The 57,671-nt window shown below is 32.6% G+C and carries 59 protein-coding genes and 3 pseudogenes (1 of these 62 running past the window's edge); 10 read left to right on the top strand and 52 right to left on the bottom strand.

Annotation, left to right across the window (positions count from 1 at the left end):
• The 6 genes from sbcD to sosA all read right to left on the bottom strand — a co-directional run.
• On the bottom strand, window positions 1–454 hold the start of the coding sequence (sbcD, locus tag KA828_RS01030) for an exonuclease subunit SbcD (RefSeq protein ID WP_210125228.1). The gene continues 671 nt to the left of window position 1, outside the view; the window shows 454 of its 1,125 coding nt (coding positions 1–454); its start codon is at window positions 452–454; the stop codon falls past the left edge of the window.
• Between the two features lie 160 nt (window positions 455–614).
• On the bottom strand, window positions 615–1,082 hold the full coding sequence (locus KA828_RS01025; protein WP_053029400.1) for a CcdC family protein: 468 nt from the start codon (window positions 1,080–1,082) through the stop codon (window positions 615–617).
• A 160-nt stretch (window positions 1,083–1,242) separates the two neighbouring features.
• On the bottom strand, window positions 1,243–1,485 hold the full coding sequence (locus KA828_RS01020; RefSeq protein WP_011275855.1) for a YneF family protein: 243 nt from the start codon (window positions 1,483–1,485) through the stop codon (window positions 1,243–1,245).
• Window positions 1,486–1,819: 334 nt separating this feature from the next.
• Window positions 1,820–3,808, bottom strand: coding sequence for a transketolase (tkt, locus tag KA828_RS01015; protein ID WP_210125227.1), 1,989 nt, complete (start codon window positions 3,806–3,808; stop codon window positions 1,820–1,822).
• A 102-nt stretch (window positions 3,809–3,910) separates the two neighbouring features.
• A complete protein-coding gene (locus tag KA828_RS01010) occupies window positions 3,911–4,144 on the bottom strand; it encodes a DUF896 domain-containing protein (RefSeq protein WP_053029398.1) in 234 nt (77 codons plus the stop codon).
• Window positions 4,145–4,267: 123 nt separating this feature from the next.
• A complete protein-coding gene (gene sosA / locus KA828_RS01005; protein WP_193839382.1) occupies window positions 4,268–4,501 on the bottom strand; it encodes a DNA damage-induced cell division inhibitor SosA in 234 nt (77 codons plus the stop codon).
• A 142-nt stretch (window positions 4,502–4,643) separates the two neighbouring features.
• Between sosA and lexA the strand changes: the two genes are divergently transcribed.
• Complete coding sequence (gene lexA / locus KA828_RS01000; protein ID WP_053029396.1) at window positions 4,644–5,267, top strand: transcriptional repressor LexA; 624 nt, start codon at window positions 4,644–4,646, stop codon at window positions 5,265–5,267.
• Window positions 5,268–5,496: 229 nt separating this feature from the next.
• On the opposite strand, the gene KA828_RS00995 is transcribed toward lexA, so the two are convergent.
• From KA828_RS00995 to KA828_RS00975, 5 genes are all read right to left on the bottom strand, one after another.
• A complete protein-coding gene (locus KA828_RS00995) occupies window positions 5,497–6,522 on the bottom strand; it encodes a CAP domain-containing protein (RefSeq protein ID WP_075108749.1) in 1,026 nt (341 codons plus the stop codon).
• Between the two features lie 14 nt (window positions 6,523–6,536).
• On the bottom strand, window positions 6,537–7,514 hold the full coding sequence (gene guaC / locus KA828_RS00990) for a GMP reductase (protein WP_210125226.1): 978 nt from the start codon (window positions 7,512–7,514) through the stop codon (window positions 6,537–6,539).
• A 146-nt stretch (window positions 7,515–7,660) separates the two neighbouring features.
• Window positions 7,661–7,930: a 30S ribosomal protein S14 gene (rpsN, locus tag KA828_RS00985; protein WP_070855571.1), complete on the bottom strand. Its 270-nt coding sequence runs from the start codon at window positions 7,928–7,930 to the stop codon at window positions 7,661–7,663.
• 484 nt (window positions 7,931–8,414) lie between these two features.
• Window positions 8,415–8,564, bottom strand: coding sequence for a 50S ribosomal protein L33 (gene rpmG, locus KA828_RS00980; protein WP_001265708.1), 150 nt, complete (start codon window positions 8,562–8,564; stop codon window positions 8,415–8,417).
• Between the two features lie 90 nt (window positions 8,565–8,654).
• A complete protein-coding gene (locus tag KA828_RS00975) occupies window positions 8,655–10,169 on the bottom strand; it encodes a catalase (RefSeq protein ID WP_053029391.1) in 1,515 nt (504 codons plus the stop codon).
• Window positions 10,170–10,383: 214 nt separating this feature from the next.
• Between KA828_RS00975 and KA828_RS00970 the strand changes: the two genes are divergently transcribed.
• Both KA828_RS00970 and KA828_RS00965 read left to right on the top strand, forming a co-directional pair.
• Window positions 10,384–11,835 (top strand): amino acid permease, encoded by a 1,452-nt coding sequence (locus tag KA828_RS00970; protein WP_070855570.1) that lies wholly within the window; start codon window positions 10,384–10,386, stop codon window positions 11,833–11,835.
• Between the two features lie 147 nt (window positions 11,836–11,982).
• Window positions 11,983–12,297: a hypothetical protein gene (locus KA828_RS00965; RefSeq protein WP_053029389.1), complete on the top strand. Its 315-nt coding sequence runs from the start codon at window positions 11,983–11,985 to the stop codon at window positions 12,295–12,297.
• A 91-nt stretch (window positions 12,298–12,388) separates the two neighbouring features.
• Here KA828_RS00965 and KA828_RS00960 read toward each other — a convergent pair whose 3' ends face one another.
• The 4 genes from KA828_RS00960 to KA828_RS00945 are packed head-to-tail and all read right to left on the bottom strand — an operon-like array spanning window position 12,389 to window position 16,509.
• Window positions 12,389–13,192, bottom strand: a complete 804-nt coding sequence (locus tag KA828_RS00960) for a Cof-type HAD-IIB family hydrolase (RefSeq protein ID WP_210125225.1) — start codon at window positions 13,190–13,192, stop codon at window positions 12,389–12,391.
• Window positions 13,193–13,245: 53 nt separating this feature from the next.
• On the bottom strand, window positions 13,246–14,163 hold the full coding sequence (thrB, locus tag KA828_RS00955) for a homoserine kinase (RefSeq protein ID WP_193839386.1): 918 nt from the start codon (window positions 14,161–14,163) through the stop codon (window positions 13,246–13,248).
• A gap of 1 nt (window position 14,164) precedes the next feature.
• Window positions 14,165–15,226, bottom strand: a complete 1,062-nt coding sequence (thrC, locus tag KA828_RS00950; protein WP_210125224.1) for a threonine synthase — start codon at window positions 15,224–15,226, stop codon at window positions 14,165–14,167.
• Window positions 15,227–15,231: 5 nt separating this feature from the next.
• Window positions 15,232–16,509 (bottom strand): homoserine dehydrogenase, encoded by a 1,278-nt coding sequence (locus KA828_RS00945; RefSeq protein WP_193839388.1) that lies wholly within the window; start codon window positions 16,507–16,509, stop codon window positions 15,232–15,234.
• A gap of 198 nt (window positions 16,510–16,707) precedes the next feature.
• Between KA828_RS00945 and KA828_RS00940 the strand changes: the two genes are divergently transcribed.
• Entirely contained in the window at window positions 16,708–18,090 is a 1,383-nt protein-coding gene (locus KA828_RS00940; protein WP_210125223.1) for an aspartate kinase, read from the top strand.
• Window positions 18,091–18,154: 64 nt separating this feature from the next.
• Here the strand turns inward: KA828_RS00940 and KA828_RS00935 are convergent, their stop codons facing one another.
• Complete coding sequence (locus KA828_RS00935; RefSeq protein WP_075108756.1) at window positions 18,155–18,736, bottom strand: hypothetical protein; 582 nt, start codon at window positions 18,734–18,736, stop codon at window positions 18,155–18,157.
• Between the two features lie 288 nt (window positions 18,737–19,024).
• On the opposite strand from KA828_RS00935, the gene KA828_RS00930 reads away from it, so the two are divergent.
• On the top strand, window positions 19,025–19,882 hold the full coding sequence (locus tag KA828_RS00930; protein WP_210125222.1) for a hypothetical protein: 858 nt from the start codon (window positions 19,025–19,027) through the stop codon (window positions 19,880–19,882).
• A 63-nt stretch (window positions 19,883–19,945) separates the two neighbouring features.
• On the opposite strand, the gene nucI is transcribed toward KA828_RS00930, so the two are convergent.
• On the bottom strand, window positions 19,946–20,485 hold the full coding sequence (nucI, locus tag KA828_RS00925) for a thermonuclease NucI (RefSeq protein ID WP_075108757.1): 540 nt from the start codon (window positions 20,483–20,485) through the stop codon (window positions 19,946–19,948).
• Between the two features lie 167 nt (window positions 20,486–20,652).
• Here nucI and KA828_RS00920 point away from each other — a divergent pair, with 167 nt between their 5' ends.
• Complete coding sequence (locus KA828_RS00920) at window positions 20,653–20,844, top strand: LapA family protein (protein WP_210125221.1); 192 nt, start codon at window positions 20,653–20,655, stop codon at window positions 20,842–20,844.
• A 350-nt stretch (window positions 20,845–21,194) separates the two neighbouring features.
• Entirely contained in the window at window positions 21,195–21,374 is a 180-nt protein-coding gene (locus KA828_RS00915; RefSeq protein ID WP_193839390.1) for a hypothetical protein, read from the top strand.
• Window positions 21,375–21,534: 160 nt separating this feature from the next.
• Here KA828_RS00915 and KA828_RS00910 read toward each other — a convergent pair whose 3' ends face one another.
• The 6 genes from KA828_RS00910 to KA828_RS00885 all read right to left on the bottom strand — a co-directional run bounded on the left by KA828_RS00910 (window position 21,535) and on the right by KA828_RS00885 (window position 26,842).
• Window positions 21,535–22,137: a response regulator transcription factor gene (locus KA828_RS00910; RefSeq protein WP_210125220.1), complete on the bottom strand. Its 603-nt coding sequence runs from the start codon at window positions 22,135–22,137 to the stop codon at window positions 21,535–21,537.
• Window positions 22,134–23,231 carry a sensor histidine kinase gene (locus KA828_RS00905; protein WP_075108760.1) on the bottom strand — a complete coding sequence of 366 codons (1,098 nt, stop codon included), beginning with the start codon at window positions 23,229–23,231 and terminating at the stop codon, window positions 22,134–22,136. The genes KA828_RS00910 and KA828_RS00905 overlap by 4 nt, the downstream gene beginning before the upstream one ends.
• Window positions 23,232–23,969: an ABC transporter permease gene (locus KA828_RS00900; protein ID WP_075108761.1), complete on the bottom strand. Its 738-nt coding sequence runs from the start codon at window positions 23,967–23,969 to the stop codon at window positions 23,232–23,234. It abuts the gene before it with no gap.
• Between the two features lie 3 nt (window positions 23,970–23,972).
• Window positions 23,973–24,839: an ABC transporter ATP-binding protein gene (locus KA828_RS00895; protein ID WP_075108762.1), complete on the bottom strand. Its 867-nt coding sequence runs from the start codon at window positions 24,837–24,839 to the stop codon at window positions 23,973–23,975.
• A gap of 271 nt (window positions 24,840–25,110) precedes the next feature.
• Window positions 25,111–26,592 carry a cardiolipin synthase gene (gene cls, locus KA828_RS00890; RefSeq protein WP_075109292.1) on the bottom strand — a complete coding sequence of 494 codons (1,482 nt, stop codon included), beginning with the start codon at window positions 26,590–26,592 and terminating at the stop codon, window positions 25,111–25,113.
• Between the two features lie 55 nt (window positions 26,593–26,647).
• On the bottom strand, window positions 26,648–26,842 hold the full coding sequence (locus KA828_RS00885; RefSeq protein WP_075109291.1) for a hypothetical protein: 195 nt from the start codon (window positions 26,840–26,842) through the stop codon (window positions 26,648–26,650).
• A gap of 209 nt (window positions 26,843–27,051) precedes the next feature.
• On the opposite strand from KA828_RS00885, the gene KA828_RS00880 reads away from it, so the two are divergent.
• On the top strand, window positions 27,052–28,077 hold the full coding sequence (locus KA828_RS00880) for a threonine aldolase family protein (RefSeq protein ID WP_075109290.1): 1,026 nt from the start codon (window positions 27,052–27,054) through the stop codon (window positions 28,075–28,077).
• A gap of 325 nt (window positions 28,078–28,402) precedes the next feature.
• On the opposite strand, the gene KA828_RS00875 is transcribed toward KA828_RS00880, so the two are convergent.
• From KA828_RS00875 to hflX, 12 genes and pseudogenes are all read right to left on the bottom strand, one after another.
• Window positions 28,403–28,621, bottom strand: a complete 219-nt coding sequence (locus KA828_RS00875; protein ID WP_210125219.1) for a hypothetical protein — start codon at window positions 28,619–28,621, stop codon at window positions 28,403–28,405.
• Window positions 28,609–28,708, bottom strand: a pseudogene (locus KA828_RS13365) (hypothetical protein); the annotation flags it as partial. The gene KA828_RS00875 and the pseudogene KA828_RS13365, both read right to left, overlap by 13 nt.
• Before the next feature lie 74 nt (window positions 28,709–28,782).
• Window positions 28,783–29,022 (bottom strand): hypothetical protein, encoded by a 240-nt coding sequence (locus KA828_RS00870; RefSeq protein ID WP_210125218.1) that lies wholly within the window; start codon window positions 29,020–29,022, stop codon window positions 28,783–28,785.
• A gap of 1 nt (window position 29,023) precedes the next feature.
• Window positions 29,024–29,191, bottom strand: coding sequence for a hypothetical protein (locus tag KA828_RS00865; RefSeq protein ID WP_210125217.1), 168 nt, complete (start codon window positions 29,189–29,191; stop codon window positions 29,024–29,026).
• Between the two features lie 19 nt (window positions 29,192–29,210).
• On the bottom strand, window positions 29,211–29,789 hold the full coding sequence (locus tag KA828_RS00860) for a DUF4355 domain-containing protein (protein ID WP_210125216.1): 579 nt from the start codon (window positions 29,787–29,789) through the stop codon (window positions 29,211–29,213).
• A pseudogene (locus KA828_RS13060) lies at window positions 29,780–29,873 on the bottom strand (hypothetical protein); the annotation flags it as partial. The pseudogene KA828_RS13060 and the gene KA828_RS00860, both read right to left, overlap by 10 nt.
• Before the next feature lie 73 nt (window positions 29,874–29,946).
• Window positions 29,947–30,138, bottom strand: a complete 192-nt coding sequence (locus KA828_RS00855; RefSeq protein ID WP_002439593.1) for a hypothetical protein — start codon at window positions 30,136–30,138, stop codon at window positions 29,947–29,949.
• 5 nt (window positions 30,139–30,143) lie between these two features.
• Window positions 30,144–31,208, bottom strand: a pseudogene (locus tag KA828_RS00850) (polymorphic toxin type 50 domain-containing protein); the annotation flags it as partial.
• 232 nt (window positions 31,209–31,440) lie between these two features.
• A complete protein-coding gene (gene glnA, locus KA828_RS00845) occupies window positions 31,441–32,781 on the bottom strand; it encodes a type I glutamate--ammonia ligase (protein ID WP_075109051.1) in 1,341 nt (446 codons plus the stop codon).
• Between the two features lie 20 nt (window positions 32,782–32,801).
• A complete protein-coding gene (locus KA828_RS00840; RefSeq protein ID WP_053029363.1) occupies window positions 32,802–33,167 on the bottom strand; it encodes a MerR family transcriptional regulator in 366 nt (121 codons plus the stop codon).
• A gap of 385 nt (window positions 33,168–33,552) precedes the next feature.
• Entirely contained in the window at window positions 33,553–34,791 is a 1,239-nt protein-coding gene (locus KA828_RS00835; RefSeq protein WP_210125215.1) for a methionine gamma-lyase family protein, read from the bottom strand.
• A 16-nt stretch (window positions 34,792–34,807) separates the two neighbouring features.
• Window positions 34,808–36,037 (bottom strand): GTPase HflX, encoded by a 1,230-nt coding sequence (gene hflX / locus KA828_RS00830; protein WP_398577033.1) that lies wholly within the window; start codon window positions 36,035–36,037, stop codon window positions 34,808–34,810.
• A gap of 121 nt (window positions 36,038–36,158) precedes the next feature.
• Here hflX and KA828_RS00825 point away from each other — a divergent pair, with 121 nt between their 5' ends.
• Entirely contained in the window at window positions 36,159–36,635 is a 477-nt protein-coding gene (locus KA828_RS00825; protein ID WP_053029360.1) for a glutathione peroxidase, read from the top strand.
• 189 nt (window positions 36,636–36,824) lie between these two features.
• On the opposite strand, the gene hfq is transcribed toward KA828_RS00825, so the two are convergent.
• From hfq to KA828_RS00740, 17 genes are all read right to left on the bottom strand, one after another.
• Window positions 36,825–37,067 carry an RNA chaperone Hfq gene (hfq, locus tag KA828_RS00820; protein WP_053029359.1) on the bottom strand — a complete coding sequence of 81 codons (243 nt, stop codon included), beginning with the start codon at window positions 37,065–37,067 and terminating at the stop codon, window positions 36,825–36,827.
• A complete protein-coding gene (miaA, locus tag KA828_RS00815; RefSeq protein WP_075109054.1) occupies window positions 37,021–38,019 on the bottom strand; it encodes a tRNA (adenosine(37)-N6)-dimethylallyltransferase MiaA in 999 nt (332 codons plus the stop codon). The genes hfq and miaA overlap by 47 nt, the downstream gene beginning before the upstream one ends.
• A gap of 15 nt (window positions 38,020–38,034) precedes the next feature.
• On the bottom strand, window positions 38,035–38,958 hold the full coding sequence (locus KA828_RS00810) for an alpha/beta fold hydrolase (protein ID WP_210125214.1): 924 nt from the start codon (window positions 38,956–38,958) through the stop codon (window positions 38,035–38,037).
• Window positions 38,959–39,414: 456 nt separating this feature from the next.
• Complete coding sequence (locus KA828_RS00805; protein WP_075109056.1) at window positions 39,415–41,088, bottom strand: glycerol-3-phosphate dehydrogenase/oxidase; 1,674 nt, start codon at window positions 41,086–41,088, stop codon at window positions 39,415–39,417.
• A 152-nt stretch (window positions 41,089–41,240) separates the two neighbouring features.
• Window positions 41,241–42,740: a glycerol kinase GlpK gene (gene glpK, locus KA828_RS00800; protein WP_075109057.1), complete on the bottom strand. Its 1,500-nt coding sequence runs from the start codon at window positions 42,738–42,740 to the stop codon at window positions 41,241–41,243.
• Between the two features lie 117 nt (window positions 42,741–42,857).
• Window positions 42,858–43,676: an MIP/aquaporin family protein gene (locus KA828_RS00795; RefSeq protein ID WP_053029354.1), complete on the bottom strand. Its 819-nt coding sequence runs from the start codon at window positions 43,674–43,676 to the stop codon at window positions 42,858–42,860.
• A 226-nt stretch (window positions 43,677–43,902) separates the two neighbouring features.
• Window positions 43,903–44,436: a glycerol-3-phosphate responsive antiterminator gene (locus tag KA828_RS00790; RefSeq protein WP_053029353.1), complete on the bottom strand. Its 534-nt coding sequence runs from the start codon at window positions 44,434–44,436 to the stop codon at window positions 43,903–43,905.
• A gap of 14 nt (window positions 44,437–44,450) precedes the next feature.
• Window positions 44,451–46,484, bottom strand: coding sequence for a DNA mismatch repair endonuclease MutL (mutL, locus tag KA828_RS00785; protein ID WP_075109058.1), 2,034 nt, complete (start codon window positions 46,482–46,484; stop codon window positions 44,451–44,453).
• Window positions 46,485–46,496: 12 nt separating this feature from the next.
• Complete coding sequence (gene mutS / locus KA828_RS00780; RefSeq protein WP_210125213.1) at window positions 46,497–49,145, bottom strand: DNA mismatch repair protein MutS; 2,649 nt, start codon at window positions 49,143–49,145, stop codon at window positions 46,497–46,499.
• Between the two features lie 258 nt (window positions 49,146–49,403).
• Window positions 49,404–49,895 carry an energy coupling factor transporter S component ThiW gene (gene thiW, locus KA828_RS00775; RefSeq protein ID WP_210125212.1) on the bottom strand — a complete coding sequence of 164 codons (492 nt, stop codon included), beginning with the start codon at window positions 49,893–49,895 and terminating at the stop codon, window positions 49,404–49,406.
• A gap of 21 nt (window positions 49,896–49,916) precedes the next feature.
• A complete protein-coding gene (locus KA828_RS00770) occupies window positions 49,917–50,282 on the bottom strand; it encodes a YlbF/YmcA family competence regulator (RefSeq protein WP_075109061.1) in 366 nt (121 codons plus the stop codon).
• Entirely contained in the window at window positions 50,283–51,827 is a 1,545-nt protein-coding gene (gene miaB / locus KA828_RS00765; RefSeq protein ID WP_070855550.1) for a tRNA (N6-isopentenyl adenosine(37)-C2)-methylthiotransferase MiaB, read from the bottom strand.
• A 315-nt stretch (window positions 51,828–52,142) separates the two neighbouring features.
• Window positions 52,143–52,439, bottom strand: coding sequence for a thiamine-binding protein (locus tag KA828_RS00760; protein WP_053029347.1), 297 nt, complete (start codon window positions 52,437–52,439; stop codon window positions 52,143–52,145).
• 45 nt (window positions 52,440–52,484) lie between these two features.
• Entirely contained in the window at window positions 52,485–53,111 is a 627-nt protein-coding gene (locus tag KA828_RS00755; protein ID WP_193839404.1) for a poly-gamma-glutamate hydrolase family protein, read from the bottom strand.
• 221 nt (window positions 53,112–53,332) lie between these two features.
• Complete coding sequence (locus KA828_RS00750) at window positions 53,333–54,199, bottom strand: 2-oxoacid:ferredoxin oxidoreductase subunit beta (RefSeq protein WP_053029345.1); 867 nt, start codon at window positions 54,197–54,199, stop codon at window positions 53,333–53,335.
• Entirely contained in the window at window positions 54,200–55,960 is a 1,761-nt protein-coding gene (locus KA828_RS00745; RefSeq protein ID WP_070855548.1) for a 2-oxoacid:acceptor oxidoreductase subunit alpha, read from the bottom strand. It lies immediately after the preceding gene.
• A 133-nt stretch (window positions 55,961–56,093) separates the two neighbouring features.
• A complete protein-coding gene (locus tag KA828_RS00740) occupies window positions 56,094–56,888 on the bottom strand; it encodes a TIGR00282 family metallophosphoesterase (protein WP_053029343.1) in 795 nt (264 codons plus the stop codon).
• A 159-nt stretch (window positions 56,889–57,047) separates the two neighbouring features.
• Between KA828_RS00740 and KA828_RS00735 the strand changes: the two genes are divergently transcribed.
• Window positions 57,048–57,263 carry a hypothetical protein gene (locus tag KA828_RS00735; RefSeq protein WP_053029342.1) on the top strand — a complete coding sequence of 72 codons (216 nt, stop codon included), beginning with the start codon at window positions 57,048–57,050 and terminating at the stop codon, window positions 57,261–57,263.
• The last annotated feature ends 408 nt before the right edge of the window (window positions 57,264–57,671 follow it).

Here is a 57,671-nt window from a genome sequence, read left to right as displayed (position 1 = left end):
TTTGAGTTGCTTGCTCATAGGTCTTTATCTTATCGTCATTAAAAAAGGCTTTAATTTCACTAATTGTGGCAAATGGGAGTGTGTAAAAGTTGATGTCATTAATCGTTATGGGTGTAGACATTGAATGAAGTTGCGTTCGAATATATAAATGTGAAAACTCAAACCAAGTAGAACCATAGTTTAATCTTTCTCTACCATCATGATTTCCATTCGTTATAATCGTCGGAATCTCCATGATTACATTGATTGTTTTAATCGTTTCTTCAAAAAGTTTAATTGTTTCCTTACTAGGATAAGACGTATCATAAATATCACCTGAAATGATTAAAACATCTGGTTTCTCGTCTTTCAAATTCTCAATAAACTGGTTTAGTATGTATCGTTGATCTTCTAAAAATTGCTTACCATTTAAAATCTTACCTAAATGCCAATCAGCAGTATGAATAATCTTCATTTTAACTCCTCCATCAAGAACATTTGTTCGTATTTATTATATCCTGAATTACTTCATAGTTCAAACTAAAAAAGGTGGAACGATATCATTAAGAAGTCGTCTTCCACCTAACAAACAATGTGTCTTTATATTCTTTCAAACACGCTATGCTAACCCTAGCTTATTTTACAATTTTACTTTTCAATTTTTTATATTTATACAACATAGCTAATCTCCAAGGTACAATCATGCTAAAGGCTAATAAGAAGAACATACCGCCAATTTCACCTGGATCAATTTGACTACTAATAAATATTTTAATTACAGTTCGTATAATTAACAATGATATTAAAATAATTGGAAATGCTTTAGAACGCTTCATATAAATATCAGTACCATGTATCTCAAAATGACTTGTCCATATTAGGACTGTAGAGAATAAAACGCCGAGTATGATTGATTCTAAGATTTCCATCCCAGTTAATCTAAAGTACGGAATCACATACATCAATGCACCTGTAGCCATAAAAAATGGTGGTAAAATGATTTTCTTTTCATTAACAGGAAAGTTTTGTGCTTTCATGCGAATAAAAATTACCACGATTCCCATAAATAATGCAAATACAATTGAAAAAATTAAATATGCCAACGTTACACCCTCTTATATTCATAAACTCTTACTAGAGATTACTTAATTAAAAGTAATTTGATATTTTAAATCTTTTTAATTTTTTTAAATAACACTAAAGATGTTTTACTATAAAAATAAAGGATTGTAAACCTTAAAGGTCTTACAATCCGTTAGAAGATTATTTTTTTGAACTTTTCATGTTTTGATCCATGTTTTTATTCATCATTGTCATCATTTGATTGATTTTCTTTTGCGATGGTTTTTGACCCATTTGCATCATCATCATACGTAACATTTCTTCATTAATAGGTGGGTTTTTTTTCAGATAATCCATCATGTATTTACGTGCTAAAAAGAAACCACCAACTAGTCCACCGATAAGCGCTACAATGATTAATAAAATTGCTAACCACGTTGCCATTGTTTCACCCACTTTCTATATCCTACTGAATTTTACTAAATTACTATTCTATTTTCAAGAGCTAGTTAGTAAATCTATATCCAAATGTTATCATAACAAATACTTACTCAAATGTAAGTCTTATTTTTAAACTTACACATAAAAATTTAAAATCAATTATATATTTTTATAAATAAATGAAGCGGGACAAAATTCAATTTGAATTCATTGTCCCGCCCCTACAAAGATATATGACTAAGAAAGCATGTTCAAACGCTGTCTTAGATTAGTTAACTTCTAGGCATTAACTAATATTTCCACTATCTTTTTGTACCAAGCTTTCATTTTTCTATCATTAAAGTGTACGAATTTGATTTAATACATTTTCTTTTGTGAAACCATATTTTTCGACAACTAAATCACCAGGGGCACTTGCACCAAACTGATCAATACCAATCACTTTACCTTCTGTTCCAACATATTTATGCCATCCTAGTGGTGATGCCATTTCAATTGCCACACGTTTAGTGATTTCTTTAGGAATTACAGATGCTTTATATTCATCTGATTGTTGTTCAAAAGCAAACCAGTTTGGCATTGATACTACACGTACACCTTTACCTTGTTTATCTAAATCTTTAGCCGCTTCAATAGCTAAGCTAACCTCTGAACCAGTTGCTAGTAACAAGTATTCAGGCTTAGTTTCTGTTTCAAAAACAACATAAGCACCTTTACGAACACCTTGTTCAACTGTATCTTCATCAACGTCTAAGTATGGTAGATTTTGACGTGTAAGTACTAATGAAGTAGGTGTTTGTTCTGATTCTAGCGCAACTTCCCATGCTACTCTTGTTTCGTTTCCATCCGCGGGACGTATAACATTCATATTTGGAATAGATCTTAATCCAGCTAATTGTTCAATTGGTTCATGAGTAGGACCATCTTCACCTACTGCAATTGAATCATGTGTAAAGATAAATGTTGAATTTAATCCCATAATAGCTGATAAGCGTAACGCAGGTTTTAAGTAGTCACTAAATACAAAGAATGTTGCACCATATGGATGTAAACCGCCGTGTGCTGCCATACCATTTACAGCTGCACCCATTGCGAATTCACGCACGCCAAACCATATATTTTTACCTTCAGGTGTATTTCTATCATAATCAGTTGCTTCTTTTACATTTGATTTATTTGAACCAGCTAAGTCAGCTGAGCCACCAAAGAATGAAGGCACAGATTTACTTAACGCTTGGATGATTTCTCCTGAATCAGCACGAGTTGCAGCATTATGATCGCTATCAAAGCGTGGTAATTCATCTCTATAATTTGTTGGTAATTTACCGCTAATAGCCAATTTAAATTCATCAGCTAATTCTGGATATTTATTTGAATACGTTTCTAATAATGCTTTCCATGCGTCTTCATGTTCATTTGCACGTTTTAGCATTGTAGTTTGGAAAATTTCATATACTTCTTCTGGAACGTTGAAACGTTTTTCTGGATCTAAACCATATGCTTCAAATGTTAATTTTCTTTCATCTGAACCTAGTGGTGCACCGTGAACGCCATTCGTTCCGCTAACATTAGGCGCACCATAACCAATAATTGTCTTAACTTCAATCATCGTTGGTCCATGTTGTGATTTAGCTTTCGTAATCGCTTGATCAATAGCATCAAGATCATTACCATCTTTAACTAAAATGTGATTCCAACCATAACTTTCGAAACGTTCTTTTACATCTTCTGAAAATGCTTTGTTTAATTCCCCGTCTAATGAGATATCATTTGAATCATATAATACGATTAATTTATCTAATTGGTTGTGACCTGCAAATGAAGCAGCTTCATGAGAAATACCTTCCATTAAGTCACCATCAGATGCTAGTACGTAAGTATAGTGATCAACAATATTGAAGTCATCTTTATTAAATTTACCAGCTAAATGATCTTCAGCTAATGCCATACCCACTGACATAGCAAAACCTTGTCCTAGAGGACCAGTAGTAACTTCAACACCATCAGTGTGTCTGAATTCAGGGTGTCCAGGTGTTTTAGAGCCCCATTGTCTAAATTGCTTTAATTCTTCTAATTCAAGACTACCTGAAACATGTAATAAGCTATATAATAGCGCAGAACCATGGCCTGCTGACAATACAAAGCGGTCTCTATTAAAATAGTCTTTAGATTGAGGGTTAAAATTTAAATGGCGTGTCCATAACGTGTATGCCATTGGTGCAGCGCCCATTGGTAACCCAGGGTGACCTGAATTAGCTTCTTCTATTGCATCGATACTTAAAGCTCTAATAGTATCTATCGCTAGTTGATCTTTCTCGTTAAACATCTCTAATACTTCCCTTCTATTTAAATCATATTTGTTATATTATAACTTAAAAATAGTGTAATTGATAATCGTTTAGTCTCAAAGAACCTTACTTTAAATTTACTACTTTTTATTTTGTGCTTGAATTTTTTTTAATTTTTCAGGCGTAACATCATTACCTTCTGGATCAATTACTTTTGTACTTTCAATTTGTTGTTTAAATCCTTTTCTAAATGCTTCTAAATATTTTTTACGTAATTTTGATTGTTCTTTAGCTTCAGCTTCCGTCAAGCCCTGCTCTTTTTTCTTTTTAGCTAGTTCATTAATTCTATCTATATTTAAATTATCTTTAGGCATCTTTATCACTCTTTCTATATATAACTTTTTCATTCTCTTTTACTTCATAGAATATAACAAAAAAGAGGCCTAGGCAAAAGCTATAGACATTTCAATAGCTTCGATAGACCTCAAAATTGATACTTATCTGACAAAGGCGAACACTTTGTAGTCATTTTGTTCCCCATTCGTATTATTTACGTTCTTATTATCATCTTTAATTATTGCCTGTTTAGAAATTGTATGATCAGTGATTTCGTACGTTTGTTCCGTTTGAGCGTTATGATATAAATTCATGAAAAATACTATAAAAACAACACAAGATATTGATACAACAGCTATATTCGTAATTAATTTATTTTTATATTTATTAAACATTACTTCCACCTCTAGAACATTTGTTTGTATACACACTTTAACAGAACATCTGTTCCTAGTCAACACAAAAACGAACAAATGTTTGTTCATTAAATAAATAAATGCTATACTATAGTTAAATAAAACTAGGGAGTGCCTATATATGAGAGAATTAACTAAACGTCAAAGCGAAATATATGATTATATTAAACATGTAGTACAAACGAAAGGATATCCACCTAGTGTTCGAGAAATCGGTGAAGCTGTTGGATTAGCGTCAAGTTCTACTGTCCACGGCCATTTATCACGACTAGAAGAAAAAGGATATATTAAAAGAGACCCTACTAAACCAAGAGCGATTGAAATTGTTAGCGAACAAACGAATGATTCAGTTAACATGGAAGAAACAATTTACGTTCCTGTAATCGGTAAAGTTACTGCTGGTATTCCAATTACTGCAGTAGAAAATATTGAAGAATATTTTCCATTACCAGAGCATTTAACATCTACACACAATAGTGACATTTTCATTTTAAATGTTGTTGGTGAAAGTATGATTGAAGCTGGCATTTTAGACGGCGACAAAGTTATCGTTAGAAGTCAAACCATTGCTGAAAACGGAGACATTATTGTAGCTATGACTGAAGATGATGAGGCAACGGTTAAACGTTTCTATAAAGAGAAAACACGTTATAGATTACAACCTGAAAATAGTACAATGAGCCCAATTTATCTTGATAACGTAACCGTTATTGGTAAAGTGATTGGTTTATATAGAGAATTGTAGTTCTAAATTTTAAAATTTACGTTTACCTCTCTCTTATATATCGAAATAAATAAAGAACTAGCAAAGTTTACAATGTAGACTTTGCTAGTTCTTTTGCTTTTCATTTTCTTTTTTATTCAAAATTTCTTTAACTTTGTCTAGAATATCTAGTTTTTTCACATCTTTAGTTGTCATAATATCAACTTCCTTATCAACTAAAAGATACCCTAAATAAGTTGGTTTAAAACACTTACCCAGTATAATTTTCTGTCCAATATGGCTGACGCTCATCATTAAAATCAACGCCTACCCCTAGTGTTTTAAAATTTGAATTCAATATATTTTTTCTATGACCAAGTGAATTCATTAATCCTTCATGTGCAAATATACTATTTTGTTGACCGTAAGCTAAATTTTCACCTGCAGCGTTAAAGTCAATGTTATCAGCCTTTAATCTATCAAATGGGGATGCCCCATCTAAATTGTTATGATCAAAATAATTCTGTTTTACCATATCTTCACTATGCTTTCTCGCAGTATTAGACACATCTTTAGCATAACTTAATGTATTCAGTCCATGTTGTTTTCGCTCTGCATTAACTAAATCATAATTTTGATATTCAAAACTCTGTTCTAACGTTGAGGATGGTGCACCATAGTGTTGAGTCAATCTTTTTTCCATAGCATCACTAACTTGAAGTAATGCGGTAACACCATTGTCATTATGTTTATCATAAAAAACAGTTGTATAAATATTATCCTCATGGAAAACATCATATTCATCACTACTGATATCAATTCGATATCTGCCTTTAACCATTTCTTTTAACGGCTTACCAAGTCGTTCTTTTACGACATCTTTAGGTGTGTTATATTTCACTTTAGATTTAGAAGTAATGACATTCTGATTACTATACAATGCATTGACCTTATTATCAATATAGCTAACCATAACAAAGTTTTCGTAATCATTGTTGTAATAGGCATACCATTTCGTTCCATATTCGTTAGATGTTACTCTTTTAGGTTGACCTAATTGACGCTCAACTTTGTCTTTGGACATATTCATTTGAATATTATTGATTGCAAAGTCTTGATCTTTAGGTGTCTTTAGTGCATTGTTTTTAACACTTGAGTCTTGGTTCATTACTTGTTGAACTTTACTTCTTACGTCATTTTGAATATTTATTAGTATTTGATTTTCTTTTAATGGTATTAATAAAGTTACAAATAACAATACCAATGAAAGTAAAAAGAATTTTTTGATAATGTACACCTGCCACTCAAATTTTAATCTTTGTCCCCATTAAAAATTGAATTTCGTACGATAACATAATCTACAGTTGTTAATGATTTTAGATCTTTTCCACCTGCGTATGAAATTGAACTTTGTAAATCTTGTTGCATTTCAGTCAAAGTATCTTTTAATGACCCTTTGTGTTCAACAAACATTTTTTTGCCTTCTACATTCTTATGTTCGCCTTTTTGGAATTCAGATGCACTACCAAAATATTCTTTATAACGTTTACCGTCTAATTCAACTGTTTCACCTGGTGACTCTTCGTGAGCAGCAAATAAAGAACCAATCATCACCATACTCGCACCAAAACGAATTGATTTGGCTATATCACCATGTGTTCTTAAACCACCATCAGCAATAATAGGTTTACGTGCTGCTTTACTACAAATGTTTAAGGCTGCTAATTGCCAGCCACCAGTACCAAAACCAGTCTTAATCTTAGTAATACAAACTCTACCTGGCCCAATTCCAACTTTAGTGGCGTCAGCGCCTGCATTTTCAAGTTCTCGAACACCTTCTGGCGTACCTACATTCCCAGCAATTACAAATGATGAAGGAATATGCTTTTTAATATGCTTAATCATTTTAATAACTGAATCTGAGTGTCCATGAGCGATATCAATCGTAATATACTCAGGCGTCAATTGTTTGTCAGCTAAATCTTCAATAAATTTAAATTCATTTGCTTTAACACCTACTGATATAGATGCAAATAAACCTTCATTTTGCATATTTTGAATAAATGGAATACGAGCTTCTTCATCAAAGCGATGCATTATATAAAAGTAATCATTTTTGGCAAACCAATGCGCTAGTTCTTCACTCATTACAGTCTGCATATTTGCAGGAACTACAGGTAACTTGAATGTTTTAGGTCCGAATTGGACAGTTGTATCACATTCAGAACGACTTTCAACGATACATTTATTTGGAATTAATTGAATATCCTCATAATCAAAAATTTTCATACTTTTTAGCCCCTATACAATCATATTTATTAAGTAAAAACGAACGTTTAGTATATCAAAACTAAAAATCATTCATTTTCTCACCCTTATATACTTTACAATGTTTTAATTGTCTTGTAAATGGACTAAAGTACTAGATTTGAATTTTACCAACTTGATTTTTTAACACCAGGAATTTGTCCTTTATGTGCATGTTCTCTAAATGCAATTCTAGACATTTCGAATTTTCTCATGACACCTCTTGGACGGCCTGTCACTTTACATCTACGAGTTAAACGTGTTGGAGAAGAATCACGTGGTAATTTACGTAATGCTTCATAATCTCCTTTTGCTTTTAATTCTTGACGTAATTCATAATATTGATTTACTAATTTTTCTCTTTTCATTTCTTTAGCAATTTTAGATTTTTTTGCCATTTGAGTCACTCCTATTTTTATAAATCGTAATTATTACGTTTTATATAATAACATATGATTTTAAATTTACAAGACGAATAACTCAATTTAATAAATTAATTGCAAACATTCGTGATCATTAAAAACGAGAAAACGTTTATTTTGAATGATCATGACTATTATAAATGGACAGTATTCTTACGATCATTATCATATCAATTATTACGTCAAATTAAGAAAGCAGCCTAATGAGAACCCTCATAAAACTGCCATATTATAAGTATTTGACTAATCGTAGAAAAGAGGCTGAGACAAAATAAAATGTCTCAGCCTCTATTATCATTTTGGCAATAGTTGATGATTTGAAATACGCTTAAACCAAGCTATTTCAAACCTAGTCAACCTAGCCTGGGGAGGACAATGAAATAAATTTGAGAAAATATTGTTTCTGCCCTACTTCCCATTGTTAACTTTATCTTTATTGTCGTATTTAAAAGATAAGATATTATTTAGTTTCACGGTGTAGCGTGTATTTATTTAATCTTGGGCAATATTTTTTCATTTCAATACGCTCAGGATTGTTACGTTTGTTTTTAGTAGTAATATAATTACGATCGCCACATTCTGTGCAAGCTAATGTTACATTAACGCGCATAATTAACATCCTTTCTTGTTTAACTAGGAATACTTACGATTTAAAATTTTACCATAATACAATGTTCAACGCAATTGAATTTTTTCAGTACTATTTAAAATTTTCGTAAGTTTCGTCGTTAGTACCTTCTAAATCAACATCATTGATATCGATTTCTAAGGCTTTGGCAACACCTTTACCATATTCTGGATCAGCTTTATAGCAATGACGGATATGTCTATGTTTAACATCTTCACTCACACCATCCATTGCATTTGCTGTGTTTGTAAAGATTCTTTCTTTCGCATCATCTGATTGTAAACGGAATAATTTACCTGGTTGTTCAAAGTAATTGTCATCGTCTTGTCTTTGATTATATTCGTAGCCATCACCGTCTACAGGGAATGCTGGTTTTTTATATTCAGGTTGTGATTGATACACACCTTTATTATTTGGATAGTAATGTGGGCCTCCACCTTGGTTACCATCAAGGAATCTCATTTGGCCATCACGACTAAATGGACACATGTTTTCAACACCAACACCTTTAGGTTGGTTTACAGGTATTTGCCAGTGGTTAACACCTAATCTATAACGTTGTGCATCACCGTATGAGAATAGTCGACCTTGTAACATTTTATCTGGTGAGAAGTCTAAACCAGGAATAATGTTTGTTGGTGCGAACGCAGCTTGTTCTACATCCATAAAATAGTTTTCAGGGTTTCTGTTAAGTTCAAATTCACCGACTTCAATTAATGGATAATCACCTTTGTACCATACTTTAGTTAAATCAAATGGATTATCTGGGTGATTTTTAGCTTGTTCCTCTGTCATGACTTGGATATACATTTTCCATTTAGGATAATCGCCGTTTTCGATTGCATCATATAAGTCACGTTGAGAAGATTCTCTGTCTTGACCTACAATTTCAGCCGCTTCATCATCAGTATAATTTTCGATACCTTGTTGCGTTCTGAAATGATATTTAACCCATACACGTTCACCTTCATCATTGTACATAGAATATGTGTGCGAACCGAAACCATGCATATGGCGGAAGTCTTTTGGCATACCTCTATCAGACATTAAAATAGTAACTTGGTGTAACGCTTCAGGTAAACCAGTCCAGAAGTCCCAGTTATTTTGTGGACTTCTCATATTAGTACGTGGATCTCTTTTAACGGCACGGTTTAAACTCACAAATAATTTAGGATCTCTAAAGAAGAATACAGGTGTATTGTTACCTACTAAATCCCAGTTACCTTCTTCAGTGTAGAATTTTAGTGCAAATCCTCGGATATCCCTTTCTAAATCGGCAGCGCCACGTTCACCTGCTACTGTTGAGAAACGTGCAAACATTTCTGTTTGTTTCCCTACTTCTGAAAAGATTTTAGCATTTGTATATTTTGTAATATCATTTGTAACAGTAAAGGTACCAAATGCACCTGAACCTTTCGCGTGCATACGACGTTCAGGAATGACCTCACGATCAAAGTGAGACATTTGCTCTAAGAAATAAGCATCTTGCATTAATAGAGGACCTCGCGGACCAGCTGTCATACTGTTTTCTCTATCTGAAACTGGGTGCCCAAACAAACCAGTCAATCTTTTATCATCTTTCGCCATAGTTAATTCCCCTTTCACTTATTTATAATAATTATAATTTAGAATCTACTATTAATAAACCCATAAGTCCTATAATTGAAACATTTTCAATAATCTGTAAAAAGTCAGAAAATTTAAAATTTTTAAGCTAAATTGTTCAAAAGTTATTGAATACTGTCTTCAAAAGGATTAAAATGGTTTGTATATTTTAAATTTTAGAATTAGGAGTCATCATATGGAAGATAACAATATGAAACGTGGTCTTAACTCAAGACACATATCTATGATTGCTATAGGTGGCGCAATTGGTACAGGGCTTTTTGTAGCAACAGGTAGTGTTGTTGCTCAAGCGGGTCCTGGGGGCGCTATTTTAGCTTATTTATTAATCGGAGTAATGCTTTACTTTTTAATGTCATCAATCGGTGAACTAGCAACTTTTTACCCTGTTTCAGGATCATTCAGTTCTTACGCAACGCGATTTGTAGACCCTTCTCTTGGCTTCACTATGGGATGGTTATATTACATTATGTGGTCATTAGTATCTAGCGTAGATGTAATGGTAGCTTCAAATGTGCTTTATTATTGGGACGTATTCAAATTCTTTAGTCCACTTACTTGGAGCTTAATTTTTATAACTATTGTATTTTTATTAAATATTTTTACGGTTAAAGCCTTTGGAGAAACTGAATTTTGGTTATCACTCATAAAAGTTGTAACTATTATTATATTTATCATTGTTGGCTTCTTGATGATTTTCGGTATTTTAGGTGGTCACACGTATGGTTTTGAAAATTATACAAAAGGTGACGCCCCATTCGTAGGCGGTCTATCTGGTTTCTTAGGCGTACTATTAGTAGCCGGCTTCTCAGTTGGTGGTACTGAAGTTGTAGCAGTAACTGCTGGTGAATCTGACAATCCACAAAAGACAATGCCTAAAGCTGTTAAACAAGTATTCTGGAGAATTTTATTATTCTACGTATTATCTATAGGTGTCATTGCGGCTATTATTCCATATACAGATCCATTATTATTAAATGAGAATGAATCCGTTTCACAAAGTCCTTTTACAATTGTATTTGATAGAATTGGTGTTGCATTTGCCGCTTCAGTTATCAATGCTGTTATTTTGACATCATTATTATCAGCGACAAATTCAGGTGTCTACACTACAAGTAGAATGTTATTCTCTTTAAGTGATGAGAAACAAGCACCTAAATTCTTAAGTAAATTAAATGATAAATCTAAACTACCATTACGTGCATTAGTAACAACATACATTTTAATTGTCGCAATTATCATTATTGCTAATTTCTATTCAAATGCTGTGTTTAGCTTATTAAATATTATAGGTTCATTGGTCATTATTGTATGGGCAGCTAGTTCGTGGGCTCAAGTTAGATTACGTAGGGCAATTAAACGCCAAGGTCAAGATATTAATGAACTATTACCTTACAAATCACCTTTATATCCACTAGGACCAATTTTAGTATTTGCAACTTTAATTTTCTTATATTTTGGTAATTCTATTGGAGATTTATTTGATGGTAATATAGGCAAATTCTTCGTTAATATTCTGCCAATCATTATCTTAGGGCTTATTTTCTTAGCTCATAAAATAATCAGAAAAACAAAATTTGTAAAATTAAATGATATGGATATTACACCACATCATTATCATAACGATTAATTAAATCATTGAGTGCGAGAAACAAAAAGTGGATTAACCGCTTTTTATTTCTCGTATTTTTATAGTTACAATATATTGATTATTTTCGAAAAATCAGTTATCTAGTATAATAATAGTAAAGATGATGACTTAGAGGTGAATAGCAAAATGGTTGGTCAAACAAACTTATTTGATGATGTCATTAAAAGTGAAGAACGTTTCGTTATCGTTGTACAATCTCTCGAGGAAAAAAATGGTCAATTGCTAAAACGTACTTTAAGAGAGTACCCTAGCCTTGAACATGACCAAATGGAGAATTTGTTTACGCATTTAAAGGATGTATTTAGTACAGAGCCATTTGGTGAAAATCAGTCTGCGTTTACTATTACAGTCTATACCAATTTAGATTATGCTGCGGACCAAGTTTATGCTTATGTTAAGCGCTATAAAGGTAAACATGAATGGACACATACTGCTAAATAAATATAAAAAGGCATGAGAATAAGCATGGCTTGTTCATCATAGTTTTAATGATGAACATAGACCGCACTCATTTCTCATGCCTTATTTTGTACTATAAAAGTTCTTTCAATGCCTCTGGTATGCCATTAGAATCGTTATCTAACGTTATTTTATCCGCAATCGCTTTAAGTTCTTCATTGGCATTTCCCATTGCAATCGCACAACCAACGACTTCAAACATAGATTGATCATTCAAACTATCTCCAAAACAAATCACGTCAGATAATGATATATTCATTTTCTCACATAAAGCTTTTATCGCATTACCTTTAGAAACATCTTTAGCCATAAATTCTAAAAAGAATGGTTTACTTGTTGTCACGTCTATTTCCGAATTAAAACGTCCATGCAGGTCGTCACGTACTTTAGAGATATTCGAAGCATAATCAACACCCATTGCTTTAGGTACATCTTCTTTGATATATGCTTTAATATCTTCGACGCGCTTCATAGGTAGTTCCGTAAGTTCAGATTCAATATCTCTATATTCGTGATCACCATCATGAATGATGTATCCGTCTTGATAAGTCAATATTAAGAAATGGTGTTTACGACAAAAATCTGCAATAAGGTCAAAATTTTTCTTCGATACACTTTGACTCACTTCTACTTCTTCTGTAGACACTTTGATTGTTTTGCCACCATTGTAACTAATGATGTAACTATCATGTACATCTAATTGAAGTTCTTTAGCAATGGGCAACATACCTTCAGTAGGTCTTCCTGAAGCTAGCACTACTTTATACCCTTGGTTCTGAATATCTATTAAATAATCTTTTGTTTCTTGACTTACTTTATTTTCACTATTAATTAATGTATCGTCCATATCCATGACAACCATTTTATAATTATTCATATCTGAAGTGTACTCCTTTCGACAATTCACTCTTTTATATTTTACAATAAAATTTATGAAGGATACACAATTTCTTCTACAACACCTATTTCATTAATTGTAGCTAGTTCAGAATGACATGACGCAACTTGTTGTCTCAATGCTCTAACTAATTGCCCGCTCTTCTCTTTACGACTCAATGTCAATATTGTAGGCCCTGCACCACTTATCACTGTCGCATAGGCATCGTATTGTTGAGCCAATGCTTTAACCTCTTTAAATTCAGGTATTAAATGCTGACGAAATGGCTCATGAAAGCCATCCTGAGACATCATTTTTCCAGCAAGTTCATAATTATGTTGAATTAATGCACATAGCATCGTGTTACTAATTGCACTACTTTGAACCGCACGCTTATGAGAAAATTGATCAGGTAATACATTACGAGAGTCCTCAGTCTTTAATTCATAAGGAGGTATAGTTAAAATGATATCAACGTTTGGTACATCAATATGTGCTACGTTCGTTTCATTAGTTTCGGGATTATAATAACCTGCTAACAAACCACCATATATTGTAGGTGCTACATTATCGGGGTGACCCTCAATTTCTGTTGCTAATTGAAGTAGTTCGTATTTAGATAATTGTATATTGCCAAAATAGTTAGCAATATATAATGCACCTACTAACGCTGATGCTGAAGATCCTAAGCCTCGTGCTAAAGGAATGTCACTTCTCATTGAAATACTTAAGCTAGGCAATTGAACATTATATTTTGATGCAACCTGTTGCGCTACTTTATAAACATAATTCTCCTTACTATTAGGAAGTGACGCTAATTCAGAATTCAGATACGTAAATTCCCAATTATCCCCTTCAATTCGTTCCACATAGAGATGCAAATATTTATCTATAGCCATACCTATTGAATCGAAACCAACGCCTAGATTAGCCGTAGACGCTGGTATCTTTAAGTGCAATTGTTCGCTCATTTTACAAAGCCCCTTTTATGTAATCAATAATACTTGATTTATCGTTAGGAAGCGGTTGAATCGGATTATCTAAAATCGAAATAGCAGTGTCAGGATCTTTTAATCCATTACCAGTTAAAATTGCCACTACTTTTTTACCTTTAGGTAGTCGACCTGCACGATGTAATTTAATTAATCCAGCAATTGATGCATTACTAGCCGGCTCACTAAACACACCTTCTTTAGATGTCATTAATTGATAAGCTTCTAATATCTCTTCATCTGTAACACTATCAATTAATCCTTTAGACTCATCTAACGCTTTAGTAGCTTTAGTCCAACTCGCTGGATTACCAATTCGAATAGCTGTAGCAATTGTTTCAGGGTTTTTAATCACTTTATTTTGTACTATTGGTGAAGCACCTTCTGCTTGGAAACCAAATAATCGCGGTAATTGACTACCTTTTTTCTCATGATATTCTTTAAACCCTTTCCAGTAAGCAGTAATGTTACCAGCATTACCAACTGGAATTGCAAGTATGTCAGGTGCTTGTTCTAATTGCTCAACAATTTCAAATGCACCTGTCTTTTGTCCTTCAATACGATAAGGATTTACAGAATTAACTAGTTCAATCTCTTCGTCATTTTTAGCAATTTCCTTAACTATTTCCAACGCTTCATCAAAGTTTCCTTCAATTGAAACGATTTCAGCACCGTACATTACAGCTTGCGACAATTTACCAAGTGCAATCTTTCCTTCTGGAATAACCACAATTGCTTTTAGTCCAGCTCTTGCTGCATACGCAGCTGCGGAAGCTGAAGTGTTACCAGTAGATGCACAAATGACGACTTTCTTCCCTTGTTCTTTCGCTTTAGTAACAGCCATAACCATTCCTCTATCTTTGAAAGAACCTGTTGGATTTGCACCTTCATATTTTACATATAAATCAATATCTAACATGTCCGATAAATTGTCACAATGAATCAATGGTGTATGACCTTCATTTAAAGTTAACTTTGGTGTGTCGCTATTAACTGGTAAATGTGCTTTAAACTCATCTACTAAACCTTGCCATCTTTTCATAAACATTAAACCCCTTCAACTGGATAAATTTTCTCGATATTAAAATCAGCTTTACTTAAAACGCTTTCCGGTGATTGATCTAAACCAACAATAACTACACCATAAGATTGATCATCACGCTGTTCAACCTGTAGTGATTTGTGGAATGGTAACGTTTCTTTCAATAATGATTCAAATTTTTCTTTTGATAAGTCACTTTTTAGAACGACATAATAATTTAACTTCTCTTGAATGGATACTACATCTTCCGTATCCATCAGTTCTCGTGTTGCATCCGTTTTCAGTTCAAAGTGTGGCGGTAATGTATGTGTATTTGATTCAAAGAATAATGCAACGTTTAATAAGTCACTTACAACGGCACTACCAGTAGCTAGGCTACCTGCGCCTTTCCCATAGAACATTGTGTCACCTACTGCATCTCCTACGACATAAATAGCATTATATTCATCTTCAACTGTAGCTAGTTGGTGGGATTTATGTATTAATGTTGGTTCAACTGATGCGTTCACTTTACTATTTTGATAAGTTCCCTTACCAATTAGTTTGATTTTATAGCCTAATTTATCAGCTACATTGATATCAGATAGCGTTGTTTGGCTGATACCTCGAACCTTAACATCATTTAATTTAATAACTTGGTTAAACGATAAATAAGACGTAATAACAACTTTGCGCGCTGCGTCAATGCCTTCTACATCATCAGTTGGGTCTGCTTCAGCAAATCCTAATCGTTGTGCTTCATCAAGTGCTTCTTCAAACGTTGTTTGTTCGCGCGTCATTTTAGAAAGAATGAAGTTAGAAGTACCATTGAGTATTCCCATAAACTTAGAAATATTATTCGCATTCAATCCATTATTAATTGCATTTACAATAGGAATACCGCCAGCAACACTCGCTTCAAACTTCAACGCAAGTCCTTTCTCTTCTGCTAAATCTTCTAATAATTTTAAATGTACTGCTAATAAATCTTTATTTGCAGTGATGACATGTTTCCCGCTCTTTAACGCATCTCTCAACCAATCTACAGTCGGCTCGATACCACCCATAACTTCAATGACAATATCAATGGAATCATCATTTAAAATTTCATTAACATCTTCAGTTAAATGATATCGGCTAATATTAATAGGTCTTTTCTTAGTTTTATCACGTACTAAAATATGTTTAATAACAATATCTTTGTTTAACGTATCAATGATTTGTTGTCGATTTTCTTCAATTATTTTAACTACGCCTGATCCAACTGTTCCTAGACCAAGTAAAGCAATATTTAATTCTTTCATATTTTTATCTTCCCCCATTTGTATAATTGAGAAATACAATTGTCTTGTTGAAATATACTTTATTTTAGTATACTATTAAACCATATTAAATTGATAGGACTTTTTAGCATAAAATGTAAATACTTAGCTATATATTATCACGTGATATCAGAAAATTAAATAGAATTTTCTGATTTTTTAGAAAGGTTGATTAGGTATATGAAAGTGGCAAAATTCGGCGGTAGTTCAGTTTCAAATGCAACACAAATTAAAAAAGTCCTAGATATCGTAAATAGTGACCCAGAACGTAAAATTATCATTGTATCTGCACCAGGAAAGCGACACAAAGATGATGTTAAAACGACAGACCTTCTTGTTCGTTTATACGAAAAAGTGCTAAATAACCTTAATTATCAGGATAAAAAGAAAGAAATTATTCAACGATATGCTGATATCTTACAAGAATTGGATATGGATACGTCGTTATTAACTGTAATTGACGAGACATTAGAAGAGATTATTTCAACTTTAAAAGAAGAACCTTTAAGATTATATGATGCACTTCTATCTTGTGGCGAAAATTTTAATGCACAATTAATTGCGTCATATAATGATTCACAAGGTTTTAAAACAACTTATCTTTCACCTAAAGATGCAGGTATTCTAGTAACAGATTTACCACAACAAGCACAAATTTTAGAAGAAGCATATGAACAGATAAGTAAATTAAGAGATATTGAAGGTAAAATTATTATCCCTGGATTCTTTGGTGTATCAAAGAATAACTACGTTGTTACCTTCCCTAGAGGTGGTTCTGACATTACGGGTGCAATTATTGCTAGAGGAATTAGAGCATCTCTTTACGAGAACTTCACTGATGTATCAGGTATTTTCAAAGCGAATCCAAATATTATTCAAAACCCCGATCTCATTGAAGAGATTACCTATCGTGAAATGCGTGAATTGTCTTATGCAGGATTTAGCGTCTTCCATGATGAAGCCTTGCAACCACTTTATAAACATAGAATTCCAGTGGTTATAAAAAATACCAATCGCCCACAAGATAAAGGAACATTTATTCGTCATGATAGAGATGTAAGTGATAAAAATGTCATTATTGGTATTAGTTGTGATAAAGGATTTACTGTAATTAACATTAAAAAATATTTAATGAACAGACAAGTTGGCTTCACTCGTAAGGTACTTGAAATATTAGAAGACTATAATATTTCATTCGACCATATGCCTTCAGGGATTGATAGCATCAGTATCATTCTCCGTACGCATCAATTAAAAGGTAAAGAGAAAGATGTACTCAATGCGATTCGTAAACGTTGTGATGTCGATGAATTAAGTATCGAGCATGATCTAGCCATATTAATGATTGTTGGCGAAGGTATGAATAAAGCGATTGGCACAGCGAACACTATCACGCATGCCTTAGCAGAATCCAATATCAATTTAAAAATGATTAACCAAGGGTCATCAGAAATTTCAATGATGTTTGGTATTTCAATTGAAGATGCAGATAAAGCTGTTTTGTCTACATATAAATATTGTTATCACGGCGTTTGTTTAAAAAACTTAAATAAGCGAGCATAATTAAAAACATCTAGTATTTAAGTAATCATGTTCCTTTACATTTTACTTAAATATTAGATGTTTTTTATGAATGATTATTGGCTAAAGCTTCTTTTATACGTTGCTCACCCACAACTACTTTCAAAATTACAAATTGATAATAGCTTAAAGAGTCTAAAACCATTTTGTAGTTAGGTAATTGATGATAGTTTTGGTTATCTAATAAATCATACATTAATACAATTTCTGGCTTAATATAATCTACGCCCCATGTCAATGAATGAAAGTATATGCTATTCATAGGAATACGAATATTATTATCAAGTCTAAATATCCACTCTTCATTCACCACATCATAAATGAAGATATTTATTAACAATTGTTGGTTAAACGTAATATCTATGTGCGCTATTTCTGGAACACTTAGTTGATTACGATCCATTAACGCATTATTTTTATCATAATAATTTAATTGATATGTGGAAGGAATTACTTTTAGTACTTCGACGAGTTGCTTGCGCTCTACACAAATGTCGACTCTAGAAGGTAGAATAAAATTATCACTTAAAAATAACTGCATTGCGACTTCCCCGTGAAATTTGAATGAAGTACGACATTTATTTTTTAATATTTTAACTAGCTCTTCTACATGTTGTTGATGTTCCATATTACTACCTCCAAAGGAAACGCTTTCATATACTAATTATACATATACTGATTTGAGTTTTCAATTTACGAATTGTGAAGTATTGTTAAAAATGATGTTAAAAAAATGATTGATATGACTAATAATTAGATTATTTTTATTAATTTAACAATTTAACTTAATTTATATTTTGTTGAACTACGCAAATATAATAGATATAATTTATATGTTATTTCATATCACTCACATCTTTAAGATTACAATAAATGAGTGATATAAAATGAAAAATTCGAACATAGGTGATGAATTATGACATTAACAATTATCTTGGTTGTTATCATCGTTATTCTTATTTTAGCGTTCATCTTAAATCAACGTTATATGCAAGATAGAGTTGATACAGAAGTTTACGCGAGAAATCAGATGGTAACAAAGAATGCGTCGCTTAGTAATGAAAATTTAGAACTCAAAAATCAAATGCTTAGTTCTAATAATGACGTAAGCTCACATGCTAAACGAAACGCAAAGCACGTTTTAACTGGCATACTTGATAAGTATAAAGACGAAGGAAAGTTAAAATTCTATGATATTATAACGACAAGTAATTTAGCTACTAAGCATCCTTTCTTTGAATATGCTAGAACGTTTGATTATATCGTCGTTTCAGATGTTGGTTTAATCAATATTGATGTCAAAAACTGGAAACAAAAGACATTTTATCACTTTGATGCACCAGTTGACGATGATATGCAAATCGACACAACTGATGTCAATCAAATTGTTGGTCATTATGTTAGCAAACAATATCATAGTCAGTTCGATTCACCACGAAGTGAGATTTATACTTTCATCGAAAAAATCCAAAGTAACCGTGTCATTTATGAATTTTATGATCATGATCCATATGAACAGGCAGCAATTAATTCTAAAATTCTAAAAGACGGTATTGAAAATCACTTTAACCATAAAGTACAAAGTATCGGTGTCGTTTACTTTAGTGATGGTAGTGTCAATATCATTGAAGGTTCAGATGAAAGTGCTCAATATGTGGATACTGTTTCGACTAAGTCATCTCTTGAAGCGGTAATCAAAAATGCAATTGATTTATCTAAGCATCCGCTTTCTGAAGAACAGGTGACTAAAATTGTAAATAGCTTTAATAATTAATGCATTAAACAAGCGATTGACATTCCATCTTTTTACAGATACACGTGTCAATCGCTTAAATTTTTAACTCCATAAGTTCACTTTATCTTTTTTAGCTTGTTGTTCGCCTTGTTCGAATATATGACGATATTTGCCATTTGGTGAGAAATACTTTTCACGTGCTAATCCTTTTTTTACTAATTCTTCGTTGTACATCGTGTTATCATTCAACCACACATACGCCAGAGTTCGTCCATAACGATCCTCTTTTTCTTTATCATATTCTAAGTATACATCTTTTCCGTTTAGATGTTGTTTACTATAATTTGACGCTTCTTTACCATAAGGTTGAACTGGTGTGTTAGGTTTTACTGTTTCTGGTGTATCTACACCAATAAGCCTAACTTTAATTTCTTTGCCGTCTTCATTAGTTGCCACAAAGGTATCACCATCTACCACACGTTCTACATGTACTTTTTCTTTATCTTTCATATTAGTAGAATTTGATGAAGATTGCGTGCCACTATTTTTAAATGGACCTGTATGATTAATAAATTGAAAAGCTAAAACGCCTATTACTAAAACTGCTAATACTATGGTGCTAAGGGATTTTTTCGAATTCACAGTTGTCACCTACACTTTTAATTTCAATAATAAATATCATATATAAATTAAAATTAATCGTCAATGGCTTCTTAATTTTATTGAACAAAGTTAGACTCAACCTTACACGCAATAAGTGAATTGTTGAGTCATACCATGCTATAATAAATGCGTTAGGAGTGACATAGATGTCTGAGAAAAATGAAAATTTAGTGACAGTTATAACTGTTATCATAGCTATTATTGTCGGGGTGATTCTTCAAATCGTCTATAAATTACCTATTATTGTATCTGTCGTAGTAGCGATATTATTAGGCGTGTTAGTAGGATTTATTGCTTATATTATTCAATCGATCGTACGTAAAAGAAAAAACAAATAATAACAACAATGACAACACTATTATTTTTAAGGTGACGTATCATATTTGAAATGGCTAATTAAATTGAGAAAGTTGTTATATTCGTTTTTCTCAACTTTAGTTATCATTTCGAGCATGGTACAACAATGAATCGCATAAAACATTTTAGAAGTAAAGCTAATTGGGAGCGAGACTATGAATTAAAATTAAATTCTGTCTAACTCCCACATTTTTTTATATTTAAGGTTAATTTTTAAAATTAGTGGTATGTATAAGAAATACCTTAATTGTATAAAATTAATTATAAAAATGGATGGATTTTTAAGTAGCTACAAAAGCCTCATCATCAAATCAATTAGCGAGGTGTCATTATGGAAATTATAGACGTCATTATAGATCATCACGGTCTAATATATAAAGTTCAAACACAAAATGGCAATGTATTCGAGCATACCTTGTCAAAAGACACCCCTCCAGATAAAGTAGCGCAAGTGTTACGTTTATTAGCTACTCATGTCGACAATTTAGAAAAGCAAGAAAAGAATAAGTAATATATTTAAAATGTCGCGCTCAACTTCAACGTACGCGATTTTTTGTAAACAAAATGCAGAACATAAAATCATCTGTTTTCGGTTACTGAAGTATAGTAACCTAAACACAGTTTTATGTTCTGCACTTTTATGCAGTCTATTTGATGAAATTAATCCAATACTATATCCAACCTTTATCGTTCGCTTTTTTCCAAGCATCAAAACGATTCTCCGCTTCGAGCTTATCAATAATGTTAGACATATAATTTCTTACTGTCCCATTTGAAAGATAAAGCTTATCCGCAATTTCTTTATTACTTAACCCTTCTCCAATCTCACGTAGTATTACTTGCTCTTTATGCGTTAGAGGATTGGCCTCTTTAAATAAAGATGTCATTAAAGATGTACTATATTCTTTTTCGTCATTTAAAACTTTGTGAATGGTGGTAACTAAATCGTCGACTGAGCGTTCTTTTAAGACATATGCGTCGACATCGTTCGCAACTGCTCTTTCGAAATAACCAGGCCTTTTGAAAGTCGTAACAATAATTACCTTCGTTTTAACTTTGTGTTCTCTTAATTGCGACAATACCTCTAAGCCTGTCATCCCTGGTATTTCAATATCGAGAATAGCGATGTCGGGCTGATTATGCGTAATGCATTCCAATGCATCAACACCATTATCAAAATCATTGATTACTTTTAAATCATCATGAAATTCAATTAATTGTATCATTGCTTTACGTAACATATTTTGATCTTCTGCAATCACGATTGAAATCATTGTATACCTTCTCTCGGAATCATTATATCGATGGTCGTACCCTGTTTAGAAGTGATATGAATAGTACCGTTTAATAACGCTACCCTATCATTAATACTTTTTAAATTCACTTTATTAGGTTGTTTCAAACCTATACCATTATCACTGATGGTGAATTGAATACCTATGTCATTACTTTCAATTTTACCGTTAATTTCAGTGGCTTGTGCATGCTTAATCACATTGTTAACTGCTTCTCTAAGTATCATAGATAATATGGTTTGTTTAGTTGGATTAAGAGAACTCGCGCCTCTTTTATTATCAAAATGAAAGTGAATATTCGCATCCTGTAATATTTGCGCTATTGATTGAATTTCCTCTTCAAAACTTTGTACTTTTAAATTTTCGATAATGTGCCTTACTTTCTTCAATGTTTCTTTCGACATTTCATTTATATTTAAAATTTCTTTCTTAGCGGCTTGAGGATCTTTATCAATCAGTTTCGCTGCTAACTCTGATTTCACACTTAAACTTGCAAATACATGACCTAATGTATCATGCAAATCTTGACCGATTCTGTTGCGTTCTTGCTCTGCAATTAAAATATTAATATATTTATTCTTTTCCTCAATTTGTTGACGATATTGTCTTTCTTTCACAATTTTAAAATTACCAAACAATATCGCTAAAATGACAATATAATATATAATAATACTCACAACATATAAGTGATTGGAATGTATAGTTGTGATGATGATACAAGCAATCATTGAACTTATTAATAAAACAAATTCGATTGATTTAATCCCTTTTTTAAATAAAAATGGTATTGCAAAAGCACTGAAGAAGAAAAATAAGCTCAATGACGGATTATATGCATATACAAAATAGATAATCGCTAAAAAGTGAATAATGAACAAAATTAAGTTCATTCGGTGGCTCAATGTTTCATGAAATAGAATTAACCCTGCATATGCAATCGTAAAAATGATGACTATACAAAGATTAATGAAAAAGCTTTCATGTCTCCACGTTAAATATAAACCATAATAAGGAAATATTAAGTAAATTAAAGATGAAATTTCTCCCATTTTAGCGCCTAAACTACGTTTCATTTAATCCACCTCTTTCTTCTTATTAATTAATAATGCAATACCTAAAAAAATAATGCTATAAATACCTAAAATAAGGAACGATTGAAGATTAAAGCCATGACCTTTACCTAGTTCAAGTGCCAAATGACGTAAATGATACGTTGGTGTTAACTTAGTAATGGTTTGCATCCAATCTGGAAACGTACTTACTGGGAACCATAAACCGCCAATAATCGCTAAAACAATATTAAGTAAATTTGCTATACTACTCGCTTTCTGTGTTTCATTAAATTGCGTAATAATTAAACCTAAAGTTAGAAACATGCTAGCACCTAACCATAGTGTTACACCAGATAAGATCCATTCACTTGGTTTAAGTGATACACCTTTATAGAAATGGGCCACACTATATAAAAGTACAATTGAAATAAAAAATAAAGTCATTGTTTTAAGTATTTTAGCTAAATAATAATTTAGTGCAGTGATGGGTGTAGATATTATTTTTTTATACCATCCATTATTCCTTTCATCTATAATTTCTAATGGAAATTGCATTAAACAGAAGCCCATTAAACTAAATACAGTCATACTATACATATATTCTTTATAAAAAACTTTTTTTGCATCTTCTGGCATATCAATTAAAGATGTAAATAGTAAGTAGAACGCAAGCGGAAAAACAAATGCCATAAATGACGAAAATTTACGTCGCAACAATAATTTATATTCAAAATTGAGTAAAGTCATTGTCTTTAACATAAGCTATTGCACCACACTTTCTTCATTTGAAAACATATGTTCCAGTAAAGATTTCTTATAAATTGTAATTTGGTTTAAATCTATTTGGATTTTAATTAAGTTCATAATGACTGACTCAACATTTTCTGAATGTATTTTTAAATTATTATTCATAATATCTATATGGTATATTTCTGAAAGTTGATGATATTGGTCTTCTGTATATTTCATGACTTCAATAATAGAATTATTTTGACTAAACAAGATATTTTGCGGTGTATCATTAAGCTTAACCTTACCGTGCTCTATATACACAACTTTGTCAGCCATCCTTTCGACTTCTTCAATATAATGAGACGTATACAATATGGTCATTCCATCTTGTTTGAGATAACTAATCAAATTCCAAAAATGTTCCCTCGTTTCAATATCCATTGAAGTGGTTGGTTCATCTAATATTAAGAATTGAGGCTTTCCTATTAAAATGAGTACAAAATCTAATATTCTTCTTTGCCCTCCTGATAATTTATTAGCATATTGATTCATTTGGACATCCGTAAAATGCGTTAATCTTTGAAACGTTTCAAATGTCATGGGATTTGGATATAATTGTGCATATAAATGATATAACTCTTTCACTTTAATGAGCTTAGGCAAATGTGTAGTTTGAAATAATATCCCCATATTCTTCGACGAAATTAGATTTGATGTATCCTCAATAGATCCACTATTCGCATGTTTATGACCAATTAGTATATCAATTAATGTTGACTTGCCTGCGCCATTTTTTCCGATTAAAGCTGTACATTTTCCTTCTTCGATATTTAAAGTAATGTTATCTAATATAGTCTTCAGGCCAAACGATTTATTCAATTGGTTGATATTTATCATTACGAACTCACATCCTTATCATTTATACATCTATCTTATTCTTTTATCGAAGCTGAAATTAGTTCATAATGTCATGACTTTACTATGACATTTGTCATAGTAAAATCATGACAAAATAGCAAAAAAGATTAAGCAACTCAGTGTCGCTTAATCTCATAAATAGCTTAATCCATTAGATTTAATAGAGAAACAAAATGTCTTCTCCATTTAACCGGCAATGACCGACAAGTAATCTTATTAGATTAGTTTGTGTATGTTCTTATTCTGAATACTATAATATTGGTGATACTAATTTTGCTATATCTTCTTTTATTTTAATTGAAAGTGGACGTTTATTATATGCGTCTAATGTTAATAATTTAGATTTTTTAATATCTTCTTCATAAGCAGTTCTAATTTGTTTGGCGATATTTTCATCATAGATAAATGCATTCACTTCAAAATTTAATGCGAAACTACGATAGTCCATGTTAGCGGAACCAACACTGCATATTTCATCATCAATTATCATAACTTTAGAGTGGATAAAACCATTTTGATACGTATAAATTTTCACACCACTATTTAATAGTTCAGCAGCATTTGAAAACGTCGCCCAATATACGAATGGATGATCTGGTTTACATGGAATCATTAAATGTACATCTACGCCAGCATTCGCCGCCATTTTCAGTGCATTGATATAGGATTGATCTGGAATAAAGTAAGGACTTTGCATATAAATAGATTTTTTGGCGCTCATAATCATTTTAGTATAGCCGTACTCTATTTGATGTAACTCAAAAGCAGGTCCACTTGAAGCAATTTGTATAGCTGATTTACCTTTATGCTGATTCTTTGCAGGGAAATATTTCTCATCATATTCAAATTGTGGACGATGTGCTTGTGAATTCCAATCTAAAATAAAACGTATTTGTAATGCATCGATGGCATTACCTTCAACACGAATATGCGTATCTCTCCAGTACCCTAACTTACCAAGTCCTAAATAATCATCACCAATATTAAATCCTCCGATGTATCCTACTTGTCCATCAATAATTATAATCTTTCTATGATTCCGGTTATTCATTCTAAAATTGACAAGTGGGAACTTAGAGGCAAAAAAGGCTTCAACTTCGCCACCTAGTGATTGGAAATGATGAAATTTTGACATTCTTACTTTCTTAGAACCCACATCATCATATAATATTTTAACTTCCAAACCTTCTTTAAGTTTTGTTTCTAATGCATCTATTATACGATGACCTAAGCCATCAAGTTCAAATGTATAATATTCTAAATGAATGTAGTCTTTCGCATTATAAATATCTTCAATCACTTTGTCGTAAAGCTTGTGGCCATCCGTAAATAAATCAATATGATTTTCTTCTGTTAGAAATGCATCTTGCTTGTTTAATAACATTCTAATAAGATCCCTATGTTTCGTTACTTGCTGATTATGAGTTTGATAACGATATGCATCGAATTGTTTAACTTGTTCATCTACTAGATCTTTAAATGTATCCAATTCTTTACCATTATTTTTCTCCATTTTCCTTTTTGAAACTGTTCTTCCAAAAAATAAATAGAGTATAAACCCGATTAATGGTAAAACAAATAATACAAAGAGCCATGCCCATGTTGATGATGCACTACGTCTATTTCTTTCTAAAAAAATGATAATAAATGCTAATATTAGATTTATCACAAATCCTAGTGCTAATATAATCGTAAAAAACGTCCCCAAATCTGGGCCGAACATAAATTTCATAAAATAATACTCCTATTTAATTTTATAATTTGGATTTATCTATTCAATCAATATATTACTTGGCATTTAATATTATAATTGCGTTAAGTACTTCTTCATTATTGGGGAATTTACGTTCTTCTACTTTATCAATCGAAATATTTAAAACTTCATATTGGCTACCTTCATCACTTTCAAGATAAACATTAATCTCTTTTTCTAGCTCATCCAGAGTTTTTTCTTGAATTTTTTTAAATTTGATTTTGCTCATTTTATAACACTCCATTTCAACTTATTTGTTTAAATCATAGTCTTTTTACATTTAAATCGCAAATAAATTTACACTTCACCTTTTTAATTAAAACGCTTACAATTTTATATTTAAAATATTAAATTCACATAAGTGCTAAATTATTGTATACTAAAGTCATTCTATTAAATTTTCAGAATAATTAAACTATTTAGATTGCGGGGTATTATATGATTTCTTTTGAAAATGACTACCTTGAAGGTGCACATGAAAACGTATTACAACGATTACTTGATACCAATTTAATCCAGGCCTCTGGTTATGGTGATGATCAATTTTCAAAGCAAGCAGCAGAAAAAATTAAATCAGCCATTAAGTGTCCAGAAGCGACTGTACGATTCTTAGTTGGCGGTACGCAAACCAATCAAGTTGTGATTAATTCCGTATTAGAGCCATATGAAGGTGTAATTTCAGCGGATACAGGTCATGTCGCCGTACACGAGGGAGGTGCGATTGAATTTAGTGGTCATAAAGTGTTAGCAATACCATCTCATGAAGGTAAAATCAGACCAAAAGAAGTGAATGAATATTTAGATACATTTTACAATGATTTCAAACGCGAACACATGGTTTTTCCTGGAATGGTCTATATTTCGCATCCGACAGAATACGGTACTTTATATACTAAAGAGGAATTGAAAAATCTTTCCGATGTATGCAAAGAACATCAAGTACCACTATTTATGGACGGTGCACGTTTAGGTTATGGCTTAATGAGTGATCAAAGTGATTTGACTTTTGAAGATATTGCTAAATACTGCGATATCTTTTATATAGGTGGTACTAAAATAGGTGCGCTATGTGGTGAAGCCATCGTGTTCACTAAAAACAATGAACCAAAACACTTTACCACTCGAATCAAACAACATGGTGCATTACTTGCTAAAGGTCGCTTAGTAGGCGTACAATTTCTGGAATTATTCACTAATAATTTATATTTAGATATTAGCCGTCATGCCATCAATATGGCTAATAAAATGAAAAAAGGATTCCTTGAAAAAGGCTATCAACTCTACTTCGATTCACCTACCAATCAACAATTCTTCGTGCTAAGTGAAGAAAAGATTAATGAATTGAAACAAAAAGTGAAGTTCGCGATTTGGGAGAAATATGACGATAATCATCGTGTCGTACGATTTGCGACAAGTTGGGCTACTACCGAAGAAAATGTAGATAAGTTATTAGAGTTAATTTGATAATAGAGAAACAGGACTTCCTGAAAAGGAAATCCTGTTTTTTAATGTAGCTTATAATAAATACCGGCTATAATTACAATTAATCCAAAGAGTGCTATAATTTTTTCTTTTTTAGATGGCTCTCGTTTTTCTATAGTGACTATAATATTAAATTCCACTTTTTTATTCTCCTTATAAAAGTTTAAGCAATCATGTTAATCACATTCACTACCACGTTAACATTGAATTTTAAGTGGGAGTGGGACAGAATTCTTTTAAATTCGTCGTCCCACCCCCGTAAGGATGACTAGAACTGAGAAAAGCTTGATTTAAGCGCCTTCTCAGTTCAGTCAGCTACTGCGAATTTGCTAGATAGCATTATTATATTATTTATGTCCCAGACTGCATCAGATTTTCTTCTTTCTCTAGCTAGACGGTCTTTAATCATTTGAGATACTTCTTCTTGGGAAAATGTTTTCTCATTATGTTGGGCTTGTTCATTAGGTGTTTCCAAATTCTCATTGCTTTTTGCTTCTTCAGTAATATTACTTTGATTGTTTTCCATGAGATATACCTTCGTTTATAGTCTGTCGACTTTTCATTCCATACTTGCTTTTATAACGTCATCAGCACGTTTTGGACAAAAAAATAACCTTCAGTGGAAGGTTAAAAAAGTGTATAAAAATAGCACCACTTTCTATTTATATAGGTTGAAAGGATGCTAAATTAATACCAAGCTATTTTATAATTAGTAGGAAAATAATCTTCTTTAATAGCTATAAAAGCTTTATTACGATAATTTAAGCTATTAAATTTTAATTCTAAGTTAGATAATTTAAAACTTTCAACTTTACTATTAGTTTTTTTTACAACAATTTCACCTGTTCCATTTTCAATCAAACATTCTGGAATATATTCGTATTTTATAAGATCTTTGTTTTCAAAAACTTTATGTAGACTTAACATTTTAAGACTCCTTTTTTATAAATGTTTCATAGTTATATTTGGAGTTAACTTTATTATGAGTAAAATCGTAACTATAATTGTACTTGTTCATCAAGTAATGTTCAAGAGCCTCATGGTGCAATAGTATTATATCTTGTTCTTTTAAAATTACATTTTCTTCTGCTACCATATTTTTAACCTCCATTTAGTTAAGAAAATAAATTTATATTTTGTGCAATTGCCTTTTGCCGTTGCACATCATCTTTAATTGACAAAATATCTTGCTTTGTCATACCAGTTGTTTGAGTATTAATTGGTGCATTTTGTCGTAATGCTTTCTCAACGTTACTTTTAACCATTTGATTTAATAAGTTAGTAAATGATTCAACATTTTTCTTTGTTGTTTCTGCATCGGAATTCACTAATACATTTATGATTTGATCATCAAAGTTTTCTACACCTGATTCGCTAAGCATTGAACGCGTTTCATTTCTCATTTGAGATAATGCCTTCTCAGCTTTTAATGCTTCATTCTCTTTCAAAAGTTTTTCTATCTCATATTGACTTTTTTGGTCTTTATTCATCTTGGCCAGTTTTTCAGCTTCTTGAATAGCGTCTTTAATACGCTCATCAGATTTTCTTCTTTCTCTAGCTAGACGATCTTTAATCATTTGAGATACTTCTTCTTGGGAAAATGTTTTCTCATTTTGTTGGGCTTGTTCATTAGGTGTTTCTAAATTCTCATTGCTTTTTGTTTCTTCAGTAATATTACTTTGGTTGTTTTCCATGAGATATACCTCCGTTTATAGTCTGTCGACTTTTTATTCCATACTTGCTTTTATAACGTCATCAGCACGTTTTGGACATAAAAAATAACCTTCCGTAGAAGGTTAAAAAAGTGTATAAAAATAGCACCACTTTCTATTTATTTTAGAAAGGATGCTTTCAATTTAAAACAATAGATTTAATTTTATTCTCTGTTATATCGTATAAAATACTACCTGTATCTATTTCTATTGAATTAAATCCATCAAAATTATCATATTTATCATCAAAACCTGTCACTTTTCCAACTAATACTTTATTATTAGTAAGAGTTAATTTGACAATTTTTCCTAAGTAATATTGTAAATTCAAATTAATCACTCCTTTTTAATGTAAGGTACCACATGAAAACCAGTTTTAGAATAATGAACTTTACCTAATTTTGTTTCAATATATTTATCATTTACATAAGATTTGCCTATTATCTTGTTGTAGTTAATAATCTGTTTATTTCTAAATTTCCCCTCATCATCAAATAATACAGGAAAATTAATAAATTCTTTTTTAGTTATTTTTTCAATCTCCTTAGGATCCAGTGTAATATAACTTGGCAAGATAGAAGAATTATATTTCTTATTATCGTATGCTTTTGTATTTAAAATATGGCGTTCTTGCTTTTCGTTATTCAATTCTATCTTTATTTTACCATTATCTATCATTTCGAGCATTTCTTTTTTTGCTTTTTCTTGTAATTTTTCTTTTACTAATTCTTTATCCTCAACTCGATATTTACCTTTACGCTCAATAAAGAATTTATCCCGCCAGTTTCCCACATGCGGTACTGTAGTACTTCTGCACCAAGGGTGCATTGGCGGAGCATTTACACCAGGTGTCATATCTTTTATTTTAAATACTTTGTCATTTAAAGAGTGACAAATTTTAGATGTTTTCTTGTCTATTTTAGCCACATATTTATATTCGCCATCTTCACCTAATTCTTTTAGATAAGTTAGCTTCTGTGACTCAGCCTGAACACGTGCTGATTCAGTAACTAATAATCTACTAGCATTATAAGTAGTGGAATGTGTTTGCTTTTTAAACTCAGATACGTACTCATTAGGATGTCTACCTCTAAGCAACACATTACTCGTTGTTCTTTCCACTTCTTTTTGAACTACAGCCATATCTTGCCATAATCTAGTTGACCAGTTCACGCCCTTGAAGTTACTATTCACAACTGCTTTCACTTCAGTATCATCAATTTTTACATGTTCACCAAGAATGTGTGCCTGTCTTTCAACTTCTCTATCCACTGCCTCAACTAACTTATTTTCTAGCTTATCTTGAATATCCAAAGTAGAATCTTTGACTATCAAATCTAATTGTTGCTTTAATAATTTTTCTCTAGATACTTTCATAGTCAAGTTATACAGTTTGAGTGCTTTGAATGAAAAGTATAGTCATGTAACTAAAAAAATGAATGATGATGCTAAAATAACTTTGAGAAATATATTAAGAATGTTTTTTAAAGTGTACTTGACCAAAACTTGACCAATTTCAATTTCTTCACAAAAATGGTCAAGTAAATTTAGCTTTTCCAACAAGAAAAAGAAGCTAAGGCAAAATGCCTTAACTCCTTATACCACTAAGTCTTTCCCCGATTTGCTTAGCGAATTAATATTGTTTCATGTATTGATCGCGTTCCCATTCAGAAACTTGAGTTCTGTAATAATCCCATTCAATTGATTTAGAGTTTATAAATTGATTGTAAATGTGATTACCTAACGCTTGTTTAACTGTGTCATTTTCACGCATAGCTTTTAAAGCAGTGTAAAGTGTTGAAGGTAAGTCTTGGATACCCACAGCTTCACGTTCTTCACGGTTCATTTCATAAATATTTTGGTTAACTGGTTCTGGAACTTTAGTTTTGTTCTTAATACCATCTAAACCAGCTTGTAGGATTGTTGCTAATGCCATGTAAGGGTTAGCAGCTGGGTCTACTGAACGTACTTCAATACGAGTTGATAATCCTCTTGAAGATGGCACACGTACTAATGGTGAACGGTTTTTACCACTCCAAGCGATATAACAAGGTGCTTCATAACCAGGAACTAAACGTTTATAAGAGTTTACTAATGGGTTACAAACAGCTGTGAATCCACGTGCATTATTTAAGATACCTGCAGTAAAGTGATAAGCATCTTCTGTTAATTGCATTTCACCATTTGGATCGAAGAATGCATTTTCTTTACCTTTAAATAATGATACGTTGAAGTGCATTCCGCTTCCGTTAACACCGAATAATGGTTTTGGCATGAATGTTGCATGTAAATTATGCTTACGTGCAATTGTTTTAACAACTAATTTAAATGTTTGGATGTTATCACAAGCAGTAATCGCATCTGCATATTTAAAGTCTATTTCATGTTGTCCTGGCGCAACTTCGTGGTGACTTGCTTCGATATCGAATCCCATATCTTCAAGTTCTAATACGATGTCACGACGGCAATTTTCACCTAAATCTGTTGGTGCTAAATCGAAGTAACCACCATTATCATTTAATTCTAATGTTGGTTCACCTTTTTCGTCTAATTTAAATAAGAAGAATTCAGGTTCAGGCCCTAAGTTGAAATCTGTATAGCCCATATCTTCCATTTCTTTTAACACACGTTTTAAGTTGTTACGTGGGTCACCAGCAAATGGTTCACCATCAGTCGTATATACATCACAAATTAAACGAGCTACTTTACCTTGACCAGCAGTCCAAGGGAAGATAACCCAAGTATCTAAATCTGGGCATAAATACATGTCAGATTCTTCGATACGTACGAAACCTTCGATTGATGAACCATCAAACATCATTTCGTTATCTAATACTTTTTCTAATTGGCTAACTGGTACTTCAACGTTTTTGATTGTACCTAAGATATCTGTAAATTGTAATCTTAAGTATCTAACGTTTTCTTCTTTTGCAAACTTACGAATATCGTCTTTACTAAATGTACGTTTAGGCATGGTAGAAATCCTCCAAAAATTTATTTAATAAACCGTGATAAATCGCCACGATTTATTGGCAAAGCTTCACCGTGTGGTTTCTGCGTTGCGTCAACAATCATTCTTTTTCTAATCTCTTGTTCATCTGATGTAAGATGCCCTTGATTATTAGTTATGATTTGCTTGATCCCTTTAAGGTTAAATCCTTTCTCAATCAAAGATTTAATTTCAAGAAGACGTTCTAAATCATTTAACGAAAATAATCGCTTGTTTCCTTCTGTACGCTCGGGCATGACAAGTTCATGTGTTTCATAGTAGCGGATTTGTCTTGCAGTGAGTTCTGTTAATTTACAAACAACACTCATAGAGAACACGGCCATATTACGTCTGATTTTATCGTTAGACATTCATAACCTCACCTCTACTTTTGAACTTGATATAAATTTAGCATAGTTTTAATCGCATTACAAAAATATGTTAGGTTTTCTTACATGAAAAATCCAAATCTATATTTAATATTAATTTCAAGCTCTTTTCAATAGTTAATATAGACTCATTTATATAATATTTTTTCAGAAAAGAAGCTGTGATATAAATAATATAATGGTGCTACTTCGCAAATTCGCAGTAGCTGACTGAACTGAGAAAAGCTTAATTTAAGCGCCTTCTCAGTTCTAGTCATCCTTGCGGGCGGGGCCCAGCAGAGAGATTTTCATTAAGAAATTACACAAGTAAAGCAAGATGGGAGCGGACGACGAATTTAAAAAATTCTGAACCACTCCCATTAAGCATCTATATTAAGTTTTGTTCCTTCAAATTCGCAACTGCACGAGTAACAGCCAATTTAACGTGTTCATAAGTTAATCCACCTTGAACATATGCTTCATATGGTGGTCTTATCGGTCCATCTGCAGACAATTCAATTGAAGACCCCTGAACAAAAGTACCAGCAGCCATGATTACATCATCTTCATAACCCGGCATATAGCTTGGTTCCGGGCTGAAATGTGCATTGATTGGTGAAGCGTGTTGTATACTTTGGCAAAATGCTATCATTTGTTCTTTCGTATCAAATTGAACGGTCTGTATTAAATCCGTACGTTTAACATTATATTTAGGAACTGTTTGCATATTCATTTTTTCTAATAATAAGCTCGTAAACAATGCACCTTTCAAGCTTTGACTAACTACATGCGGTGCTAGAAAGAAGCCCTGATACATCTCTTGTAACGAATACAATGATGCGCCCGCTTCTTTACCAATACCAGGCGCTGTTAATCGATAGCCACAACGTTCGATTAAGTCTTTACGTCCAGCGATATAACCACCTATCTTAGCTAAACCGCCACCTGGATTCTTAATTAATGAACCTGCTATCAAGTCTGCACCAACTTCAATAGGTTCACGTTCTTCGACAAATTCTCCATAACAATTATCCACAAAGATTATAATATTAGGGTATCGCGCTTTAATGGCTTGAATTGCTGTCTCAATTTCTTTGATAGCGATGGAAGGTCTTTGGTCATAACCTTTGGAACGTTGAATAGCTACTACTTTTGTTTTTTCTGATATTGCTTCGAGTGTGGACTGAATGTCTATTTGTCCCTCTTTCAAAGGAACTTCATTATATTCAATTCCATGTTCATTCAAACTTTCAATACCATTTCCATTTACACCAATCACTTCAAGTAACGTATCGTATGGACTTCCAGTAATATACAATAGTTCATCGCCGTATTTAAGTGTACTTTGCAGTGCTAAAGTAATCGCATGTGTGCCTGAAATTATTTGTGGGCGTACAATCGCATCTTCAGCTTTAAACGTATGGGCATAGATATCTTCTAGATGATCCCGACCAAAATCATCATATCCATAGCCTGTACTCCCTACTAAATCACTTTCTGTAGCTTTAACGTAATGAAAGGCATTTAAAACTTTTTCTTGATTTAAATACGCAATTTCTTCTATTTGTTTAAAATATGGTGATAACGTCTCCTCTACGTCTTTAACCAATGATGAAATATCTGACATTCTTACATACTTCCTTTTATTGTTTTTTATATCCAGTAATCACATAATCTTCATTTGTAGGATCAAAATTCATTTCTTCAATTAGCGTATGCTGCTTCAAGAAATAAAGTCTATCTGCGTTTGTACTGGGAACCTTCTCTTCATAATAAGACAATGCGGCTTTCACTTGCGCGATTAAAAACGCTTTAACCTTTGATTTATCCCCTTCAACTCGACTAGAGACAAAAATGGATGGTGATGCAGATACTGGACTATCATCACTGTCACTACATTGATCTTTCTTATTAAATATAACTGCTTGAGGTATGTGACTCATATCTAAATCATTAATTAATTGATTAACTGTATCATATTGAGAACGGTACTCTGAATGACTCGCATCTACGACATGTAATAATAAATCTGCACCTTTTGCTTCTTCTAACGTAGATTTAAAGGCAGCGATTAATGTCGTTGGTAATTTTTGAATAAATCCAACAGTATCTGAAATAATTAAATTAAATCCTTCATTAATTTGAATTTGACGTGTTTTAGGATCTAACGTCGCAAAGAGTAAATCTTTCTCAAATGTTTCTTCACCTGACAATACATTAAACCATGATGACTTACCTGCATTCGTATAACCAACGAGCGCAATTTGAAAGACTTGATTTTGTTCGCGTTTATTACGGTAACGTTCCCTGTGTTCTACTACAGTTTGTAATTGATGTTTAATTTCATTCATACGTGTACGAATGTGACGTCTATCCATTTCTAATTTCGTCTCACCAGGACCTCGTGTACCTATGCCACCACCAAGTCGTGATAAACTTTTACCATGCCCCTGAAGTCTTGGTAATAAATAATCTAATTGCGCTAACTCTACTTGCAATTTACCTTCACGACTACTTGCTCTCAATGCAAAAATTTCTAAAATCAACTGTGTTCTATCGATAATTTTTATGCCCAAATTATCATTTAATGTTTTTGATTGTGCAGTAGTTAACTCATCATTGGTCACTACGACATCTATATCATGGAACTCAATAAAAGCTTTTAATTCGTCAATTTTACCTTTACCAACGTAATACTTATGATCGACTTGTTCTCTATTTTGAGTGACCTGTCCTTTAACATCAAGCTGACAAGTTAATGATAAAGCTTTTAATTCTTCCATTGTTGAATCGAAATTAAATTCATTATCATTTTGAGCATGTACACCGACTAATACAGCAGTTTCCAACTTTTTCTTTGTCGCGTGTGTCATACGCTGTGTCACGTTATACATCTCCTTCTAATGTGTTTCTCAAATATTCTATCACAGTGTGTATTCAAAGACTATCTACTAAAATTATGTTACATTATTCTTATATCGAAAGGGTGGTACTATGGAAAATATATATGACTTTGTGGTACAAAAATCTAATGGTGAAGATTATAAATTAGAAGAATACAAAGGCAAAGTAATGCTAATTGTTAACACTGCAAGTGAATGTGGTTTCACGCCACAATTTGAGGGTTTACAAGCATTGTATGAGAAATATAAAGACCAAGGTTTTGTTATTTTAGGTTTTCCATGTAATCAATTTGGTGGGCAAGAACCTGGTTCAGGTGCTGAAGCTAACCAAAATTGTAAAATTAACTATGGCGTTACATTCCCAATCCATGAAAAAGTGGACGTCAAAGGGGAAAATCAACATCCTTTATTCCGTTTCTTAACTGATGCAGCTAAAGGTATGTTAAGCGAAAAAATTAAATGGAACTTCACAAAATTTTTAGTTGATCGTGAAGGAAACGTCGTGAGTCGTTTCTCACCTCAAAAGAAACCAGCTCAAATTGAAAAAGATATCGAAAAATTATTATAGATTAACATTTAATTAAACTACGATAAAAAGCTACATTATAGAGNNCTCTATAATGTAGCTTTTTATATTACAAACATTCCTCTATTTGTCAAAAGTGCTAAAATATGATGAGTTTATTACAAGTTACACTGTCATTAAGACCGTTGTCTACGCTCTTAAGAACTTGTAACGTTGCACTTTAATTACAACTTATTCTTCACTATTTACTGGTTCATTAGAATCTGTAACTTCAGTTTCCACAGTAAATGTGCTGATCGCATGTTTGTATATCAAATGTTGTTTACCTTGAGAAACTAAGCTGACAACATATTTGTCAAAGTCTTCAATAACACCTTTCATTTGAAAGCCGTTTAAAAAGAAAACTGTAACTTCTGTTTGTTGTGCTTTAAAGTTCTCTAGTGCTTGATCTTGGATGTTGTGGTTTGCAATCATGTTTAGAACTCCTTTTATTTATTTGGGTTGTAATCTCATCTAACATCATTTGAAGTGTCATTGTCTCTCTATCAAACCATTGAACATGTAATTTATTCTTGAACCATGTCAATTGTCGCTTAGCATATTGTCTTGAATGTTGTTTTAATGTTTCAACTGCTTGGTCTATTGATAACTCACCATTTACAACAGGTACCAGCTCTTTATATCCAATTGCTTGCATACTTTGAGTAGATTCATAACCCTGTTCTACTAGGTTCTTCACTTCATTAAATAATCCGTGGCCCAACATAATATCTACACGTTTATTTATTCTTGAATATAATGTTTTGCGCGACATTTCAATCCCTATTAATAATGTATCATAATTTTCTGTAAATTGTTGCACTTTCTTGCGAGAACTTATAAGTTTTTTTGTATTTAAGTAATATTCAATCGCTCTATACACCCTTTTTCTATTATTGGGATGTATATCTTGTGCAGATTGTGGATCAAATGTCGCCAAATAATCATGCACTTCTTGATTAGTCAATGGTTCTAATGCTTGCAATTTAGACTTGGTTTGCTTTTCAACTTCTTTTGAAACGGTCTCATCTTCGAATGGATAATCATAAATTAATGATTGAATATATAATCCCGTACCTCCAGCTATAATAGGAACCTTGCCCCTAGTAGTTATATCTTTAATCAAACTTTGTGCTTGTTGTTTGAAATCATACGCTGAAAATGAGTCATCTGGATTTAAAATATCAATCATATAATGAGGGATGCCATCCATTTCTTCATTGGTCACCTTAGCTGTACCGATATCCATTTGTTTATATACTTGCATAGAATCCCCACTAATGATTTCACCATTGATGCGTTTTGCTAATTCAATACTCAATTCTGTCTTACCAGACGCGGTTGGTCCGACTATAACCACTAAAAATGGTTTATTGACGTCGTTCAATCGTTATCCCTCACTTCAATTTTTCTTTATTACTTGTTTCTGAATCCAGTCAAACATATGCGTCCATATCATTTCCTTATCATCTTCAAATAAAATTTCATGTCTTCTATTCGCATAAAGTTGAACTGTTATATGGTTGATGCCTGCACGTTTGAATTTTTTTCCCAACTTCCGTATACCTTTACCATAGTCACCAAATGGATCCTCCTTACCAGAGATAAGTAGTATTGGTAACTGGGCGTTCATTTTTTTGAGTTGCTTATTATTAGCCGTACTTATCATATGTTTCACTGTTTGATAGATTAGTTGGTTAGATACTAAGAAACCCGTATAATCATCGTTAACAAATTTGTTAATTTCATCACGCTTAGAGGATAGCCAATCGCTCTTTGTTTCAGGTTGATCTATTTTCTTATTAAATGATTTATAAACAAATTGATTCACCCATTCTAATCGGTTACGCTTTCCACAAATAAGTGTGATTAATTTTAACGCAATTATGGCTGGAATTCCTTTGTATTTAGGATATTGACCAGTACCTGTAAGTATTAAGCCTTGTGCAACATCTGGATATTTCTCTACGAACAAACGAGCAATAATTGAACCCATTGAATGTCCTAAAATGATATATGGAATATTGCTATCTGAACTATGGAGTGTTTGAGCTATTTCATAAGCATCTTGGGCTATGGTATGCATGTCATTGTAATGACCTCTTTCACTTTCAACTATATCGATACCGTGTCCTCGATGATTGTGTCGTATAACATCGTATCCCTGATGCGTCAATGCCTGCACAAGTGATTCATAACGATCCATATGCTCAGCCATTCCGTGAAAGATATGAACGACACCAAATGTTGCTATCTTCGCTTTATCTACTTTAACTTCTATCATAGTGCCGTCTTCAACGGTAATTTTGAATGATTGTTGACTCACGCATATGCCTCCTTGCAAAATTAATTACTTAACCTTAATGTCCTATATTCCTTTAAATATACCTGTCATTCTTAATGTTATCAAATTGTTAGACTCATTTTAACAACTTCAATTGCATCTTTATAGACGCAAGTCTGAATTCATCTTGAAATCGTTGTCCTCCCCATCTTACTTTGCCTATAAAATCACTCTATATTAGTGACATTTTCCAGTGAAATTCCCTTAGGTAAGATGTCTCCGCCAATAATCTTACTTTTGGAACACTAAAGCGGGAGTAGAACAGATTTTTTTAAAATCGTTGTCCTACCCCCGCAAGGATGACTTGAACTGAGAAACCTTGGTTTAAGTACGCGCTCAGTTCAGTCAGTTACTAAATATTCATATTTTTAATGACTTTGATGTTTCATTTAATACACGCATATAGGTGTTAAATTCTCAAAACATCCATTTTAAATTTTATTTTAGAACTGCAAGTTGTTCATTGCCGTGTGTTGCTTCTTCAATCGCAATATTAATTTCTTTAGTAAATTCATTTCGTTGACTTTGAGTATAATTCAGTAATTTAGCAAGCTCTTCAACGACTGCATCTTTATATTGTTTTACTTGGTTAATATTGAAATACAATTTACCTGTTCTACGAATTAAGAAATCTGTTGGTTTATAAACCATTTCATTTTGAACGCTATATACTAATTCAACGTACATTTCTAGTGGTAAATTTAATGTTTTGTCTTGTGCTATTTGTGCAATGTTAAATAATTTATCAACGTTAGAACCATATTTAGAAGCTAAACGTTCAGCAACATCAGCTTGAAGACCAATTGCCTTACCTTCTTCAACTTTACGTGCTACGTAATTTTCAAAGTTTGCACTTCCGCCTACATCACCACCAGAAATCGGTGTATGTTTCGTTTTACAGTCATCAAATGTTAATTTGTATTCTTGTTTTAAACGTTTTGCTAATAAATCGACAATTTCTAAAGCCATGTGACGGTAACCTGTTAATTTACCACCAGCAATCGTTAAAAGACCTGATTTACCTTCCCAAATTTCATCTTTACGTGAAATTTCAGAAGGATCTTTTCCATCTTCTAATATTAACGGTCTAACTCCAGCCCAAGTTGATTCGATATCTTCATCTTTTACATTTACGTCTGGGAACATATAGTTAATTGCATCAATAAGATAATCTCTATCTTCTTGTGTTGTTAATGGTTTTGTTTTGTCATTATCATAGAACGTATCAGTTGTTCCGACATACGCTTTACCTTCACGTGGAATGGCAAAAATCATTCGTCCATCTTTTTCAGTATCGAAATAAACCGCTTGTCTTAACGGGAATTTAGATTGATCAATGACAACATGAACACCTTTAGTTAAACGTAATTGTTTATTGTTACGCGTGTAATCTTTTTTGCGAACTTCATCTACCCAAGGACCTGCAGCGTTAATGACTTTTTTAGCATTGATTTGGTACATTTCACCAGTTAGTAAATCTTGAACTTCAATACCTCTCACTTTAGATTTTCCATCGTAAATGAAATCTGTTGATTTCGTATGATTTAAAACTTCTGCACCATTTTCTTCGGCACGTTTCATAACTTCAATTGTTAAACGTGCATCATCAGTACGGTATTCAACATAATAACCGCCACCTTTTAAACCATCTTTTTTCACTAATGGTTCTTTGTTTAATGTTTGTTTTTTACTCAACATTTTTTTACGTTCGTATTTTTTTACACCGGCTAAGCGATCATATGCTGTTAAACCTAAGTTTGTTGTGAATTTACCGAAAGTACCACCTTTGTGCATTGGTAGTAACATCCATTCTGGTGTCGTTACGTGTGGACCATTTTCATAAACAATCGCACGTTCTTTACCAGTTTCAGCTACAACTTTGATTTGTGCTTGTTTTAAATATCTTAATCCACCATGAACTAATTTAGTAGAACGTGAACTTGTACCTTGAGCAAAATCTTGCATTTCTACTAATGCTACTTTCATACCACGTTGAGACGCATCTAACGCAATCCCTGCACCTGTGATACCACCTCCGATGATTACGACATCATATTCTTCATTTTGTAAATTTTTCTTAATTACTTCTCTATTTAAAGTTGATAAAGCCATAAATATACCCCTCCGATATTTTATTTTTGTGAAAAAAGAGAGACCTATCCATACAGAATCAAACTGTATGAAACAGGTCTCTCAAATCTCGACTAATTTATTAACTTAATTTAATCATATCACACTTCAATAAACTAAGCCATGTTTAGAGATTAATCTTCTAATTTAAAGACCTGAGTAGCTTCAACTGCTTTTTTCCAACCTTTATATAACTTAGTTCTGTCTTCTTCAGACATCTGTGGTGTAAATTCTGTTTCTAATTGCCATCTATTTGCGATTTCATCTTTACTATCCCAGAATCCAACTGCTAATCCCGCTAAATAAGCAGCGCCTAATGCTGTAGTTTCTTGAATTTCTGGGCGCTCTACTGCAGTATTAACAATATCTGCTTGGAATTGCATGATAAAGTTATTTTTAACTGCACCGCCATCAACACGTAAATTGTTCACTTCAATTTTAGAATCTTTAGACATCGCTTCCATAACATCACGTGTTTGATAACATAATGATTCTAATGTTGCTCGAATGAAGTGTTCTTTTTCAGTACCACGGCTCAAACCGAAGATGGCACCTCTTGCTTCTGAATCCCAGTAAGGCGTACCTAATCCAACGAATGCTGGTACGAAATAAACATTATCAGTAGAATCAACGCGAGTCGCATAGTTCTCAGATTGAGGCGCTGAATTTATAATTCTTAAACCATCACGTAACCATTGGATTGCTGATCCTGAAACAAAGATAGAGCCTTCAAGTGCATAATTAACTTTACCATCTAAACCATACGCAATAGTAGTTAATAATCCACTTTCAGATTTAACTGGTTCTTCTCCAGTATTCATTAACATAAAGCCACCAGTACCATACGTGTTTTTCACATCTCCACGTTCGAAACATGCTTGTCCAAATAGTGCAGCTTGTTGGTCACCAGCGATACCTGAAATCGGTACTTTTTGGCCAAAGAAATGATAGTCTCTTGTATGTGCGTAAATTTCACTAGATGGTTTAACTTCTGGTAACAATTGTTTAGGTACACTTAATAATTCAAGAAGTTCTTCATCCCATTTTAAATCATAAATATTATACATTAGTGTACGACTCGCATTTGAATAGTCTGTAATATGTGCTTCTCCACCAGACAATTTCCACACGAGCCAAGTATCAATTGTGCCAAATAATAAGTCGCCATTTTCAGCTTTTTCTCTAGCGCCATCAACGTTATCAAGAATCCATTTCACCTTCGTTCCAGCAAAGTATGGGTCTAATAATAAACCTGTTTTATTACGGAACGTTTCTTCATGTCCTTGCTCTTTTAATTCATGACAGATTGCTTGTGTTTGACGAGATTGCCATACAATTGCATGATAAATTGGACGTCCTGTATTTTTATCCCAAATAACTGTCGTTTCACGTTGGTTTGTGATACCAATACCCTCAACTTGATCAGCGTTAATTTCATTTTCATTTAACACTTCTGCCATAACTGCTAATACTGAAGTCCAAATTTCATTAGCGTCGTGTTCTACCCAACCTGATTTAGGGAAGTATTGTTTGAATTCTCTTTGTGCAATACCTTTGATGTCGCCTTCTTTATCAAATAAGATAGCTCTTGAACTTGTTGTTCCTTGGTCTATCGACATGATGTATTTTTCCATAAATTTTCTCCCTTTCTGCTATATGAATAAACAATTGTTAAAGAATTTGAATATTAAGGAAGTGTACTATAGTTATAGCACTTTTCCAAAAAATTAATCATAAATGTAAGATGTTAATTAATAAATTGATTCAATATCATTTGATTTATTAGCTTTATTCAGTGCCAAACCAAGCACTAATGTAACGATAACTAGTAAAATACCAACTGCACAAATCAAATCAAATTGTCCTTTGTAGAAGACTTTATAAATAACTGCTCCTAACATACCTCCTGCAATAGGCCCCAATACGGGTACTATAGCATAGCCCCAGTTAGAACCACCTTTACCAGCTATTGGTAGCATTGCATGTGCAATTCTTGGTCCTAAATCACGTGCAGGATTGATGGCATAGCCAGTAGGACCACCTAAACTTAGTCCAATTGCAACGATTAAGGCACCAACGATAAGCGGATTTAATCCATCGGCAATTTTATTAACACCAATAAATAAAATACCTAGGCAAAGAATCGCTGTACCAATAATTTCACTCAAAAAGTTTGCAAAATAGTTCTTAATTGCTGGCGCTGTAGAAAATACACCTAACTTCGCACCTTTATCTTCTGTTGCTTTCCAATGCGGTAAATACATTAACCAAACGAGCACACCACCTACAATACCTCCAAGCATTTGACAGATTATGTAACCTGGTACTTGCGCCCAACTAAAACCGCCATCCATCGCTAGAGCAATAGTCACCGCTGGATTTAAATGTGCTCCTGAAAATTTCCCAACTGCGTAAACACCCATAGATACAGCTAGTCCCCAACCTGCTGCAATAACGATCCAGTCAGAGTCCTGACCAGCGCTTCGCTTCAAATTAACGTTAGCACAAACGCCACCACCGAAAAGAATTAGAATAGCAGTACCTAAAAATTCTGCTAAATAAACATTCATGATGAATCCTCCTATAAGACAAAAAGATTCCTACAAAGGCGCTAATAAAGGCATTGCAGAAATCTCTTCGTCTCTTAATCTTTATATTAACTTGTTTAAATCATACAGAAAGTTTGTAAGCGTTGTCAATACTTTCGTTGAAATTTTGTCACATTTAAGTATTCCTAAAATTGATTGTACTCATTTTATAAAATTAAGAAAGAAGATGGATTGATGGCAGTACGAATTACCATAATGCACGGTTACTGGTTGTAACGTAACTCGCACCGCTATTAAGTGCCTGAGTTATTTCGCTTTCTTCATTAATCAAACCACCTGCAATGACTTTTGAAGCAGTTTCTTCATCAATGATTTTAACAACTTTATGCGCTATACCAGGTAATACTTCTACATAATCAGGCTCAACTTTCTTAATTAAGTTAATACTTCTACTTAAGGCTTGACTATCTATAATAAACACCCTGAAAATCGTTAACTTATTTAACGATTTAGCTTTTTGAATTACTTTAGATTTGGTAGAAACGATGCCTTTAGGACTATACGTTTGAATGATATATTCACAAGCATATTCATCGACAGCCATACCTTTAATTAAATCGATATGAATATAGGCTTCAATTTGATTCGCCTTTAGCAGCGCCATAACACTTTTCAAATGACCAATATGCATATCTAATAGCACACATATTTTATAATCTGTTTTTATTAATTTCTCTAAGTCTTTCATATTACGTATCGCAGGTAAAACGTATTCTTTCATAAGCATTTTCCTCTCTACATGACGCGTTTAAATAATTTTTCTAGTTCATAATTCGAGAAGTTGATGATAATAGGTCTGCCGTGCGGACATGTGAATGGATCTTCCGCTTCACGTAATTGATCAATCAAATCCGCCATCTCATTATTTTTTAAATAATGATTTGCCTTAATTGATTTCTTACAACTCATCATAATCGCAGCATCTTCACGCATTTTTTTTACACTTATTTTTTTATCATTTAATACCAACTCAACCATATCTTGAATAATTTCTTCCGCTTCCGCTTTTGGGAACCAAACAGGGTAACTATTCACGATATAATCATGACCGCCAAAGTGCTCTAAATGAACGCCAACTTTGTCTAATTCTTCTTGATATTGGTCTATAATCATTTGTTCATCTTTTGAAAAGTGAAATGTTAATGGTATCAACAAATCTTGGACTTCATTCGTCACTTCGCCAATTTTTTCTCTAAAATATTCATATTTAATACGTTCTTGAGCAGCATGCTGATCAATCATAAACATGCCGTTTTCATTTTGGGCAATAATATAAGTTCCATGTACCTGGCCGACAACTTCCATATATGGAACACGTCGCGATGGTGTGTTACTTACCTTTCCTTTAATATCATTGCTATCTTGTGATTGATATAATGTTTGTTGATTTTTTGGCGCTATTTCATCACTCATATTTGCTTCTGATGCGCCTTTTGTTGCGTAATTTATATCCTGATTATCTGGATTAGTCGTATCACTATCCATTTCATTCAAAATTTCTTTTTGAATTTGGAAGTAATCTTTGTCATCGGCGCGTTTATTATTGTGAACGATGCTTTCCGTACTTTCATTTATGCTATCTTTATTATCTGGAGCATCGTACTCATAATTTGATTCATTTAAGTGATCGTCATTAGAATCACTAGATGTCTTATAGGTTGGAGTCGCAGTCTCTTGATTCAAATTCTGTTGACGTCTCTCAAAGTCTATTTTTTGTTGTTCAAATTGATTTAATACTTTATTTTTTTTAGGTCTTCTATCCAAATCATTTTGCGGAATTAAAATTCTATCCTTGAAAGCTTCTCGAATTTTCTCAACAATTAATTGATATAATTGTTCTTCTTTTGATAATCTGACTTCTAATTTAGTTGGATGAACATTCACATCTACGAGTATTGGATCCATTTCGATATTTAAGTAACAAATCGGATAACGTCCAATTGTAAGTAATGTATGATACCCTTCAATAATTGCCTTATTGAGTACAAAGTTTTTAATATATCTACCATTAATAAATATTGAAATATAATGCTTATTACTTCTTGAGTGCTCTGGTTTAGCTACGAAACCTTCTAAGTGATAATCACTCGTATCACCTTGAATATGTACTAAATCTTTTGCAACTTTTATACCGTAGATTTCAGCCATAACTTCATTTGTTTTACCGGAACCGTTAGTTTTCAACAATGTTTTTCCATCTGATATTAAAGAAATACGTATATCGGGATGACTCATTGCCATACGATTGACGATATCTGTAATTTTACCTAACTCTGTATATAAACTTTTTATATATTTTAGGCGAGCTGGTGTATTGTAGAATAGTGAAGCTACTGTGATGTCGGTACCTTTTTTAGCTTTAGCTGGTTTACGACTTAAAATTTCGCCATTTTCGGCATAGATTTCATGACCATTCTCACTATCTGTACACGTCTTAAGCGTAACTTTAGCTACTGAAGATATACTTGCTAATGCCTCACCACGAAAACCTAATGTTCTAATGTGAAATAAATCATCATCTGCATCTAACTTACTTGTTGCATGTCTATGAAATACTAAATCTAAGTCATCTTGTTCAATACCAGTACCATTATCTACGACTCTAATAGAAGAAATGCCTGATTGTTCTACTTCAATATTAATTTCAGTAGATTGTGCATCGATTGCATTTTCTAACAATTCTTTCACAACTGAGCTTGGACGCTCTACTACTTCACCAGCGGCTATTTTATTCGCAAGAGACGTTTGTAGTTCCTTAATTTTGCCCATTTTCCAACACCTCTATCTCAATTGATTTTGTAATTCACTTAGTTTAAGTAATGCTTCAATAGGTGTCATATTTGATATATTAAGTTTTTTAATCTCTTCCTCGATTTCACTTACTGTTGGTTCTGAATCGAATAGATTAAATGATGCTTGTTCAAATTCATTGCTTGGTCCATGATTGTCAGTTTGTGCTTTTTTATCGCTATCTTTTTTATTTTGTGTAGCGTTAATATCGTGGCTTTCGACTGACACCGATTCCTTAAGCACTGAATTACTAGTTTTTTCATAATCATTGGCGTTTTGATGTTGTTCGAAAGCATCTAAAATCACTTGCGCACGATTAATCACATCATCTGGTAAGTTAGCCAGTTTAGCTACTTGAATACCATAACTATCATCAACAGCCCCATCTTTTACTTTATGTAAGAAGATCAACTCTCCTTGATATTCATCAGCGGCAACGTGTACATTTTTAAGGCTTGGTAGTGCTTGATCTAATGTGGTTAATTCATGATAATGCGTTGAGAATAACGTTTTTGCATGAGACGTTTGAGCAACATACTCAATCATGGCTTGGGCTAGAGCTAAGCCATCATACGTCGAAGTACCTCTACCAATTTCATCGAAAATGATTAGACTATTTTCAGTCGCATATGTTAATGCTTTTTGTGCTTCTAACATCTCTACCATAAATGTACTTTTCCCTGATACTAAATCATCTGCAGCACCAATTCGAGTAAAGATTTGATCAAATATTGGCAATGTTGCCTTATCACAAGGAACATATGCCCCCATTTGAGCCATAATACTGATGATTGCAACCTGTCTCATGTAAGTTGACTTACCTGACATATTAGGACCAGTGATAAGATAAATAAAGTTGTCTTTGTCTAATTCACAATCATTAGGAACGTAGTCATTATAGTCCATTACACGTTCAACCACAGGGTGACGTGAGTTTTCTAATTTTAATGTTTTATTATCACTAAATTCAGGTCTAACATAGTTGTATTTTTGTGCAATTTCAGCAAAACTTTGCAAACAATCAAGTTCAGAAATAATTTTAGCCTGCTTTTGAAGTCTTTCCGTATAAGTTTTAATATGTTCTCTTAAACGAACAAAAAGTTGATACTCAAGTTCTACTGCTTTATCTTCAGCACCTAAAATAATATCTTCTTTTTCTTTTAACTCATCTGTTATAAAACGCTCAGCATTAGATAAAGTTTGCTTACGGTGATAACCATATTCATTCGGTTCAAATCCTTGTAAGTTTGCTCGTGTAATTTCTATAAAATAACCAAATACTTTGTTATAACTAATTTTAAGTGATTTAATTCCTGTTCGTTCTCGTTCTTTAGCTTGTAACTTTGCCAACCAATCTTTACCATTCTTAGAGGCCTCTAAGAATTCATCTAATTGTTTACTAAAGCCATGTTTAAACAGACCACCATCCTTAATGGAAATAGGTGGTTCTTCAATTAAACTGTCTTCTAATACTTGCAATAAATCTTCTAATGGTTCAAGAGAACTAAATTGGTTTGTTGCAACATCATTCATACTTTCGAGAAGTGCTTTAATATTAGGAATCTCAGAAATTGAATGTTTAAGTTGAATTAAATCACGTGCATTGACGTTACCATAACTTACGCGACCTACTAATCGTTCTATATCATAAACTTGATTTAAATAACCTCTTAACGTATCTCTTTCAATGAAGTGATTCATGAATGATTCAACTATATTTAGTCTCTCTTCTACTCTTTCTTTATTAATTAAAGGTCTGTCTATCCATTGCTTAAGTCGACGCGCCCCCATTGGTGTTTTCGTTTCATCCATTAACCATAAAAGCGTGCCTTTTTTAGATTTTAATCTTATACTTTCAGTTAATTCTAAATTTCTTTTAGCGTAGTAATCCATCTTCATGAAATCAACTGCAGCATATGTGATTGCATTCTCTAAATGAGATAGATCTCTCTTTTGTGTATGATATACATAGTCGAGTAATAATTGAGTAGCTTGATACGTATGATGATCAGTTAGTTGATTAACCTCATATGAAGCATCCGAAATTGTTTCTCTAACAGTTATTGTTTCTGTTGTTAAATAGATTTGCTTTTTAAGACTTTCATTAATTTCTTGATTAACAACGATTTCGTTAGGATTTATAGTTACAATTTCATTTATTAAAGTATCTTCATCTTCAATTTGAGTAGCTTTTAATTCACCAGTTGAAATATCACAATAACTTAAGGCATAGCTACTATCTTGTTTAATAAAACTTAAAATATAGTTATTTTGGTTCTCATCCATACCACCTTGTTCCATTACTGTTCCAGGTGTTACTACTCTAACTACTTCTCGTTTTACCATACCTTTCGTTTGCTTAGGATCTTCCATTTGTTCACATATTGCTACTTTGTAGCCATTATTTATTAACGTTTCAATATAGCTATTCGCAGAGTGATAAGGTACGCCACACATAGGAATTGGATTTTCTTTTTTAGCATCTCTTTTAGTCAATGTAATTTCTAATACTCTAGACGCTTCTTTTGCATCCTCAAAAAACATTTCATAAAAATCGCCTAATCTAAAGAATAATAAACAATCTTGATATTGCGATTTAATTTTCAAATATTGTTGCATCATCGGTGTCGTATTCGACATATTTTCACAACCTTACTATATTTTTCCGAATTATAACGTACTTTTAACTTATATATTTTAACATATGAAATGTTACAACGCTCGTGAGTTCATTTAATTTAACTTTATATACTATTGCAAAATTTATTTATCACAATGATCAATAAAAAAAGATTATCATAACAAAATTAAGAATATAGACATTTTTTAAACGTCTGCCTCTTTCTTTTGAAAATGATAATCTCAAATTAATTAAAACAACTCTTCATCCACAAAGTATTATTTTTTAAACTTATCCAGTAATCCTCGTTTTTTCAACATAAAAAGTAAGAAATAACTAATCGCAGCACCTATAAAACTTGAAATAATAAATGCTATCATTAATGGTTTAACAAAGAAATCTTGCATGCCTAAGAACCATGCAATTGGAATACATAACAAACTTCCTATTATACCAGTACCAATTACTTCACCAACAGCAGCCATAAAAATATGTTTCCTGTACATATAAAATACGCTGGCTAAAAGCACACCAATCATACTTCCTGGAAATGCGAAAAAGCTACCAGTGCCAAATAAATTTCTTAAGATTGATGAGATGAGTGCTTGAGCTAAACCATACCATGGTCCCACAAATACTGCACATAATACATTGATAAAATGTTGCACAGGTGCTGCTTTTATAGGTCCCAATGGAATGATAATAAAACTACTTAACACAACGTTAGTGGCAATCAACAATGCTGTAAGTGTTAGTTTTCTATTGTTCATAGTGCTTATCCCTTTCTTATATTATTCCTTATGTTCATCTTCATTATGTTCGTTTAAACGATCTTCCATAGTACTTATCATCAGTTGTAATAAATCATTCGCTTCATATTGTGCAGAGCGAAATTCCTCAACTATTGGTAATTCATTAATTTCATGTTCTAAAGCTTCAATCTCATCTTCTGATTGTTGATAGGCGTGTTGTTTACCGTAATTTTGAAAATTAACTGACTGCTTTTGTTGTTTTTTTAAACGGTTCATTTTATTTTCAATATTATGATTTTCATGAATTTGTTTTTCTATATTTTGATATGATTTTATAAGGTCTAAATCTTTAATTTTATTTGTGAGTTGATCGGCTTGTTTTAAAATTTCATCCTTGCTATACATTTAATTGGTCACCATTGGTGCACTATGAAATTCTTTGAATGTACCATTTAATGAATATTGTTTTGTTTCATCAATTTCAACGTCTACTAATTTTCCGATTGCCTCACGTGGACCTTTAAAGTTTACTAATTTATTCTTCTCAGTATAACCGGCTAGAACCGTATCATCTTTCTTACTAACACCTTCACATAAGACAGTTACCGTGTGCCCTTCATATTGATTCATCGCTTTTTCAGAATAATGACCTACTTTTTTATTTAAACGTTGCAAGCGCTCTTTTTTCACATCTTCAGGTACATTATCTTTCATTTTAGCAGCTGGCGTACCATCTCTTTGAGAATATAGGTACGTATATGCATGTTCAAATTGGACCTCATCATATAATGATAGTGTTTCTTGGAATTGTTCTTCGGTTTCGTTAGGATATCCAACAATTATATCTGTCGTTAATGCGACATTCGGAATGGCATTTTTAATTCTATGTACCAAATCTAAGTAACTTTCTCTCGTATATTTACGTCCCATAATTTTTAATACAGCATTATTTCCAGATTGCACAGGCAGATGGATATGTGGCACTATATTTCCACCTTGAGCTATAACTTCAATCATTCTATCCGTAAAGTCCCATGGATGACTTGTAGTAAAACGTACTCTTGGGATATCAATTTTAGAAATATCTTCTAATAAATCTCCTAATCCATAATCTAGATCCTTAATATCTTTACCATATGAATTCACATTCTGACCAAGTAAAGTGATTTCTTTATAACCATCTCGTGCTAAACCACGGACTTCGTCAATGATATCTTCTGGTCTACGACTACGTTCCTTTCCTCTAGTAAATGGCACAATGCAATATGTACAGAATTTATCACAACCATACATAATATTAACCCATGCTTTCGTACTGCCTTCACGAACTTTTGGTAGGTTTTCAATAATGTCGCCTTCTTTAGACCAAACTTCTACAACCATTGCTTTAGAAAGATATGCTTCTTCTAAAATTTCTGGTAATTTATGGATATTGTGTGTACCAAAAATCATATCTACATTTTGATATGACTTAAGTATCTTATTTACGACTGACTCTTCTTGAGACATGCATCCACAAACACCGATTAATGCTTCAGGTCTATTCTTTTTTAAATGTTTTAGGTTACCAATTTCACTAAATACTTTATTCTCAGCATTTTCACGAATCGCACAAGTATTAATCAAAATAACATCCGCTTCATTTATATCATCTGTAGCTGTATAGTCTAAAGCTTGTAAAATCCCAGCCATTACTTCTGTATCGTGTGCATTCATTTGACAACCATATGTTTTAATTAAGAATGTACGCCCTTTTCCCATTCCTTGGTATTTGTCTTCTATATGAAAATCACGATTATAATTAATATCTTGTTTACCTCGTTTACGTGCTTCTTTTAAACTAGGTGGTTGATAAATTTTTTCGAAGTATTTACTATAATCTTTTTCTACTTTCTTATCGCGCTCATTTAAGATATTTATCGTACCAGCTTTTCTTTGTTCTTCATTCACTTTAAAAAATTCCTTTCTATATGCCCTAATATCATTAGTTCATTATATTAAAATTAATTATAAAGTGCAAAAAGAGTTAAAATAGTTAATAAATTTGTCATTTTAAAAAGGAGTGTGACAGAATTCTTTTAAAATTCATCGTCCACTCCTATCTTGCTTTGCTTGTAGTATTTCTTAATGAAGATCTGCTTGTTGGGGCCCTTGATTAGAACTGAAAAAAGCTTGATTTAAGCGCCTTATCACTTCAGTTAGCTACTGCGAATTTGCAAAATAACATCATTATATTATTTATGTACTAGCCCCTTCAAAAGCTATTTATTCACTATCATATTTTCCTGTTAACGTTTCAATTGTGATACCAGCTGGTACATGATAAAACTTAACTTGACTAATAATACTTGGACATTCTAATTCAACCATTCGTTCATGTAATTTCTGAATTAGGATTAAACATTCACTCATATCGCCTTGAACTGTCGTTTCGAGAGGACCCACTCTAAAATGCAGACCAGAATCATTTATGATTTTGATAGCCTCATCTACATAAGGTATAACGTCTTCGTTGTTAGGCGTTTTTGGAACGATTTGAATACTCATTAATGTATCTTGCATTAATAATCACCTCAGTCTATTCTATTACCTTAATTCTACCACGCATTAATTAAAATTGCCTTTAGTAATTGCTATATTAATTGCTTTACTCAAATCAAACATCTTATCGTCCCAATTCGATTCGTCCAACCTACTTTTACGGTTACTCTTATTATTTTTGAATAAAGATTTTCTCAAACTAGACGTTAACTCTATTTGCACACCTACACCATTTTTTGTACAATTCACAATATTATTATCTTGAGTACCAGACATATGACTAGGTGCTTCATTTACTTCTATACCAATTTGACTTAATTCTTCAACAATACGCTCTTTTAAAAGATTATCTTTACCACCGATATAAGCAATTTCATCTTCACCAAGACATCCATGAATTGTGATTGCACGTTCACTTGTTTTTACTAAATCCATAGCAATGTCATTATCATAATTAATAGATGTTACGTGCAACTCATTGTTCCCTTTTGTTCGCATACCATTAAATGCAAAATAATTAAATTGCCCATCATTAGCAATAACACGCGCAAGTTCAGTAGTAGCAGGTTCTATTCCACCGCCATGTATCGCTAGAATTGTTATTTCGCTATCTCTATTATCAGTGACAATTTCCCAATCTTTATTCTCAATCGTTTCACTTTGCAATTCACTCATAGACTGATATTTATCCATTTTGAAACCTCACTTAAGTAAATTATTGTTACTTTTCTTTTCCCTTAATCTTATTCCTAAAAAGTATTTATCTAAAATTTAATAATGATTACTTAAACTAAATAATTTTAATAGTATCTAAATACTAATGTTCGATTCAAAATATATATATAATGAATAAATCATAATACAAAAAACTCACCTCCAAACATACATTGTTTAGAAGTGAGTGAATTAAATTTTTATACAAATTGAGAAGTTAAGTTGTTGAAATCTTCTTCAGTTATATGAATATCTCGTTTAGATAATGCACTTTCATTTAGTTCTTCTATTTGAGATTCATATGACGGGGTTTCAGTGTCTTGATACACGATACCTTTTACTAAAGACTCATGATCTAAAACAGTCTTCATAGCTAATTGTTTATCAGACGTATCATAGCCTTCTATGTCATCTAAGCTTGTTAAATGTTCTTTAAACCAATCATACGTATTTACTTTGTTATAAGTAACACAAGGTGAAAAGACATTTACAAATGAAAAGCCATCATGATTAATCGCATCTTCAATGAGCTTAGTTAACGCTTTAATATCACTAGAGAACCCTTGGGCTACAAATGTTGCACCTGATGATAATGCTAATTCAAGTGGTGCAACATTCTTCTCGATATTACCTTTAGGCGTAGATTTTGTTATGAAACCTACTGCAGATGATGGAGAGGTTTGCCCTTTAGTTAAGCCATAAATTTGATTATCCATAACAATATACGTCATGTTCATATTACGTCTTAATGCATGAATAGTATGTCCCATACCAATAGCGTATCCATCACCATCACCACCAGAGGCAATGACAGTTAAATCCTTGTTCGCCATTTTAACCCCTTGTGCTAGTGGTAATGCGCGTCCATGTATACCATGTACGCCGTATGAATTAATATAACCAGATAATCGGCCTGAACAGCCAATACCAGTAATGATTGCTACTTCCTCAGGCTCTAATCCGACGTTGGCAGCTGCTTTTTGAATAGCTGCTTGAACTGAGAAATCGCCACAACCTGGACACCAATTTGGCTTCACATTATTACGAAAATCTTTAAATGTAGCCAATTATACCAACTCCTTAATTTCACTTACTACTTCTTGCCCTTTAGATTCAATTTCATGAGGTAAGAAAGGTGTACCATCATATTTAGTTTGATTAATCAATTTATCTTGAATAGTTGTATTCATTTTAAGGATATTTGAAAGTTGTCCTTGATAATTATGTTCAACAACAATGACTTTAGATGCTTTATTAATAGCTGATTGAATAACATCTTTCGGCATAGGATGAAGTTGACGAATCTGCATAGTATTCACTTTTAAACCTTGCGCATTAAGTCTTTCAGCACCTTCTTGAATCGCACCTTTACTAGATATAAATCCAATAAATAAAATATCGGCTTCTTCGTGTTGTTCATTTAATTCAACTGGTTTTTCAATTAATAGATTTGCTGTTTTACGCATTCTCTTGTCCATTTGTTGACGTCTATTTTCAGCCGCTTCACTTGGTTTACCTTCTTCATTGTGTTCTACGCCAGTCACATGATGTATACCGCCTTTAACTCCAGGTATAGGTCTAGGTGATACACCATTTCCTGTTAACGCATATCTTCTAAAGTATTGTTTATCATCCTCTTCACGTTCAATATCAGATTGCAATAATTCGCCTCGTTGAATGTGAATTTTATTATAATCAAGATGTTCAACCGTTTGTTTACCTAATGATAATTGTAAATCACTCAATACGATTACTGGACATTGATATGCTTCAGCTAAGTTAAACGCTTCAATCGTTAAATAAAAAGCATCTTCAGCATCGGTAGGGGCTACTACAATCTTTGGTATATCCCCATGCGTACCATAAATCATTTGCATTAGATCAGATTGTTCTTGTTTAGTTGGTAAACCCGTTGATGGTCCACCACGTTGTGTATTAATAATTACTAATGGTGTTTCCGTCATACCTGAAAGGCCTATAGCTTCCATCATAAGTGAAAGACCTGGCCCTGCACTAGCAGTAAATGCTCTAACACCTGCATAATTAGCACCAATTGCCATATTAGCTGCAGCAATTTCGTCTTCAGTTTGTACTACTGTACCGCCTACTTTAGGTACGTTCGCAATCATATATTCCATTATTTCAGATGCAGGTGTAATTGGATAGGCAGCCATGAAACGAGAGCCCGCTGAAATAGCACCTAACCCTATTGCATCATTACCAATCATATATAAATGAGGATCTTTATCCGTTGGTTGCAATTTAAAATCTAACTGTAAATCATTTATTTGTGCTTTCATCAATGCATAACCTTGATTTAAAGCTTCAATATTCATTGCTACAACGTTTTCACCTTTTTTGGTAAACATATTTGTTATAAGCGTTTCGAATGTAGTTGTATCTAAATCCATGATGGCACACGTTGCACCAACAGCAACCATATTCTTCATAAGTGCAGTACCTAGTTCTTTAGCTGTGCTAGTAAATGGTAATTCAATAAGTTGAGCACGACACGCTTCAGGTTTCGTCGGTTTCGCCTTTGCATCAGCAATAATAATACTATCCTCACGCATTTCATGATGGTTCAATTCAATTGTTTCTTGGTCAAAAGCCACCAAAATATCCAAATCATCACTAATTGCATGTACAGGTGTAGTGGATACTCTAATTTTATTATTAGTGTGTCCGCCTTTAATACGGCTTGAGAAATGTCTATATCCGTATAAATAATAACCTTTACGGTTCATCGCTGTGGCAAAAATTTCACCTGTCGATTCGATACCTTCACCTTGTTGTCCGCCCACTTTCCATGATATTTGTGATTTCATATCATATGCCTCCTGTGGAATTAATTCATAATAAATCATAACAAAAATAACCACCGTCTTACTATGACAACAGTGGCAATTATTTAAATTCATACTAATGGACTATATCCAATCGTCTATGAATGGTTTCAAATTATTTATTAAAAGGATGATCGTCGTTGATGAGTATTCTTTCAATATGCTTAGTTTTTCCTTCTTTATCTAAATCTATAATAACACCTGAAAGAACACTTCTGCCATCATTCGGCACAACATGACGTTGTGGCAAGCTTGTGATAAATCGTTCAATGACTTCATCACGATTAATTCCGAGTATTCCGTCATAATACCCTGTCATACCTACATCTGTGATATAACCCGTACCATTAGGAAGCACACGTTCATCCGATGTTTGAATATGTGTATGCGTTCCAACTACCGCACTGACTCTACCATCTAAATACCATCCCATTGCGTTTTTTTCTGATGTCGTTTCCGCGTGGAAATCTACAAAAATGTAATTCGTTTCTTTTTTAGCTTCTTCAATTAGTTGATCAGCTTTTTTAAAAGGGTCATCTATATCTTGCATAAATGAACGTCCTTGTAAATTTATAATCGCTAATTTAATATCATTAATTTGAATAAATCTCATACCTACACCAGGTGCTTCACTAGGAAAATTTGCTGGTCTAACCATTCTATTTGCATTATCAATAAAATCATAAATTTCACGTTGTCCATATGTATGATTGCCCATTGTCATGAAATCTACACCATCTCTTAATAATTGCTTATACAATTTTTCAGTTAAACCTTTACCATGTGCTGCATTTTCAGCATTAACGATACTTACAGTTGGTCTATAAGATTGTTTAATTTTAGGTAAATATTCAGCAATCGCATTTCTTCCAACTTTTCCTACGATATCGCCAATAAATAATATTCTCATTGAATGTTCATCCTCTCATAAAAATAGTTTAATTCATATAGGGCTATAATAAAAGAGGATATTCTCACTCTTTTTAAATTAGATATCTATTTACTTTAGCATGTATACAACATATGTTAAGATAGATTTAACAAAAATAATAGGAGTTGTAAAATTTACATGTCAATTAATATTGATCCAGAGAAGTTTGCAGAATTAGTGGTAAAATCTAATCCGTCTAAATCAGAAGATGCAGAAGACATTGCTAAAGAAAGTCTTGAATTATACATCAATGCTTATCGTTTAGCGGAAAGATACTCAAATATTGCTACTAATTGTTATGATACAGCAGAAATTATTTCTGAATTGAAAAAAACTGATTTACAACTTAAATAATTTATTAAATCATCAATTAAGTAAAACACAAAAATATTTTAAGTTTACATTTAACAATTATTATAAGCGATTGAATTTTAAGTGTTAAGTTGTTCATTTACATTAATGTTCAATCATTGGCTCGGAGTGAGATAAAGAAATTTATCTTGCTCCTTTTTATTTCTTAATATTGAAGTATGACAAATGGTCATTTAATTTTCAAGTTCTCCCTTTCATATATTAAAGTTCACCTGATACTTCTTTTACGGTATAGCCTCATTTTTAACTATTAAATGACACTTTAAAGGCATAAAAAAACGGCTCTTCGTCAAATCGGACTTATTAGTCCTAATATTGAGATTAAGCAACCTTAGAATGAATAATCTCTTTTTTGTTGTTGAGGCAAATAGTCGCGAAGTAATAATAATA

The sequence above is a fragment of the Staphylococcus sp. GDY8P85P genome (assembly GCF_017892405.1).
In the GTDB taxonomy this organism is placed as follows: Bacteria; Bacillota; Bacilli; order Staphylococcales; family Staphylococcaceae; genus Staphylococcus; species Staphylococcus borealis.
This window is presented reverse-complemented; position numbering and strand designations above follow the sequence as displayed.

What these genes read in the sequence shown, in the direction of transcription:
- KA828_RS00760 (WP_053029347.1), bottom strand. Translation starts at nt 52,439, where the DNA reads ATGCAAGATACATTAATGAGTATTCAAATCGTTCCAAAAACGCCTAAC.
- KA828_RS00805 (WP_075109056.1), bottom strand. Translation starts at nt 41,088, where the DNA reads ATGGCTTTATCAACTTTAAATAGAGAAGTAATTAAGAAAAATTTACAA.
- lexA (WP_053029396.1), top strand. Translation starts at nt 4,644, where the DNA reads ATGAGAGAATTAACTAAACGTCAAAGCGAAATATATGATTATATTAAA.
- KA828_RS00880 (WP_075109290.1), top strand. Translation starts at nt 27,052, where the DNA reads ATGATTTCTTTTGAAAATGACTACCTTGAAGGTGCACATGAAAACGTA.
- KA828_RS00745 (WP_070855548.1), bottom strand. Translation starts at nt 55,960, where the DNA reads ATGAAATCACAAATATCATGGAAAGTGGGCGGACAACAAGGTGAAGGT.
- KA828_RS00840 (WP_053029363.1), bottom strand. Translation starts at nt 33,167, where the DNA reads ATGTCTAACGATAAAATCAGACGTAATATGGCCGTGTTCTCTATGAGT.
- KA828_RS00790 (WP_053029353.1), bottom strand. Translation starts at nt 44,436, where the DNA reads ATGAAAGAATACGTTTTACCTGCGATACGTAATATGAAAGACTTAGAG.
- glnA (WP_075109051.1), bottom strand. Translation starts at nt 32,781, where the DNA reads ATGCCTAAACGTACATTTAGTAAAGACGATATTCGTAAGTTTGCAAAA.
- KA828_RS00965 (WP_053029389.1), top strand. Translation starts at nt 11,983, where the DNA reads ATGGTTGGTCAAACAAACTTATTTGATGATGTCATTAAAAGTGAAGAA.
- KA828_RS00915 (WP_193839390.1), top strand. Translation starts at nt 21,195, where the DNA reads ATGGAAATTATAGACGTCATTATAGATCATCACGGTCTAATATATAAA.
- KA828_RS00870 (WP_210125218.1), bottom strand. Translation starts at nt 29,022, where the DNA reads ATGTTAAGTCTACATAAAGTTTTTGAAAACAAAGATCTTATAAAATAC.
- mutL (WP_075109058.1), bottom strand. Translation starts at nt 46,484, where the DNA reads ATGGGCAAAATTAAGGAACTACAAACGTCTCTTGCGAATAAAATAGCC.
- hfq (WP_053029359.1), bottom strand. Translation starts at nt 37,067, where the DNA reads ATGATTGCAAACCACAACATCCAAGATCAAGCACTAGAGAACTTTAAA.
- KA828_RS00735 (WP_053029342.1), top strand. Translation starts at nt 57,048, where the DNA reads ATGTCAATTAATATTGATCCAGAGAAGTTTGCAGAATTAGTGGTAAAA.
- KA828_RS01010 (WP_053029398.1), bottom strand. Translation starts at nt 4,144, where the DNA reads ATGCCTAAAGATAATTTAAATATAGATAGAATTAATGAACTAGCTAAA.
- KA828_RS00975 (WP_053029391.1), bottom strand. Translation starts at nt 10,169, where the DNA reads ATGGCGAAAGATGATAAAAGATTGACTGGTTTGTTTGGGCACCCAGTT.
- KA828_RS00960 (WP_210125225.1), bottom strand. Translation starts at nt 13,192, where the DNA reads ATGAATAATTATAAAATGGTTGTCATGGATATGGACGATACATTAATT.
- KA828_RS00885 (WP_075109291.1), bottom strand. Translation starts at nt 26,842, where the DNA reads ATGAGCAAAATCAAATTTAAAAAAATTCAAGAAAAAACTCTGGATGAG.
- KA828_RS00945 (WP_193839388.1), bottom strand. Translation starts at nt 16,509, where the DNA reads ATGAAAGAATTAAATATTGCTTTACTTGGTCTAGGAACAGTTGGATCA.
- KA828_RS00970 (WP_070855570.1), top strand. Translation starts at nt 10,384, where the DNA reads ATGGAAGATAACAATATGAAACGTGGTCTTAACTCAAGACACATATCT.
- sosA (WP_193839382.1), bottom strand. Translation starts at nt 4,501, where the DNA reads ATGTTTAATAAATATAAAAATAAATTAATTACGAATATAGCTGTTGTA.
- cls (WP_075109292.1), bottom strand. Translation starts at nt 26,592, where the DNA reads ATGAAATTTATGTTCGGCCCAGATTTGGGGACGTTTTTTACGATTATA.
- KA828_RS00860 (WP_210125216.1), bottom strand. Translation starts at nt 29,789, where the DNA reads ATGGAAAACAACCAAAGTAATATTACTGAAGAAACAAAAAGCAATGAG.
- KA828_RS00905 (WP_075108760.1), bottom strand. Translation starts at nt 23,231, where the DNA reads ATGAAACGTAGTTTAGGCGCTAAAATGGGAGAAATTTCATCTTTAATT.
- guaC (WP_210125226.1), bottom strand. Translation starts at nt 7,514, where the DNA reads ATGAAAATTTTTGATTATGAGGATATTCAATTAATTCCAAATAAATGT.
- KA828_RS00875 (WP_210125219.1), bottom strand. Translation starts at nt 28,621, where the DNA reads ATGGAAAACAATCAAAGTAATATTACTGAAGAAGCAAAAAGCAATGAG.
- thrC (WP_210125224.1), bottom strand. Translation starts at nt 15,226, where the DNA reads ATGAAAAGATGGCAAGGTTTAGTAGATGAGTTTAAAGCACATTTACCA.
- KA828_RS00770 (WP_075109061.1), bottom strand. Translation starts at nt 50,282, where the DNA reads ATGTATAGCAAGGATGAAATTTTAAAACAAGCCGATCAACTCACAAAT.
- hflX (WP_398577033.1), bottom strand. Translation starts at nt 36,037, where the DNA reads ATGACACACGCGACAAAGAAAAAGTTGGAAACTGCTGTATTAGTCGGT.
- mutS (WP_210125213.1), bottom strand. Translation starts at nt 49,145, where the DNA reads ATGTCGAATACGACACCGATGATGCAACAATATTTGAAAATTAAATCG.
- KA828_RS00900 (WP_075108761.1), bottom strand. Translation starts at nt 23,969, where the DNA reads ATGTTAAAGACAATGACTTTACTCAATTTTGAATATAAATTATTGTTG.
- thiW (WP_210125212.1), bottom strand. Translation starts at nt 49,895, where the DNA reads ATGAACAATAGAAAACTAACACTTACAGCATTGTTGATTGCCACTAAC.
- KA828_RS00755 (WP_193839404.1), bottom strand. Translation starts at nt 53,111, where the DNA reads ATGGATAAATATCAGTCTATGAGTGAATTGCAAAGTGAAACGATTGAG.
- KA828_RS00930 (WP_210125222.1), top strand. Translation starts at nt 19,025, where the DNA reads ATGACATTAACAATTATCTTGGTTGTTATCATCGTTATTCTTATTTTA.
- tkt (WP_210125227.1), bottom strand. Translation starts at nt 3,808, where the DNA reads ATGTTTAACGAGAAAGATCAACTAGCGATAGATACTATTAGAGCTTTA.
- KA828_RS00835 (WP_210125215.1), bottom strand. Translation starts at nt 34,791, where the DNA reads ATGTCAGATATTTCATCATTGGTTAAAGACGTAGAGGAGACGTTATCA.
- glpK (WP_075109057.1), bottom strand. Translation starts at nt 42,740, where the DNA reads ATGGAAAAATACATCATGTCGATAGACCAAGGAACAACAAGTTCAAGA.
- KA828_RS00740 (WP_053029343.1), bottom strand. Translation starts at nt 56,888, where the DNA reads ATGAGAATATTATTTATTGGCGATATCGTAGGAAAAGTTGGAAGAAAT.
- KA828_RS00940 (WP_210125223.1), top strand. Translation starts at nt 16,708, where the DNA reads ATGAAAGTGGCAAAATTCGGCGGTAGTTCAGTTTCAAATGCAACACAA.
- KA828_RS00895 (WP_075108762.1), bottom strand. Translation starts at nt 24,839, where the DNA reads ATGATAAATATCAACCAATTGAATAAATCGTTTGGCCTGAAGACTATA.
- thrB (WP_193839386.1), bottom strand. Translation starts at nt 14,163, where the DNA reads ATGAGCGAACAATTGCACTTAAAGATACCAGCGTCTACGGCTAATCTA.
- KA828_RS00825 (WP_053029360.1), top strand. Translation starts at nt 36,159, where the DNA reads ATGGAAAATATATATGACTTTGTGGTACAAAAATCTAATGGTGAAGAT.
- KA828_RS00920 (WP_210125221.1), top strand. Translation starts at nt 20,653, where the DNA reads ATGTCTGAGAAAAATGAAAATTTAGTGACAGTTATAACTGTTATCATA.
- KA828_RS00935 (WP_075108756.1), bottom strand. Translation starts at nt 18,736, where the DNA reads ATGGAACATCAACAACATGTAGAAGAGCTAGTTAAAATATTAAAAAAT.
- rpmG (WP_001265708.1), bottom strand. Translation starts at nt 8,564, where the DNA reads ATGCGCGTTAATGTAACATTAGCTTGCACAGAATGTGGCGATCGTAAT.
- rpsN (WP_070855571.1), bottom strand. Translation starts at nt 7,930, where the DNA reads ATGGCAAAAAAATCTAAAATTGCTAAAGAAATGAAAAGAGAAAAATTA.
- KA828_RS00865 (WP_210125217.1), bottom strand. Translation starts at nt 29,191, where the DNA reads ATGGTAGCAGAAGAAAATGTAATTTTAAAAGAACAAGATATAATACTA.
- KA828_RS01020 (WP_011275855.1), bottom strand. Translation starts at nt 1,485, where the DNA reads ATGGCAACGTGGTTAGCAATTTTATTAATCATTGTAGCGCTTATCGGT.
- KA828_RS00795 (WP_053029354.1), bottom strand. Translation starts at nt 43,676, where the DNA reads ATGAATGTTTATTTAGCAGAATTTTTAGGTACTGCTATTCTAATTCTT.
- KA828_RS00910 (WP_210125220.1), bottom strand. Translation starts at nt 22,137, where the DNA reads ATGATTTCAATCGTGATTGCAGAAGATCAAAATATGTTACGTAAAGCA.